This is a genomic window from Dietzia sp. NPDC055343 (genome assembly GCF_053645265.1).
In genome coordinates, this window is the sequence record NZ_JBSHMJ010000001.1 from 161968 (window position 1) to 218796 (window position 56829).

Here is a 56829-nt window from a genome sequence, read left to right on the forward strand (position 1 = left end):
GGTGTGTGGTCGACCTGCTCGATGCGGGGCGACTGCGCACCGCCGCGGTGTATCTGAAGGAAGGTGACTGACATTGCCCAGGGTCAGCCAGGACCACATCGACGCACGACGTCGCCAGATCCTGTCCGGGGCGCGCGGGTGCTTTGCGGAGTACGGGTTCGAGGGTGCCACCGTGCGCCGGCTGGAGGAGGCCACCGGGATGAGCCGGGGCGCGATCTTCCACCACTTCGACGACAAGGACGCGCTCTTCCTCGCGCTGGCGGACGACGACGCCGCGGCGATGGCCGCCACCGTCGCCGAGCAGGGGCTGGTCCAGGTGATGCGGGAGATCCTCACCGACCCGCTGGAGTTCTCCTGGCTGGGCACCCGGCTGGAGATCGCCCGGCGGATCCGCACCGACCCCGAGTTCCGCGAGCGCTGGACGGACCGTCAGGCGGAGGTCGATGCCGCGATCGTCGCCCGGCTCCGAGAGCAGAAGGCCTCGGGCCGTATGCGCACCGATATCCCCGCCGACGTGCTGCGGGTCTATCTCGACATCGTGTTGGACGGCCTCATCACCCACCTGGCCACCGGGCGCGGCACCGACCATGTGGCCGAGATGCTGGATCTGGTGGAGGCGTCGCTCCGTGTCACCCGCGACTGAGCGGTCGGCGTAGGTTGGGGTGCATGAGCACCACGGAGTCGCAGATCCCCACCATCCTCCTCGACGACGGGCGCGCGATCCCGCAGTTGGGGTTCGGCACGTTCCAGGTCCCGCCCGAGGACACGGAGAGGGTGGTGTCCCACGCGCTCGAGGCCGGGTACCGGCACCTCGACACCGCGCAGATGTACGGCAACGAGGAGGGAGTGGGGCGCGCTATCGCGGCCTCGGGGCTGGAGCGCGGGGATCTGTGGGTCACGACCAAGCTCAACAACCCGTTCCACGAGAGAAATGCCGCGCGCGGGGCCACCGAACGTTCTCTGGAGGCCCTCGGCGGTCGCATCGACCTGTACCTGGTGCACTGGCCGCTGGCCATGCACGGGGATGTCGCCCGGGTCTGGGAGGTCATGGAGGAGATCAGGGCCGACCTTCCCGTCGACTCGGTCGGTGTCTCCAACTTCACGGACGCGAACCTCGCAAGGCTGGCGGAGGCCGGCCTGAGTACGCCGGTCGTCGACCAGATCGAGTCCAACCCCTACTTCGTCAACGACGAGCTGCGGGAATCCTGCGCCGCCCGCGGGATCGCGGTGGAGGCCTGGAGCCCGCTGGCCCAGGGCACGGTGTTCGGTGATCCCCAGCTCGAGGCGCTGGCACGACAAGTCGGTCGCAGCGTCTCACAGGTGGTCCTGCGCTGGACCGTGCAGCGCGGTGACATCGTCTTTCCCAAGTCCTCTGATCCGGCACGGATGCGCGAGAACCTCGAGGTGTTCGATTTCGAGCTGACCGAGGAACAGATGGCCTCGATCTCGTCGTTGCACAACGGGTCCCGATCGGGCCCGGACCCGGACTCCTTCGACTGGCGCGGCTGAGCCCGGCGAGGGGTGACGAATCGCGCTCGCCGGGGCCGCGGAGCGGCCTAGAGTCATGCCATGCCCACCTCCGATGCGGGCGCGCCCGGCCACGCGCCGCCGGACCGCTCCACGACCGCGCCCGTGCTGGCCGCCTACGCGGCGGGCAGCCTGGGCACCGGGGCGTTCGGCACGCTGCCCGGGCTGGTGTTGGCGTACTACCTCACCGATTCGATCGGGGTCGCCGCGGCGCTGGCCTCGGTTCTGGTGCTGGTTCCCAAGCTGATCGACGTTCTGGCGTACCCGCTCATCGGCGCGCTCTCCGATCGGGCCTCGCACCGCACCGGTTTCCGCACGGGGCTGATGCTGTTCGGGGCACTGGCGCTACCGCTGCTGTTCATCGCCACGTTCTCGGCGCCGGCGGACTGGAGCACGGGTGCCGCCGGCCTGTGGGTGATGGGTTTCTTTCTCGCGGCATCGCTGGCGTACTCGTGCTTCCAGGTGCCGTATCTGGCGCTGCCGGCCGAACTGACCGACGACTCCGCCCGTCGCGTGACGCTGCTGGCCTGGCGTGTGGCCGTGCTGGCGGCGGCGATCCTCGTCTCCGGCGGAGGCGGCCCGGCACTGAGGGACGCCGCGGGTGGTGGCGCGCGCGGATATGTGGTGATGGCGATCGGTGTCGCCGCCCTGATGTTGCTCGGGATGCTGTGGTCCACGTTCGTCGCAGGTCGCCGCACGATCATGCGTGCCGACGCCCCCGCCCGGAATCTCGCCTTCGCCTATCGTGACGGGATCGACGCGCTGCGGGTGACCCGGCCGTTCCGACTGCTGGTCGCGGTGTTCTGCCTGCAGGCGGTGGCCACGGCGGTGATGCTCGCAGGTGGGCAGTACGTGGCCACGTATGTACTCGGAGACGAGTCCGCGCTGACGGGTCTGTTCCTGGCGCTGGTCGGTCCCGCGCTGGTGGTGATGCCCTTGTGGACCCGTCTGGCACACGCGCGGGGGAAGGTGCGGGCGCTCGCAGCGTCGACCGGACTGTTCACCGTGGCCGCGCTGTTGTTGATCCCCGCCGGGATCGCGCCCGGGGCGTGGGTGCACGTTCCGGTGGCGCTGGCGGGAGTCGCCTACGCGGGGATGCAGGCCCTACCGATGTCGATGCTGCCCGACGCGACCGACCTCGACCGTGCGTTGGGTGGTCGGCGACGAAGTGGCGCCATGAGCGGACTGTGGACCGCATCCGAGACCGGATCGATGGCACTGGGCCCGGTTCTCGTACTCGCATTGCTGGCAGTCGGTGGCTTCCGTTCCGGCGGGGTGGACGAACAGCCGGGGTCGGCGGTCTGGGCGATAGTGCTCGCCTTCTCGCTGGTTCCCGCGTTGCTGGCGGGTGCGAGCCTGCTGATGATCCGTGCGCTGGGTAACTCCTACCCCCGATGGACGGAGAGAGCATGAGTTCAGATTCCCTGACCACCCGGGTCATCGACCGCGGCGAACACGCGCTGGCGCGACTGGCGGCCTTTCGGGAGCAGGATCCACCGACCACCGGCGGGCGGGTTCTCTCCTACGTATACGACTCGGGTCTGCCGGAGTTGGACGACCTCGCGATCCGGGCCGCGCGCCTGGCTCACGGCGTGAACGGGCTGGACCCCACTGTCTTCGCATCGGTCGCGCACATCCACAAAGGGATCGTCGCGCGAATCCGAGAGCTTCTCAACGGCGATGACGGAGTCTTCGGCACGGTGACCTCGGGAGGGACCGAGAGTTGCCTCCTGGCGTGCCTCGCTGCCCGCGAGGTCATGGGCCGTGCCCCCGGGGACGGTGGGACGATCGTCGCGCCGGTGAGCGTGCATGCCGCATTCAGGAAGGCCGCGCACCTGCTGGGCCTGCGATTCAAAGGCGTCGAGGTGGACCCGCGCAGTGGCCGAGCCGCGGCAGCGAACCTCCTCGCGGCCGTCGACGAGGACACGGTGCTCGTCGTGTGCTCGGCTCCCGCCTATCCCAGCGGCGTGATCGATCCCGTCGCGGAGGTGGCGGCCGGACTCGAGGCAGCCCATGACGCCCGGATCGGTCTGCACGTGGACGCGTGCCTCGGCGGCCTGGTGCTCCCCCACTGGCCGGCCCCGCCTGGACGGACGGCGCCGGCGTGGGATCTACGTCTGAAGAGGGTCACCAGCATCTCTGCGGACCTGCACAAGTACGGGTTCGCACCCAAGGGAAGCTCGGTGCTGTTGTCCCGGGGAAGGGCACGGCACCGTGCCTCGTGGTTCGCCACCGTCGACTGGCCGGGGTACCCGGTCGTCAACCCCACCCTGGCCGGGTCCAAGCCTCTCGAACCCGCGGCGGCGGCGTGGGTCGTGATGGAGGCACTCGGCGAGGAGGGGCAGTGCGAACTGGTGGCGCGCACGGCCCGGGCCACCGATGAACTCCTGGAAGGGCTGGGCGCCATCGAGGGGCTGGCCATCCTGGATCGCGACCCCGGTCCGATCATCGCGGTCGCGATCGACGAATCGGTTCCCGACGATCGACGCGTTCATCCTCACCTGTGGGCGGACGCGTGCGGGCGTCTCGGCATAGCCGTGCAGGCGCAACCGGCGTTCCGTCAGGAGCGGGGCACGTTGCCGTCGTCGTCGCACCTGACCATCACCCCCGTGACCCACCGGATGGTCGAGGAGATCCTCCGGGTCGCGGTCGCGGCGGCGGACGACGTCCGCGGCCTGGCGGCCCCCACCCCACCGCCGGGGTTGGCCGGCGTCCTGGACGCCCTCGAATCCGGGGACCTCTCCTCGGCGGACGTGCTCGCACTGCCCGAGGACGACGTCCACGCGATGATCGTCGATGTTCTGACCGGTGACGACGATGACGAGGCCGGGATGGCGACACTGATCGCCGCGATCGAGCGCCTCCCTGACGAGGTCGGGTCGCGGCTCGTCCGCGCCTATCTCGCGGCTGTCACGGAGACGTGACAATGCGACCCGCGCATCGCGGAGGAGGGCTCGACGGCCGGTTCAGTGATGGCCGAACAAGGCGAGGGCGAGCAGGATCAGACCGACGATCACCATGATCACCACCGCGACGAGCCGCGAATCCCACGCCAGCATCCGGTCGTACGTCGCCGTGACCTTCCGCGTGGCGGCGGGGAAACGCGACCACACCCAGGCCAAGAGGACGAAAGGTGCGATCAGCGACATGAGGAAGACGGCGTAGACAAGGAGTCTGAGCACGGGATCGGAGCTGACGCTCTCGACTGCCCGCCCGACCAGATAGGCGATCGGCAGGGTGGTGAACCCCACCACAGACGAGGTGGCTCCGAGAACGAACAAGCTGGTGGCCTTGGAGTTCTTATGAGAATCGGGAGCCGGGTGGGGCGTCGGACCGGACGCTCCCGCGGCGCCGTCGCGAGCTGTCGGGGCAGAGGCAGGGGCGGGCGCCAGACGAGCCCATACGGCGATCGCACCCGCGGCAACCAGAACGATCACGCCGACGACCAGGTCGACCGCCCGATCCTCCACCACGTCGTCCGCACGATGCTGGACCCGCGAGACCAGGTTCGCGGGATTGAAACCGTGGACGACCAACACCAGAACCGTCGCCCCGGTCATCACCCCGGCAAGCAGCGCGGCGAGTCCGGACCGGACACCCCGGCCACGCGCCAGCGTGTCGGCGGTGGCCCCGTAGAGCACCGGATTCATACCCAGGGCGAGTCCCAGACCGACGAGCGTCGGTACAGCGGCGAACCAGGTCGTCACGTGCGTCATCTGCGCTCGCTCCCTTCAGGGGCGGTTGACACTCAAGGCGGAAGTGGACCCGCCGGTTCACAGTTAACCTAAGCGCATCAAACCCCACGTCGAGAGGTCGGCAATGCGCGTACTCGTCACCAGCTCCAGGAACACCTTCGCCCTGGACATCATCCGCAAGCTCGGAAGTCGTGGCCACACGGTCGTGGCCGCGGACACCTACGGCGGTGCGTCGGGCAGCCACTCGAAGTACCTCGCGGGTCATGCGGTGACGGCCTCTCCCCGATACGACACCGATCAGTTCATCGCGGATGTGAACAAGATCGTCGCGGAGTACGACATCGATCTGATCATCCCGACGTTCGAAGAGGCGTTCTACCTCGCCGCCCGGGCGGCGGACCTGCCCGAGAGCGTGACACTGTTCGCCGGGAAGTTCGCGAAGCTCGCACGACTGCACGACAAGGCCAGTTTCCAGCGACTGGTGGAGGAAGCGGGTGTGCCGATCCCCGAGACGATCGTAGCGACGGATCACGACTCGCTGACGGCCGCCATCGCCAAATATCCCCGCTACTTCGCCCGGGCGGCGTTCTCACGTGGCGGTGTCGCCCTCCTGACGAACACCGGGCCGCTGGCCGGGAAGATGACCGTGGAGGAGTGCCACCCGACCGAGGATCAGCCCTGGCTGGTCCAGCCGTTCGTGGACGGCCCGATGGTCTGCACCTACAGCACCGTCGTCAACGGCCGGGTGACCTCGCAGTGCACCTATCGGGCGCCGGAACAGTGGGCGCACAGTACCGGGATCGCGTTCCTGGCCGTGGACAGCACCGACACCCTCGATTACACGCAGCGCATCATCGACGCGCTCGATCCGACTTTCACGGGTCAGCTCTCGTTCGACTTCGTGGACAACGACGGTCAGCTCTACGCGATCGAATGCAACCCCCGTCCGACCAACGGCGTGATCCTCCTGGAAGCGGACCAGTTGGAGCAGACACTCACCGGAGAGAATGCGGAGACGTTCGTCGTCGAGCCCGGCGTGGAGCGCCAGATCAGCCTGGCAGTGCTCGCCGATGCGTTCGCCGAGCCGCTCAAGCACCTGCCGATCTCGCTACACGACCTGACCCACGTGAAGAACGTGGGCGCCGGGTGGCACGACTCCATCGCGATGATGTGGAGCCCCGCCACCCTCGTCCACGGCGCCAAGCTCAGTCGCGGCCAGCACGAGGCCGTGCTCGAGGCGTTGGGCGACGACATCGTGTGGAACGGTGAGCCGATCAGCGGGATGACCGACGAGGACGCGGCCCTGCTCGAGGACGTTCACGAACAGAGGGTCTGACGATCTCCTCGATTCCTGCCACGGTCATCCCCCACCGAGGATCGGTGCGGGGATGACCGTGCGGAGCGGCTTTCTGCGCGCGTTGACAGCGCGAACTACGGGCCTCGACCGGGTCAGACGCCCGGCGGACGAGAACGGCCCCGCCTTCGATCTGGCCTATGTCCGAGTCGGTCCGCGGAACGGAGCGCCCCCGCTGGTCGTGGTGCCCGGAGGGCCCGGGCTCGGATCGGTGGTGCCCTACCGGTCGTTCCGACGGCGGGCCGCGAGCCTCGGACATGACGTGATCATGATCGAGCACCGCGGTGTCGGACTGTCCCGGGTCGACCCCACCGGCCGGGACCTGCCGATGTCGGCGATGTGGATCCGGGCGGTCGTCGACGACATCGCCGCCGTCCTGGATCGCGAGTCGGTTGAGTCGGCGCTGCTGGTCGGGTCGTCCTACGGCAGCTACCTCGCGTCGAGCTTCGGTGCGCTGCACCCCGATCGTGTTGCCGGCATGGTGTTGGATTCGGCATTGCAGTCAGCGGCGGACATCGACGTCGAGCGGAGAGCGGTCAGATCGCTGTTCTGGGACGCCGACACCGACATCGCCGCGGACATCCGGCGGCTGCACGCCGACGGGGTGGGCGGGCGCGAGCTCCTCGACGTCTCCCGCGCCGCATACGAACTCGGCGGGCCGGACCTATTGGGCCCGCTGCTCCGTTCGCAGGTTCGTCGTCGCAGCGGTGTGGCGTGGCGGACTGTGGAAGCCTACGCCTCCCGGGGCGAGTCGATCGTCCACGTCCCCGGTGTCTACGAGTTCGACCTCGTCGGGGCGATCGGGTTCCGCGAACTGGGGTACGGGGCCGAGGCGGACGGACTGCCGCTGGATCCGGCGCTCACCTACGCGCTGCTCGCGCCAAGGTTCCCGACCTTCGAGGCGGAGCCTCTGAACCTGCAGTCCGCAGCCACCGGATTCACCTGGCCGATAGTGCTTCTCACCGGTGATCGGGACCTGCGCACTCCTCCCGCGATCGCCGAGCGGGTGGCGTCGGCAGCCCCGGACACGACGCTGGTTCACATCGAGAACGGCCACAGCGCGCTGGAGACCCACCCCGAGGCCTTGCTCGCGGTGGCCGGGTCGCTGGCCGCAGGGACACACACGCAGCTTGAGCAGCAGGCGCGGACTTTGAACCGGCTCCCTCGCCGGGGGCTCGCCGCACGATCTCCGGCGCTTCTCGCAGCAATGGTCCGGGCAGGCTTGTGAGACGGTGGCTTGATCACATCGCCGGCGGCCCGCGCCGAGCTGGCCAGCGCATACCCGCCGGCCGGATCGCGGTGACCGGGCTAGCTGTGATGTCCAGGGAGGTTGGTCAGTCGGGTGACCGGTGGCTGGCCTCCGAGGGCGGAGTGGGCTCGGTGGTGATTGTAGAAGTGCAGCCAGGACGGTAGTCGTGAGTTGCGGGCTTCGGTGGAGTCGTAGAAGCGGGCGTAGGCCCAGCCGTCGCCGAGGGTGCGGTGGAATCGCTCGATCTTGCCGTTGGTCTGGGGCCGGTAGGGCCGGGTGCGCTTGTGGGTGATTCCTAGGTTCGTGCAGGCCTTGCGCCAATCATGAGAAATGTAGGCCGAGCCGTTGTCGGAGAGCACCCGCTCTACGGTGACGCCTCGGTTGGCGAACCAGGCCACCGCGCGTTCAAGGACGCCGACGGCCGTGGCGCCTTTTTCGTCGGTGTGGATCTCGGCGTAGGCCACGCGGGAGTAGTCGTCGATGACGGTGTGCACGTATGCGGTCCCGATTTTGGGCCTGTATTGACGTCCTCGTTCGCCGGTGCGGTGGGCCGTGGCTCTGGCGTTCTTTCCGCCCTGTGGCCGGCCGACGAAGCGGTGGCCGCCACCGTCGGGAATGTTGGCGAACTTGGTGACATCGACATGGATCAGTGAGCCGGGCCGCTGGTGTTCGTAGCGGCGCAGGGGTTCACCGGTGACCCGGTCGATTCGCGAGAGTCGGTTGATCCGGCAGCGCACGAGTACCGCGTGCACGGTCGAGGCCGGGATGCCGAGCCGGCCGCCGATCTGGATCGGACCGAGTCGGTTTCGCCAGCGCAGTCGCACGATCTTGCGCACCAACTCAGGGCGGGTGCGGTTCGGACTCGTGCGGGGCTTGGAGCTGCGGTCGGCCATGCCAGCTGGGCCTTCGGACCGGTATCGGTCAGCCCATTTCTTAGCCGTGCGGGGCGCGACCATGAACATTTTTGCTGCCGCGGCGTAGGTCCATTTGTCGTCGACGATCAGCTTTGCCAACCGCAAACGGGTACGCGGGGTCAAGGTCGCGTTAGCGTGGGACACGAAGGCCTCCTGGTTTGTGAAGCGAAGAACTAGACAGCTCCACTTCACAACCGGAGGCCTTCACCTGTCAGCCGAACTCACCAACCCGAGTCGGGACAACCTCCCTGGACATCACAGCTAGAAGGCGTAACGCCCCCGGACGTGATGTCCGGGGGCGCGCGACGCTTGAGACGTTCGCGGTGTCAGACGAACACCGCGATGATCACGTTGAGGATGCCGAGAAGGCCCGCAGACATCGCCAGAGTGCCGGTGCTGCCCGGAGCCTTGGCCTCCTTCTTGGTGCCGACGATGGCGAGCACCAGGATGACGATCGCGATGACCAGCTTGATGCCGATCTTCATGTGATTGATGTCGGCATCGTTCATCTCGTTCAGGCCCACGAGGATGAGGCCGGTGACGACCTGAAGGATGGAGCCGTGGAGAATTGCCTTGTTGACCGCGGGCGCCTTCATCGTGGCCATCCAGCCACCGATGATGCCGGCGAGACCGACGAAGTGAAGGATGAGAACTATCTTGATGGCGATGTCCATATAGCGGATTGTCTCAGGCTAGGTCAGCATCTCCTCTGGTAAGGGTCACCTTACGGTGTGGTGTCCGTCGCGCGCGTCGCTGGGGAGTGCCGCCACCGGCCGGTGGGAGTCGCTCACGACGTGCTGGTTCACCGAGCCGAGGAGCAGCCCCTTAACGACGCCACCGCCGCAGCTGACCACCGATTAACGACTGACTCTGCGGTCGCCCGGATCCCCCGTCGTCACTTTCGTAGGCCGCCGCGGGCTCTCCCACTCGGGATCGAGGCCAGGACTGAGTACGGAGAGTCGACCCACTGGTTCGACTACAATTCGGCGCCCATTGATCACGCCAGTTCGACGATCTCCGTAAACTCCTGGGCTTCACACGTTCTCGATGCCGTGGGGCAGGGTGGTGACCCGTTCCGCTCGAGCGCCCCGGTAACGCTCGGGTCGAGGTCGCCGTCAGAACTGTCCGCCTTCGATCTCCTGCCGGCTGGGGGGATCATCCGAGTCCCAGATCTGAGAGTAGATTTCCGAAACCAGAGGCCAGAGCTCTCGGATGCCGGTTTCGAGTGAGTCGATGAGGTCAATCCCCGGGCCGAACGCAACTATCTCGTGAGGAATGATGCGCCCGGCGGCGTCACTTCGCTGGAGTGGATCGGGGAACCGTACGGCGATCGCATCTGTGGAGCGATGGAACGCCTTCGCTGAATCGGTGTCGCCATCGAACGCCCGCTCATACGCGGCCAGTGGGTCACCGAGGCCTGCACCAAGCAGAAAGCGGAAACCCCAGTTCACACCTCGGGTGGCCCAGATCAATCCCGGGGCGCCCTCCGAGTGAGTCGTCACTTGCGGAACAGCGCCACGTTGTCGGTGACGGACTGCTCCAAGTCGAGCTTGAACTGTGTGAGCATCGCGCGAAGATGGTCTTGCTTGGCTCGAGCCTCTGTGTTGACTTCCTTGAGTTTGGGCCCCGCGGCGGCTACGGCGGCGGCGAGGATCGGCGTCAAGTGGATGAAGACCCCGACAGCCTTGTTGGTCTTGGCAACGTTCTTGAACAGCTTCTCCACTGTCTTGAACTTCAAACCGAGGAGGGCGGCTGCGATCACGTCGGCGCCATCGGCCAGTTTGTCCACGACTTTAAGGGGGATGTCGAATTGCTGTTGCCACTGGACTCGGCGCTCCAACGGAAGAATCGATGCCAGCGGCAGGATCAAGTCCACGCCCACGCGCTGGGTCAGATCGATCTCGGACGGTTCAGACCCTCCCGGTTTCGTTTGGAATTTGGCAGACGAGAGGAGGAGGAAGTCCTCGCCGAGCGAGAGAGCCTCGGGCGTGTCGAGAAGGCCGGCGATCGTGTCGCGGAGGCTGTTGATCTCTCCCGCGGATTTCAGGATGAGGAGGTCTCGAAATTTCTCGACTGTCCAGTCGGGCAGGAGATCGGACTTGGACAATGCAAGGACCCATATCCGCGGGAACTCGACGAGTGGTCCGTCGGTAGCGAGCAGGTCGTCTTTGATTCGAAGGAGGTTCTGGCGGTAGTTGGCGAAGAGTGAGGTGAGGTAACGCTCTTCCTCGCCACGGTGATCGAGCAGCTTCTGCCCATCCACGAGGATTAGGGCCACGTCCGACTTGAGTAGGTTCTTCCATGTCTCGAGACGGCGCTGCTTCTCTTCCTCGCCGTCCGCGTCGCACTCGAACCATTCGCCTGGGTAGTCGTGCCACATGAGGCGCAATTCGTCGAACGGGCGCTTTGTGGACTCCTTCAGCCCGGTGGTCTTGAGCTTCACCGCGAATTGGTAGGTGGTGCCGCTGAATCGGTTTGTAATAGGCGTAGCTGCATTGTCTCGCAAGCCCAGATAAGTCTGGAGTAGACGGCCACCTTGACCGGCTTGGAGTGCCACAAGATCCCAGAGGTCGTTCTGGTACGCACTCTCCTGGGTGGGACCATAAAACGAGGACACCAACACCGTCTTGCCGGAGCCGGATTCTCCGAACACCGCGATGTTCTGCTCCTGGACCTTAGGGAAATTCGCCATGGCGGCAGCGTAGAGGACCCACCGCTCACCGCATCTGCAAAGGTGGGAATCGTCCCGCGACTAGGATCTGGCAAGTGGCCAGACCTTCCGCACACGCGGGAGACGCTAGTCATCTTCACCCGATCCGCGCCGAGGAGACCCGCTCACCGTGCTTCAGAACTCCCCCCGCTGGAAAGAGGTCTCCCGCTCGGCCTTCGAGCACGAGAAGCAGGGCCTGGCGTTGCTCGCCAACGCGGTGCCGGACTCGGAGCCGTACCGGGTGTGGGCCAACTTCGAGTTCCAGGACTCCCACGGCCAGTGGCACGAGGTTGACGCGCTGGTGGTGGGCCAGTCACGCATCCACCTGCTCGAGCTGAAGTCGTACCACGGGCGGATCGGCGGCGACGAGCACCGCTGGGTGACTGACCGCAATGGCCGCGTGGACACCATGCGCTCACCGATGGTGGCCACGCGTCGCAAGGCGCAGCGGTTCAAGTCGAAGCTCGAGCAGGAGATCAGCCGGATCGCGCGCGATCAGCAGGAGGACCCGCACATCCGACAGGTCGCCGCCGCGGTCGGTCGCCTGCCGTGGATCCAGGAGGCGGTGTTCCTTCACGATCCCGGGGTCGTCTCGCACTTGCCGGCGGACGGGGCACACAACATCTTCGGGGTGGACCCGGCGGACTTCCCCGGCCGGGAGGTCCGGACCAACCTGCAGCCGATCGCCGACCGGATCCAGGAGCCGGTGGGGCGCGAGCGCATTAGCGAAGCGATGAGCATGCTCATCGCCCTGGCAATGCGCAGAATCGCGGGTATCACCGTCCGCGACCACCTGGCGGGGTCGTACCTCCTGCACGACCGCATCGACTCCCCCGATCCGCGCTTCCACGAGTGGGAGGGTGAGCACCGCGAGACCCACGAGCCCATCCGGGCGCGCGTGCTCAACGTCGAGGCGGCCGCCACCGAGGGCGAGCGAATGCGCATGCGCCGGACGCTGCGCCGGGAGTACGAGTTGCTGTCCGGCCTGGGCAACGAGCACATCGTGGCCCCCCGCTCGATGGAGACGCTGCGCGGAACCTCGGACGAGGTGGTCATCTACCCAGCGCTGCCGGACCACCGCCCGCTGGACGTCGCGCTGCCGGGGGCCAAGCTCTCGGCGCGGGAGCGGGTGGAGATCGTCCGCCAGGTGGCGGACGCGCTGCTCTACGCCCACCGGCATCAGGTGGCGCACCGAGGGCTCGATCCCACCACGGTGCTGCTCAACACCGAGCTGCTCTCCACCCGGCCCGTGGACGGGTACGGACGCATCGAGGTGAAGGTCGACGGTTGGTCCGGGGCGGGCGCGGCCGAGGCCTCGGGAACTGTCCTGGGGGCCACAGGCTCGGCAACGTCGGTGCCGGGCGACGAGCTCGCGGGCCGCGTCTACCTCGCACCGGAGGCGGCGGGCGTCTACACGCCGGACCGAATGGCGGCCGATCTGTTCTCCCTCGGTGCGCTGGCCTACTACGTCCTCACCGGCGGCCAGGCCCCGGCCACGGACCGCTCCTCGCTGCTCGACCGGCTGGAGCGCGACCGCGGCCTGGACATGTCGGCGGTGACGAGCGAGTTCGATCAGGGCCTGCGCGCGCTCGTCATGGACGCCACTTCGGCGACGGTCGACACGCGCAACACCAAGTTCGGGGTCTCGGATTCCACACAGGGACTCTCCCCGGTGATCGGCTTCGAGCGGCGCCTGGCAGAGGCCGCACGACCGGCCACTCCGCAGCCCGCCGCCGAGCAGATGGACGCGCTGCGCCCGATGATCGACGGAGTGCTCGAGGGCCGGTTCGTCATCAAGAAGGTCCTGGGCTCGGGGTCCACGGCGGTGGGCCTGCAGGTGGAGGATCTGACCGACGATTCCGGTCCGCCCACCAAGGTCCTCAAGGTGGCGCGGGACGAGCGCGCCGCGGAGCGCTTGGCCGCGGAGTCGGAGGTCTTGCGCTCGCTCGGCCAGGGGCTGCCGGCCAAGTACTCCTCTCTGTTCGTAGCGCTGCTCGAGGGCCCGATGGTCGTCCATGACCGGCGCACGTGCCTGGTGCTCACGGACTGCGGGGAGGTCTCACTGGCTAGCATGCTGCAGCTCGGCCGGATCTCCCAGGACCGGTTCTGGAAGTTCGCCATCAACCTGGCGGACATGCTTGTCGCTCTGGAGGCGGCGGGGGTCGCGCACCGGGACATCAAACCCGCCAACCTCGGGATCGTGGGGCGCGGGCGCGGCCAGCACCTGGCCCTGTTCGACTTCTCCGCCTCCCGCGAGTCCCTGCAGCACACCCAGGTGGGTACGGGCGTGTACCGCGATCCGTTCCTGGGCCGGCGGTCGAGGCAGATCGCCGACTCCTCGGCCGAGCGTTATTCGGCCGGCGTGGTGTTGTTCGAGATGGCGACTGGTGAGACTCCGACGTATGGGGACGGGGTGAGCGAGCCCTCTCTTACCGACGGTCACGTGGTGATCCCGGCGGAGGTGATGCCGCCCGAGTGGAGCCAGGACGTGGTGGAGCAGATGACGGGGATCTTCACCCGTCTGCTCGATGGGGACAGCGGGGCGCGGTTCGGCTCGGCGCAGGAGTTCCGCGAGGCGCTCGCGGCCGTCGCGGCGTCGGTCAACGCGGGTGACGGGGGGACGACGACGAGGGAGCCGGTCACTCCCCGCGATACCCCCACTCCCGTGACAGCCGTCGCTCTCCCGACGTTGGCGGAGCTGGCGGAGGAACTCCTGCGAGCTGCGGGTGGTTCGCGCACCTCCGATTACCGGCTCGTGCGGACGATCCTCGGGCGGGGTGAGGGCGCGCCGGAGGATCCGTTCCAGGCCATGTCGCGGTATGCGGAGCCACTGCGGCTCAGTGCCGGCAGGATCCCGCAGCTCACCGGCAAGTTCCCGGCACTGTGGCAATCCTCCCCGGTGCTCACCGCGGCATTCGAGGAGATCCGGGCCGCCACCCGACGGGAGATCGTGCGCCGTGGCGGGGTGGCGAGTATCCGGCAGATCGCCGGGGCGATGGAGCAGAGTTTCCCCGTGGAGCGGGGGCACCGCGATTCCGAGCGCCTGCGCTTGGGCGTGCTGCGGATGTTTGACCTGGGCCTGCACCGCGCTGACGCCGCTGGCGGGTCCGAAGTGGAGCTGTTGCGCCGCGGTCGCTCCGCCCGGGTGATCGGGATGAGCGTGCACCCCGAGTGGGCGCGTCCCCTGGTGGCCGAACTTAACCGTGCGGCGCACGATCTGCTCGCCGAGCCGGGAGTGCGGCACGTTCCGGCGGACCTCGTTCACGCGGAGCTGAGTCAGGCGGCCCGGTCGGTGCTCTCGGACGCCGCCGACGCGGAGTCTCGAATCGATCCCCTCACGCTGGCGGAGCTGGCGGTGGCCGGCGACGACGAGTTGGCGCTTACCGCCACGGGCGACCTGTACTCCACCGCGATGGAGCTGCCCGAGCTGCTCGCGTTGACGCTGCCGCGGGCGGCCAGCCAGTTCGACCTGGGCCTGCTCAAGGACCTCATTCGCGCCCGCTTCCCGGAGCTTCGCACCCGGGAGCCGAGGCGTGAGGACGTGGAGGCGGTGCTGGCCGAGCACATGCCGGGGATGGGGTGGGACCCGCAGCACCGGGATTTCCGCTACCCGCAGCAGGCGACCGGCCTGAGCATGGTGCACACCCGGACTCCGTCCGCGTTGGTCACCGACCGCTCCGCGACCGAGGATCCTCTGATCGAGCAACTGGCGCGCGCGGCCTCGAGCCCGGGGTTCGTGTCCGTCTCGGTTCCCTACGGCCGTGGAGACGAGGTAGCGGGCAAGCTGGCCGAGCGACTGGGCGCCGAGGTGGTGGACCTATCCGCCGAGGTTCTCGCCAGCGTGGACTCTCTGCTCGAGACCAGCGGCCAGCTGGACAAGCGCGGGGATTTCCTGCGGTTGCCGCCCGAGCAGGTGCGCGGCGTCATGGAGGCCAACGTCACGACCGTCCTCGACAACGTCGATGCCACGGACGGCGCAGCGTTGGTCCTCACGGAAGCTTCGCTGCTCGCCGAGTACTCACAGCTATCCCAGCTCGGGCGGTGGACGGATCTCACCGCTCCCCCGTGCCGGCCGGTGGTGTTGGTGACGGGCCGCGCCAAGGACGCCCCGGGCCAGCCAGACCAGGTGGATGGACGCCCACTCCCGATCACCAGCGACTCGCAGCTGGTGAGCGTGTAAGCAAGGATCTATTTCCGCTTGCCCAGCGAAGGTGCTCCGCCGGACCGCACGTCGAGTACCCCCACTACGTTGTCCGGGCCACGCCTGATCTGGCGACGTCGCTCCAGGTACGCATCCAGTAGGAAGGCCAGCTCGAGCTCGGACGGCGCGGACTTCCGGCGACGCATCGCTATGGCGCCCTGAAGCTCCTTGAGGCCTTCTTTTCGGAGACGGGCCCTTTTTCTGGCGCGCGCGTCGTAGCGCACTCCCTGATTGATGAGGAAGTTGATGTCCGCGTCGCATTCGGCGATAGCGTTCCGGACGCCTTTCGCGGTCGGGTCGCTGCAATGCTTCAAGAGCTTCCGGACCCTGATCCTGGCGGCCTCGATGCGGCCGCGTTCTTTCGCGGGGAGCGACTGCAGACGTTTCGTATCGGCTGCGGAGTCGGGAACCACCGAGATGCGCCCGCCGGCCTTCGGAGAGCCCTTTCCCGTCCCGCCGGCCGCCGCGGCCTGGCGATCTCGGGCCTCACGGACCGACCTCTTGATTGCCTTCTTGCTCTTCTGAGCGACCGCGCATTTGGCCACGAGCGCTCGGATTCGCGAACTGTCTGCGGGGACGCCGTCCTCGATGAGAGTAGCGATCCGGGCATCGATCGCGGCGATGGCGCGTTGGCGCTCCTCGTCGGTGTTCATGTCGGAAACACTATCCGGGTCTCGCCGCTCTCACGTGCTTCGTAGGATAGTGTAGGGACTCGCAACGCGCGGGTCCGTGTGTGTGAAAGGCCAGGTGCCAGGTGGCGGGTAGGCGGCGGAAGTCGGCGGAGCAGCAGACGCTCACGGATGCGTTGCAGCCAATGGTCCGGGATCTCGTCGACGATATGCGTGCTCGACTCGCTGCCGATAAGGACAAGACGGCGGAGTGGAAGACCACCCACGCGGCGCTCAAGGAATCCCAGCGCACCGGTGCCACGTGGGCAGACTGGCAGGAAGATCAGCTGACCCAGGCGGCGGTCGGGTGGGTGCTCACGAGTGTCTTCGTGCGGTTCTGCGAGGATAACGACCTGCTGGGGGCGCACCAACGCTGGATCAGCGGTCCGGATGCGGACGGGCGTCGGCGGGCGGTGGATGAGCAGGACCGATTCTTCTCGGCGAACCTAGATCAGAGCTTCCGTGGCTATCTGCGTCATGCGTTCTCCCAACTCGAGCGCTCCCCTGCGGCGGCACCCTTGGTGGGCGAGCACGCCGGAATTCACATCGCCGAGCCGAGTGACGACGCTGCGCAGCGTCTGGTGGAGTTCTGGCGGCAGCCCGATGCCGAGAATGCGACTGTCTGGTCCCTGCGCGATCTGGCATTGGATACGCGTTTCCTGGGCGACATGTATCAGGACTTGTCGGAGTACGCCAAGAAGAAGTACGCGCTACTGCAGACACCGGAATTCGTCGAGGAGTTCATCCTCGATCGCACGCTGACCCCGGCGCTGAAGGAGCGCTCACCCAGGCTTCCGTCGGTCGATGCAGAGGGTCGGACGGGGCCCGTGGACTTCAAAATCATCGATCCCACTTGCGGATCGGGGCACTTCCTCCTCGGTGCATTCGGGCGGATGCTCGCTTACTGGAGGGCCGAGGCTCCCGGGATGGAGCAAACCGAACAAGTACGTCTGGCGCTGTCCTCCATTCATGGGGTGGACATCAACCCGTTCGCGGTGGCGATCGCCCAATTCCGGCTCATGGTGGCAGCACTCCGAGCGACCGGCGGGTCGAGTCTGCTCAATGTGCCCGAACTGCCGCTGCAGGTGTATGCGGGTGACTCGCTGTTGTGGAGCGAGGATTCGGCCGGGCAATCCGGATTCGACTACGGCGATCTCACCGTCGATCCGGACGCCCTCGCCAGCGGCACCCACTTGACCACCGAGGACGTGGCGGCGCTGCGGCGGACGCTGGCGCGGGATCAGTACGACGTAGTGGTGGGCAATCCGCCGTACATCACGGTGAAGGACAAGGTCCTCAATCAGCGGTATCGGGAGCTGTACGGATACTGCAAGGGCACGTACGCGCTAACGGTGCCGTTTATGGAGCAGTTCCACTCGTTGGCCAAATCGGGCACTCTCGATCCATCTCGGGCGGGGTGGATCGGGCAGATCACGTCGAACTCATTCATGGCGCGCGAGTTCGGTGTGCCGCTTATCGAAGAGTTCTTCCCGCGGGTTGATCTTCTCGAAGTGATTGATACCTCTGGCGCGTACATCCCTGGGCATGGCACCCCGACGGTGACGCTCGTGTCGCGGAATCGCCGGCCGAACGCGGCAACCGTCCGCGCTGTACTAGGTATTCAGGGAGAGCCTGGGGCTCCCGAAGATCCGGCACAGGGCCTGGTGTGGCGCAGCATCGTCGGACACGTTGATTCTCCGCACTTTGAAGACCAGTGGATTAGCGTGGACAACTTGCCGCGTGACACGCTCTCGTCGCATCCTTGGTCCCTAGCGGGAGGGTATGCCCCAACTGTTTCTCGAAAGCTACAGGCGAGTTCGAGGGCCCTCTCGGTAATTAGTGATCAGATTGGTTGCACGGCAATTCCTGGGGAGGAAGAGGCGTTTTCGGCGGACCTTTCCTATATGAAGCGGAATTCGATAAGCCATTATCGGCAAATGGTGGATGGCTTTGAGGTTAGGGACTTCATTGCCTCTCCTGCCAGATTTGCCGTCTTTCCATATGACGACAACTTTAGGCACCTCGAAGATCTCGCAATAAAGCAGATACTGTGGCCTTCAAGGAGAATTCTGCAACGACGAAAGAGATTCGGAACTCCAGTCGAAGAACTGACAAACATCTACTGGTGGGAATTTCGTGAATTGTATCCCGCAAAACTTCGCGGGGTCTACAGGATTTGTTTTTCAGAAATTGCTACACATAACCACTTCGTGTTGGATCGTGGTGGGGAGGTGTTCAAGCAGACCGCCCCGGTGATCAAGTTGCAGGAGGGGGCGAGCGAGGACGAGCATCTCGAGTTGTTGGGGGTGTTAAACTCGTCGACGGCCTGCTTCTGGCTCAAGCAGAACAGCCATGGAAAAGGCAATGGCGGAGTTAATGAGGGTTACCGGGGGGACTCCTGGGAGGAGTTCTACCAATTTACGAGCACGACGCTGAAAGACTTTCCGCTTCCCGCGGGTTCAACGCTGGAGCGTGCTCGGCGCATCGATCAGCTTGCGCAGGAGTTGGCGGCGGTCGAGCCCGCTGCGCTTCTCGAGGGGGCAGCACCGTCGGCTGAGCTGTTCGCCCGCGGCGAGGTGGAGTGGGAACGAATTCGTGGGCTGATGATCGCGGAGCAGGAGGAGCTCGACTGGCAGGTGTACCACCTGTATGGGTTCACCGACTCCGACCTGTCGCTGCCGTTGGGTGAAGTCCCAGAGTTGAAGCTGGGCGAGAGGGCCTTCGAGATCGCCCTAGCTCGCAGGGTGCAGGCCAGCGAGGCCGAGACGGCGTGGTTCGAGCGCCACCGCTCGACGCCGGTCATCGAGATCCCGGAGCACCTGCCGTCCGGGTATCGGGACGCGGTGCAGCGGCGCCTGGACCTGATCGCCGAGGATCGTTCGCTGGAACTGCTGGAGCGTCCCGAGTACAAGCGGCGCTGGTCTTCCGTGCCGTGGGCCGACCGGGTCCGATCGGCACTCGAGTCCTGGATCTTGGACAGGCTGGAGAACCCGGAGCTGTGGAAGGACCCCAACGGGTATCCGCAGCCTCAATCGGTGCGTCAGCTGGCCGCGAAGGTCGACACCGATCCGAGGCTGAGCGGTGTGGCCGAGGCGCTGGAGCTGTGGTCGGCCAAGAGGCAGGCCGGCGTGCTCACCAACCTGGTGGCGCTGTTGGCGGACGAGGCCGTGCCGTACCTGGCCACGCTCCGGCTCAAGGACTCGGGCTTGCGCAAGTTTGCCGAATGGCAGGTCACCTGGGACGCCCAGCGCGCCGAGGACCGCGGTGAGATCACGACCGCGCAGGTTCCGGTGCCACCCAAGTACACCTCCGCAGACTTTCGCAAAGCTTCCTACTGGCAGGCTCGCGGCAAGCTCGACGTGCCCAAGGAACGGTTCATCGCCTACCCCGGTGCCTCGGGTCCGAACGACCCCACCGCGATGCTGGGCTGGGCCGGCTGGGACCACGCCGAACAGGGCATCGCCCTGGTGTCGCTGTACGACGATCGCAAAGATGACACCGACCCCGCCCAGCTCATCCCGCTCGTCGCCGGGCTGGCCGAGCTTATGCCGTGGATCCGCCAGTGGCACTCGGGCATGGACGCCCACTCCGGAATCGACTGGGCCGACTATCTCGGCGGACAGCTCACATCGCTCGCAGAGCGCACCGGCGTCGCGATTGCCGACCTGCCCGACTGGCGCCCCGCACCCGCGACCCGCGGCCGCAGGCGCGTCGCAGCCGCAGCTACTACACCCGGTTTCGACAATTAGAAAGCGCAGTCACAGGAGGGGCGAGTCTGTGGTGGCAGGGTCGAGCCTTACGGGAACGGACCGTTCTCCTAATTGCTTTCACTTTGAGTGTCGATTGCGGCGACGGCGCGTTGGCGCTCCTCGTCGGTGTTCATGTCGGAAACACTATCCGGGTCTCGCCGCTCTCACGTGCTTCGTAGGATGGTGTAGGGACTCGCAACGCGCGGGTCCGTGTGTGTGAAAGGCCAGGTGCCAGGTGGCGGGTAAGCGGCGGAAGTCGGCGGAGCAGCAGACGCTCACGGACGCGTTGCAGCCGGTGGTGCGGGAGCTTGTCGACGACATGCGTATTCGCCTCGCGGCTGACCTGGACAAAATGGCGGAGTGGAAGACCACTCACGCGGCGCTCAAGGAATCCCAGCGCACGGGCGCCACGTGGGCCGATTGGCAGGAAGATCAGCTGACCCAGGCGGCGGTCGGGTGGGTGCTCACGAGTGTCTTCGTGCGGTTCTGCGAGGATAACGACCTGCTGGGGGCGCACCAACGCTGGATCAGCGGTCCGGATGCGGACGGGCGTCGGCGGGCGGTGGATGAGCAGGACCGATTCTTCTCGGCGAACCTAGATCAGAGCTTCCGTGGCTATCTGCGTCATGCGTTCTCCCAGCTGGAGCGCTCCCCTGCGGCGGCACCCTTGGTGGGCGAGCACGCCGGAATTCACATCGCCGAGCCGAGTGACGACGCTGCGCAGCGTCTGGTGGAGTTCTGGCGGCAGCCCGATGCCGAGAATGCGACTGTCTGGTCCCTGCGCGATCTGGCATTGGATACGCGTTTCCTGGGCGACATGTATCAGGACTTGTCGGAGTACGCCAAGAAGAAGTACGCGCTACTGCAGACACCGGAATTCGTCGAGGAGTTCATCCTCGATCGCACGCTGACCCCGGCGCTGAAGGAGCGCTCCCCTCGTCTTCCATCGGTCGATGCAGAGGGTCGGACGGGGCCCGTGGACTTCAAGATCATTGATCCCACCTGCGGTTCGGGTCACTTCCTTCTCGGAGCATTCGGGCGGATGCTCGATTACTGGAGGGCCAAGGCTCCCGGGATGGAGCCGACCGAGCAGGTCCGCTTGGCGTTGTCCTCCATTCATGGGGTGGACATCAACCCGTTCGCGGTGGCGATCGCCCAGTTCCGGCTCATGGTGGCAGCACTCCGAGCGACCGGCGGGTCGAGTCTGCTCAATGTGCCCGAGCTACCGCTGCAGGTGTACGCGGGTGACTCGCTGCTGTGGAGCGAGGACTCGGCCGGGCAGTCCGGGTTCGATTACGGCGATCTCACCGTCGATCCGGATGCGCTCGCCAGCGGATTCCACTTGTCCACGGAGGACGTCGCGGCGCTGCGCCGAACGTTAGCGCGAGACCAGTACGACGTGGTGGTGGGCAACCCGCCGTATATCCAGGCAAAAGACAGGACGCTTAACCAGCGCTACCGGGAGCTGTACGGCTACTGTAAGGGTAAGTACGCCCTGACGGTGCCGTTCATGGAGCAGTTCCATTCACTCGCCAAGTCCGGCACTGCTGACCCCTCTCGGGCTGGGTGGGTAGGGCAGATCACGTCGAACTCGTTCATGGCGCGCGAGTTCGGCGTTCCGCTCATCGAGGAGTTCTTCCCGCGAGTCGATCTGCTCGAAGTGATCGACACCTCCGGCGCATACATCCCGGGGCACGGCACGCCGACGGTGACGTTGGTGTCGCGGAGCCGGCGACCGCAGGCGAACACGGTGCGTACGGTCCTCGGCATTCAGGGCGAGCCAGGCGCACCTGAAGATCCCGCGAAGGGATTGGTGTGGCGCAGTATTGTTCGTTACATCGACGATCCTTGTCATGAAGATCCGTGGATTTCAGTCGTGGACACTCCGCGGATGTCGCTGGAAGGTCACCCGTGGTCCCTGCAAGGCGGAGCTGCACCAGCGGCATCAAGGCAGATTAGCGGGAACTCGATTCGGGATCTGGGGGAAGTCACTGAGTCGATCGGAATTCTTGCAGTAACAGGAGAAGACGACGCATTTACGCTGGGGGATGTGGCAGCTCTAAAGATCTCGCGAACCGATATATTCCGTGACTTCGCCACTGGTGATGTCGTCCGGGAATGGTCGGCTACGACGAGCTCTAAGGTGGTATTTCCATACCGCAATGATGACCTGCAAGCGCACCTAGCCCCAGAACTCGAATCGCACTATTGGATGCGACGTGCACATCTGAACTCGCGCATCTACTTCGGCCAAACTAATGTCGAGCGTGGACTGGAATGGTTCGAATACGCATTTCTTATGAAGCAGCGTTGCCGAGCGGCGAATCTCATTGCGTTTGCGTTTGTGGCGACGCATAACCATTTTGTGTTGGATCGCGGCGGAAAGGTGTTCAACCGTTCGGCGCCGGTGATCAAGTTGCAGGAGGGGGCGAGCGAGGACGAGCACCTCGAACTGTTGGGCGTGCTGAACTCGTCGACGGCGTGCTTCTGGCTCAAGCAGAACAGCCACAACAAAGGAAGCACGGTCGACAACAAAGGCGCCCGGACCACTCTGGTGCCGTGGGAAAACTTCTACGAGTTCACCGGGACGACGCTGAAGGACTTCCCGCTTCCGGCCGGCTCGGCGATGGAGCGTGCTCGGCGCATTGATCAGCTGGCCCAAGAGTTGGTGGCGGTAGAGCCTGCTGCGCTTCTCGAGGGGGCGGCTCCGTCGGCAGAGTTGTTCGCCCTCGGCGAGGCGGAATGGGACCGCATCCGGGGGCTAATGATCGGCGAGCAGGAGGAACTCGACTGGCAGGTGTACCACCTGTATGGGTTCACCGACTCCGACCTGTCGCTCCCGGTCGGTGAGGTGCCCGGGATAGCTCTGGGCGAGCGCGCGTTTGAGATCGCGTTGGCACGCCGGGTACAGGCAGGCGAGGCCGAGACGGCGTGGTTCGACCGTCACCGCTCGACCCCGGTCATCGAGATCCCGGAGCACCTTCCGAGCGAGTACCGCGACGCGGTACAGCGACGCCTGGACCTGATTAGCGAGGACCGTTCGTTGGAGCTGCTCGAGCGTCCCGAGTACAAGCGGCGCTGGGCCTCCGTGCCGTGGTCCGACCGGGTCCGGTCGGCACTCGAGTCGTGGATCTTGGACCGACTCGAGACCCCCGAGCTGTGGAAGGACCCCAACGGGTATCCGCAGCCGCAGTCGGTCCGTCAGCTGGCCGCAAAGGTAGAGACCGCTCCGCAGTTGGAAGGTGTGGCCGACGCCTTGGAGCTATGGTCGACCAAGCGGCAGGCAGGCGTCCTCACCAACCTCGTGGCGCTCTTGCAGGACGAGGCAGTGCCGTACCTGGCCGCGCTCCGGCTCAAAGACTCGGGCTTGCGTAAGTTCGCCGAATGGCAGGCCACCTGGGACGCCCAACGCGCCGAGGACCGCGGCGAGATCACGACCGCCCAAGTGCCTGTTCCGCCCAAGTACACCTCCGCGGACTTCCGCAAGACCTCGTACTGGCAGGCTCGCGGCAAACTCGACGTGCCCAAGGAACGGTTCATCGCCTACCCCGGCGCCTCCGGTCCGGACGATCCTACTGCGATGCTGGGCTGGGCCGGCTGGGACCACGCCGAGCAAGGCATCGCCCTGGTGTCGCTGTACGACGATCGCAAGGACGACACCGGCCCCGCTCAGCTCGTTCCGCTCGTCGCCGGGCTGGCCGAGCTCATGCCGTGGATCCGCCAGTGGCACTCCGGCATGGACGCACACTCCGGAATCGACTGGGCCGACTATCTCGGCGGACAGCTCACCTCGCTCGCCGAGCGTTCCGACGTCGCGATCGCCGACCTGTCCGCCTGGCGTCCCGCCCCAGCGACCCGCGGCCGCAAGCGCGTCGCAGCCGCAGCTACTACACCCGATAAGGAAAGCTAGAGGCCATGGCCTTCACCCCTCCCGGCGCGACGGCAGGGTCGGGCACCAGCCCCACCCTGCGTGACGTCTTCTCGATCCCCGAGCACTCGGGAACCTCGACGTTCGTCCTCCAACTCTCCGACGCCGTCACCAGGGACGAACTCGGCACCACCCTGGCCGAGTACGTGGTGACCCCGTCCATCGGCGACGCCTTCGACGAGGCGCTCGCCCTGGTCGACAGCGCCCTGGCCACCGGAGAGAACAAGGGGGCCTTCCTCAAGGGCTCCTTCGGCTCCGGCAAGTCGCACTTCATGGCGGTGCTGCTCGCCCTTCTCACCGGGGACCCTCGCGCCCGCGCCATTGCCGAACTCCAGCAGCACATCGCCGACCACCCGCGGGCCACGTCGAGCAAGATCCTCGCGCTGCCCTTCCACTTCCTGGGCTCGAACTCCATCGAGGACACCCTCTTCTCGGCCTATCTTGAGCACCTGAACCGGCTCCACCCGGGAGTCACCCCGCCGGTACTCCACATGGCCGACGGGTTGCTCGAGAACGCCGAACAGATGCGTGCCGAGGTCGGCGACGAGAGGTTCTTCGCCCGCCTGGCCACTGCCACCACCGGACCCGGGGGCGTCACGTCGTCGTCGTCATCCACCCCCGGCGGCCTCGACCTGGCCGCGCTCGGCGGCGCCACCGCCACCACCTGGGACCGCGACTCCTACGACCGCGCCCGACACCCCGCCGCGTCCCGCGCCGAGCGGGACGCGCTGGTCTCCGCGCTCGGCCAGACGTGGATCACCTCCGCCCACACCAACACCGACTGGCTGCACCTTCCCGAGGGGCTGTCCGCCATCGCCGCGCACGCCAAGACCCTCGGCTACGAGGCCGTGGTCCTGCTGCTCGACGAGCTAATCCTGTGGCTCACCTTCCACTTCTCCAACCGCGAGTTCTTCGGCCGCGAGATCCAGAAGCTCACCGGGTTCGTCGAATCCGATCAGGGGCGCATGGCCGTGCCGGTCGTCAGCTTCATCGCCCGCCAGCACGACCTCAAGGCGTGGAAGGACTCCTCGATCGAGGCCGGCGAGGCCACCAAGATCCGCGAGCAGGCCATCGCTCACCAGGAGGGTCGATTCTCCGGCATCGCGCTCGGCTCAGCCAACCTGCCGCAGATCGCCCACCGGCGGCTCCTCACCCCGAAGAACGCCGCGGCGGTTGAGGCGCTCGAGGCCTCGTTCCAGCGCCTGCACCTGTCCCCGGCCGTCAAGCCCGTCCTGCTGGACAAGGTCAACACCGACGACCAGCACCGCGGAGCCACCGAGGAACAGTTCCGGCTCACCTACCCCTTCAGTCCGGTCCTCATCGACACCCTCGTCCACCTGTCCACCGCCATGCAGCGCGACCGCACTGCGCTCAAGGTGATGGAATCGATGCTCGTCGACCTCGCCGACACCATGACCGTCGACCAGGTGATCCCCGTCGGCGAGGTGTTCGACTACATCATCGACGGGACGCAGAAGGGCGGTACCGACGAGGCGGTGGCTGCCCGATTCCGCACCGCGCGCTCGCTGTGGCAGGACAAGCTCCGTCCTGCCGTTCTGGCCCAGTTCCCCGACGCCGACCCGAGCGTGCGGGACCTGGACCAGCCCAAGGGCGTGCGGGCCCAGCTCCGGCTGGCCAAGACGCTGTTGCTCTCTGCTCTCGCGCCCGAGGTGCCCGGGCTCAAAGCACTCACCGCCAGCAGGTTGGCGCACCTCAACCACGGGGAGCTCGTCTCGATCGTCGCGTCGGACGCGCCCACGCGCGCGCTCGCCTCGGTCCGGGAGTGGAACACCTCGGTTCCCGAGATCACCGTGGGCACGGACAGCCACGATCCGCTGATCTCCATCACGCTCGAAGAATTGCCCTTCGACGAGATCCTTGAACGCGCCCGCGGCGAGGACACCTTCTCCAGGCGCCGCGAACGGCTGCGCTCGATGCTGCAGGAAGAGTTCGGGATCGCCGCCATCGATCCGCAGGCCGACGGTGCGCGCTCCACCCGGATCACCTGGCGTGGCACGAACCGGACCGTCGAGATCGTCTTTGGCAACGTCCGCGACTCCGGCTCCGTGCCGGACACGCTGCTGGCCCCTGTCGAACCCGGGGCCCTGCGGGTAATCGTGGACCTGCCGTTCGACGAGGAGGGTCACGGAGTCTCCGAGGACCACGCCCGCCTCGATCGCCTGCGCACCGACGGGCACGACTACTTCACGCTCGCCTGGCTGCCCGCGTTCCTGGACCGCAAGCAGATGGATGATCTGGGCAAGCTCGTCACCATGGACTGGGTCCTGCAGTCCGAGAAATGGCTCAGCTACACCAGCTACCTCGCCGACGGCGACCGCGAACGGGTTCGCCAGGTAATGATGACCCAGCGGAACCAGCTCGCCGGGCAGCTCGCCGCCATCCTGCGCAAGATGTACGGCATCGCCGAGGGAGCGGTGTTCCCCGATGGGCAGCCGCCCGTGCGCTCGCTGAGCTCGTCCGTGGTGGTGCAGCGGCCCGTCGGCGCCTCGCTGCGCGAGGCCGCGCGGAGGCTCTACGACCAGGCCTTCGACCAGCGTTATCCCGATCACCCGCGGTTCGACACCACCAGCGCGCTCACGCAGAAGGACTTCGCGGTCTCGCTCGACGTGCTGCGCCGGTCCGACGCCCGCGAGGACGGCCGCGCCGCGTTTGTGGCCGCCGAGCGCAAGTCCGTCCAGCTCGTACTGAGCGGTCTCCGGGTGGCTGACGTCCACGAGTCGCACCTCGTGTTCCCCAGCGCCACCTTTGCCAGTTTCGCTGGGCAGATCGACCGCGCGCTCGCCGAGGCGGAGAAATCCGGGCAGGCCGACAGCGTGCTCACGGTCGCTCAGGTCGTGGCCGCCGTCGAGAAGCTCATGCCGCAAGCCGGGCTCAACCGCGACTGCACGACGCTGCTCGCGGCGGCGTGGGCCGAGTCACGCGACCGCAGTTGGTTCACCTACGGAACCCCTGTCGCAGCTCCGGCCTTCAAGGACATCCAGCAGTCGCACCAGCTGCGCGAGCCCGTACTGCCCGAACAGGGCGAGTGGGATCGCGCCGTCCAGGCTGCCCAGCACCTCTTTGGCATTCCCGAGAGAGGTCACCTCTCCCCCACCAACCTCACCCACCTGGTGGGCGAGGTGGCGAGCAAGGCCGACGAGTTCAAGCGGTCCAGCGAGGATCTGGTCGAGCAGCTGTCGAAGCTCGAGCAGCGACTGGGCCGAAGCGCCGACGGGCGGCGACTCCAGCTCGCTCGCCGGCAGACCGAGTTGCTGCAGACGCTGGTGCGCAAGAGGCAGCACCACGGTGAGATCGTGGCCGCACTTGCCGGCGCCGGTGAGGGGACCGGAACCTACCTCGGTGCCACCACCAACGAGGCGAGCCTGTCCATCACGAGTGCCGAGGATGTGGCCGCCGTGGCGCGCAACCTCGGCCCGAACCTCGAGACGTTGATCGGTGGCCGTGCCAAGCAGGGCGCCCTCGGGGGTGAGGCCACGCAGATCGTGAAGGACCTGGACAACGGGGTCGACACCCACGAGTTCGTCCAGCATCTGGTCACGTCTGTTCAGAAGTTTGAGAAGCGCGCGCAGGACTGGATCAACAAGGCAATCGTCGGTCCGCCCCCGATCCCGACCCCGACCCCGCCGGTTTCGCCGCCCCCGCCCCCCACCACGCCGCCGTCTGGGGTGGTGATCACGGGGTCTGGTCCAAGCCGTACCGTCGAGGCGCACGGCAGCCAAGTTGAAGAGGCGATCCACACCGCCCTCGCTGATCTTGGGCGGAGCTACGGAACGGGCACCCGCTTCCGGATCGAGATCACCGCCGAGGAGCCCGAGACGTGACCCCGGCCAGCGCCGGGTTTGCGGGGAGCGTCACCTCGTCGTCGTCCCTCGGTACGGCGACCGCCGCCGACCTCATTCCACTCCTCCACGGCCTATACCGGGACAAGCAGCACAAGCGCGGTTTGCTGGTGATGCACGCCCGCCCCGAATGGGACGGCACCGAGCTGCGCGTCGATGACCTCACCGTGCCGGTCCACTGCTGCCGGACTGTGCTGGAGATCCGGGACGTGGTGCGGCACCGCAAGGATCCCGAGGTGCCGTGGCGCGTCGTGCTCACCGACCTCCCCGTGGAGCAGATTCCCCAGGGAGTTAAGGAGCATTTCCAACCGCTCGGGCGCATGCGGGAGCTCGACCCCGTGGGCACCCTGCTCGGGATGTTCTCCGCCGACCGGACCGACGGCCGCATCCCCCGAGGGCGGGACGACGTCCGGGGGCTCACGACCGCGCTGGCCGACCACCGCGACACCCTCGCCCCCACCCCGACTCCGGTCCTCACCGCCGACCACCTCTACGGGGCCATCAGCACGCTCGTGCTGGGGCTGGAACCGGATTACCGGCTCGCGGACCTCCTAGCCTGGAGCGCCACCCCCGACGCCCACGCCGCGTGGGACGAGCTGGCCTCGCGGCTCACGTCTAACGTTCGCGCGGGGCTCATCACGTGGCTGTGCCGCACGTTCACGCTGACGGGCCCCGGGATCCGCAGCCTGTGGGCCAAGAACGGGCCGCGGGCGCTCCTGCCCGCCGGCCTGGCAGCGGAGACCCTCCGCACGCCCGACTGGCAGGACACACCCACCGAACTCACCGGAGCGCGGGCCCTGTTCAGCCACCACATCGGCGCCACCCTCGGCGACCAGTCTCTGCGCGAATGGGGGTCCGCCGCTGCCAAGGCCGTCCGCATCTCACTCGATAACGGGCAGCCGCTCACCGCCGTACTCGGCGAGGCCCATCGGTTGATCAGCGGATTCGAGCAGAATGGCGGCGCCTCGCTCCTCGCCGGATCCACAGTCCTGCCCGGCGCCTTCCAACGACGCCTCGACGTGTACGCCCGCGGCCTGGCCACCGCCCTCGACGGAGGGAGCGAGACCGCGTTGCTGCGGGGGCTCGGGGCGCTGCGGGCGCACGTCGAAGCCGAGCGCTCCCGTCCCGACGACCTCGAGACCGCCGCCGCGCTGGTCCGGCTCCACCGGTGGAACCGGGCCGAGGCCGCCGCCGTGGCCGACCGGCTGCGTTCCGCCGGTCACGTCGAGGCGATGCGCGCGTACGTCGACGAACTGAGCTGGGTGGACAGGGCCGTCAACTCCGCCTGGCGCGGCTTCACCGCCGACCCCAAGCCCGCGATCGGGCAGTCTGCGGCGGACCCCGACGCGCTCGGTCGCCGCGTCCTCGACCGAACCCTCGCCGTACGACGCGACATCGACCGGACCTTCGCTGCGCTCGTCGGTGCGCGACTTGCCGACCGCTCCACCGCCGGCGACGCCCTGCTTATGGAGGACGTGCTGGACAGGGTCGTCGCGCCCCTGCGTAAGTCCGGGCCAGTCGAATCCGGTCAACGGAGTCAGCGGGCGCTGCTCGTGGTGGTGATCGATGGCCTTTCCGTGGCCGCCGCGCACGGGCTTCTCGAGGACGTGGCCGCACGTCACGCCACCGTCTGGCAGCGGCTCGACCTGGCCTCCCTCGGACTCGATGTGGCCGCCTCCGCCCTGCCGTCGGTGACCACCGCGTCCCGGACCTCGCTGCTCAGGGGAGAGCTGGCCCTCGGCGGGCAGCAGGAGGAGCGGACCGGGTTCGCCGCCCTGTTCCCCGCCCACCCCTCGGTCAGCGACGGGCCGCTGTTCCACAAGGCAGACCTCGACGCGAGCATCGGCGATACCGTCCGCAGCGCCATCTACGACACCAAGCACGTCCCCGTGGTGGGCGCGGTGCTCAACACCGTCGACGACGCCCTCGACCGGTCCGACCCCATCGCCACCACCTGGACCACCTCGCGCATCACCCACCTGGACAAGCTGCTCGACTACGCCCGCGCCGTCGGACGAGACGTGGTCCTGCTCTCCGACCACGGACACGTGGTCGAACGCAGTCGGATCGGCAAGGTCACCGCCGACGGCGCCGTGAGCGCCCGCTGGCGGCCCGCAACCGGGGCGCCCGCCCAGGACGGTGAGCGAGCCGTGTCCGGGAACCGGGTGCTCGCGCCCGGCGCCAGCGGCGCACCGCATCACGGCGCGGTCCTCGCCGTAGACGAGGACCTGCGCTACACCGGCAAGAAGGCCGGCTACCACGGCGGCGCCTCCCCCGCCGAGGTCTGCGCGCCCGTCGCCGCCCTGGTTCAGAGCCTCGACGGGCTCGGAGAGGACGCGCCGTTCCCCGCAGGTCCGCCAGTCCAGGACCCGTGGCCCGCGTGGTGGCCGATCGCGACGGCCTCGATGGGTCCTGAGGGTACGACGGCCGCGGGGCAAGCTGCTGCTGGACAAGCTGCAGCCGGACACAGCGGTCGAGGACCTGCGGCCAAGCCCGCCTCGCGGCGCAAGGCGCCGCAGAACGCCGACCAGGTCTCGCTGTTCGAGTCGCTCGACGCCGATGTGCAGCCCGTCTCCCTGACACCCGACCGGTCGAGGAAACCCGCCGATAAGTTTGCGGATCTGAGCCGTGCCCCGTACTTCAAGGAGAGGGTCAAGGCCCAGCAACTCAAGCCCACGCCCGTCGAGTTGGCAGACGTACTGCGCGCCATCGCTGCCAACAACGGCCGCCTGCCCATCGCCGTACTCGGGAACACGCTCAGGCTCAACCCGCTCCAGATCAGCGGCACCATCGCGAGGATCCAGAAGGTCGTCAACGTCGACGGCATGCCGGTCCTTGAGCGTGAGGACAACGATGTGGTGCTGGCGTCCCAGACCCTCTTTGAACAGTTCGGACTGTAGATGACCGTCTCCCCCGCCCGCCGTACCGCGATCATCGACGCCCTCCGCCGCGGTACCGTCCCCGCCGACGGGCTGGACCAGCTCGCCGTGGGCCTCGACCGGCTCGCGCCGGTCCTGGGAGAGGAGCTGGACAAGGTCGCCGGCGGTGCCGCCGTGTTCAAGGCAGTCCGGGGCGAGTACGGCTCCGGCAAGACCTTCTTCGCGCGCTGGCTCCAGCAGCAGGCCCTCGACCGCGGGTTCGCCGTGTCCGAGGTCCAGATCTCCGAACTCGAGACGCCCCTGCATCGGCTCGAGACCGTGTACCGGAGGGCCTGCGAAGAACTCCGCACCCCCGCTGTCTCTCGACAGGCCTTCCGGGCCGTCCTGGACGACTGGCTCCTCGGAGTGGAAGACGATGCGGCCTCTTCCGGAGCAGACGCCGCCGAGCTGTTGGAGGAGAGGCTGCGCTCCGTCGCCGATGCTGCGCCCGTGTTCCCGCTCGCTCTGCGCGGGTATCGGGACGCATTGCTCAACGGTGATATCGAGGTGGCCGACGGGCTTGCAGCCTGGCTCGGTGGACAACGCAACGTGGCGGCGTCGGCAAAGCGCGCCGCCGGGGTGAAGGGCGAGTTGGACCACTTCCTGGCGATGGGCTTCTTCCAGGGACTGCTCCAGGTGCTCGCCGGCTCCGGCCACCGCGGGCTCCTGCTGGTGCTGGATGAGGTCGAGACCCTCCAGCGCATGCGCGGCGACGTCCGAGAGAAGGCCCTCAACGCCCTGCGGCAGTGGATCGACGAACTCGACTCCGGCCGCTACCCCGGGATGTACCTGCTCATCACCGGAACCAGCGCCTTCTTCGAAGGACAACAGGGCATCAAGCGACTGCCTCCGCTCGACCAGCGTATCGGCGTGAAGTTTGACGCCGACCCCCGCTTCGACAACCCCCGGCAGCCACAAATCCGGCTTCAGGCCTTCGACTTTGACCGACTGGTGGAGGTGGGATCGCGCGTGCGAGACCTCTACGCCACGGGCCTCGACCCCGCGGCAGCCCAGCGGGTCACCACCCTCGTCGACGACGCGTACCTGCGCGTGCTCGCCGAGTCCGTGGCGGGAAAGCTCGGCGGCCAGGTAGGGATCGCACCCCGCCAGTACCTGCGGATGCTCGTCGACTGCCTGGATCGCGTCGAGATGTTCCCGGACTTCCTCCCGCGGCAGCACTTCACGCCCACGCTCGATGCGACCGACCTCAGCCAGAGCGAACGGTCCGCGGTGGCGGCCTCGGCGTCGTCAATCATCGACGACCCCGACGCCATCGAGCTCTAAATGGACCACCACGCCCCGCAGGGCTTCCCCGCGCTGCACCCGCTACTGCAGCACCACGTGGTCAACTCCCTCGGCTGGCCCGGCCTGCGGCCACTGCAGGAGGAGTCCGTCCGGCCGCTGATCGACGGCGAGGACGCCCTACTGCTCGCGCCGACCGCCGGCGGTAAGACCGAGGCCGCCGTCTTCCCCGTCCTCACCCGCATGGCCCACGAAGACTGGGCCGGGCTGACCGTGCTGTACGTCACCCCGCTCAAGGCGCTACTCAACAACCTCGCGGTGCGTCTGGTCGACTACACCGCGTGGATGGGTCGCCGCGTCGAGGTGTGGCACGGAGATGTCGGCGAGAGTGCCCGCAGAGCCATCCGCGCCGACCCGCCGGACATCCTGCTCACCACACCCGAATCCATCGAGGCGATGCTCGCCTCCACCAAGACCGACCACCGCATGTTGTTCGGGAACTTGCGGACCGTGGTGATTGACGAGGTGCATGCCTTTGCCGGCGACGACCGCGGCTGGCACCTGTCCGCCGTTCTCTCGCGCCTTGAGCACCTGGTCGGGCGGCCGCTGCAGCGGATCGGGATGAGCGCGACCGTCGGCAACCCCGAGGAGCTGCTGCAGTGGTTGCAGGGCGGTGTCGACGGGCGGGCCGGTCGGGTGATCGCGCCTGGCGTCGCCGTGGGTGAGGCGGTCCGGCCTGTTGCCGGTGACGCTGACATCGTCGTGGACGCCGTCGACACTCTCGACTCCGCCGCTGTGTTGCTGTCCAAGCTGTACCGGGGGCAGAAGCGGCTCGTCTTTGTGGACAGTCGGCGGCAGGCCGAGGAGCTCGCATCGATGCTCCGGGGCTTCGACGTGGACGTGTACCTCTCGCACTCGTCGCTCTCCGCCGAGGAACGGAGGCGGTCCGAGCTGGCCTTTGCCGAAGCGCGCGACTGCGTGATCGTGGCGACTTCAACCCTCGAGCTGGGCATCGACATCGGGGATCTGGACCGGATGATCCAGATCGGCGCACCGGGGTCCGTGTCGAGCTTCCTCCAGCGTCTCGGGCGCACTGGCCGGCGGGCCGATACCGTCCGGAACTGCCTGTTCATCGCCACGGAGCCGCGGCACCTGCTCCGGACGTTGGGGCTCCTGCACGCCTGGGGCACAGGATACGTCGAGCCCGTTGTGCCCCCTCCGGTACCTCTGCACCTGGTAGCGCAGCAGATCATGGCCGCGATGCTGCAGGAGGGCGCGCTGCCGCGGTACGGCTGGCAGGCCCGGTGGGCGGCCACCCCGCTCATGCATGTGGACACCCTGGAGCGTCCCGCCGAGCTGATCGTCGACTTCCTGGTGGAGCGGGGCTACCTCAACGTCGACGGCGGCGCCATGTTCCTCGGGCCCGGCGCCGAGAGATTATTCGGCCGCCGCCACTTCATGGACCTGCTCACTACCTTCGCAATGCCTCGGGAGTTCACCGTTCTGGCCGGCCGGCAGGAGGTTGGGACCGTGGAGTGGAGGGCTCTCACTGGCGGCGACGGGCCGATCCATCTGCTTCTTGCCGGGCGGTCCTGGAAGGTCACCGACATCAACTGGCCCAGGCACCGGGTGCAGGTGGAGCCCGCCGCGGGCGGGGGCAGAGCTCGGTACGGATTCGGTGGCGCCGACATCGGTCGGCAGGTCGCGCAGGGCATGCGCGCTGTGTTGCTGGGAGAGCTCCCCGAGCAGATTCGGCTCACCGCCCGCGCCCGCGCCGTACTCGCCGACGACGAGGACCGGTTGCGTCACACGGTGAGCCCACACGGACCTGTGTGGACCACCACGGACAACGTCCGGAAGTGGTGGACCTACGAGGGCAGTGCTGCGAACCGCCGGTACCAGGCGGCGCTCGGGCCGGCATTGGGCGAAGAGCTGGCTCCGCAGGGCGGGATGGTCCAGCCCGACGCGATTACCCTGCACGAGGGCATGCCCACCGGGCCTGCAGCGAAGCGGCTCGAGTTCTGGGCGTCCCTACCGGAGAGTGAGCGGCCGCTTCCTGCGGTTCCTCCGACCCTGATCGACAAGCTCAAGTTCTCCGAGGCGCTTCCGGTCGAGTGGGCCGTCGAGGTGATCGCGCGGCGGATGACTGGTGCGTAGAACGCCTTTTGGGTATTGGCGATGCCAGCCCTGAGACACAGCTAGTCTTGGGGAATGGCGGAGTTCTGGGGAATCCACAACGACCAAACCACAATCGATCCTGTTTCCGACGGCGCGGTGCGAATTGGCTGGGACGAGGTTGGTGACCTCCGTAAAATTCAGCCGACAAGGGCGCGTTCAAAGAAGCCCTTAGCGCGGCCAACTCTGACTCAAGTTCCTCGATTGCAGCGTGGGCGGGAACGCTCTTTCGATTTATTCACGTGCTCAAGGTGGGTGACGTCATCGTGTGCCCAGACCGCTCCACGCGTGCCCTAAACATCGGAAGAGTGTCAGGGGACTACGAATTCCGAGCAGATAGCCAGATGTATTCTCACTGGCGCCCGGTGGAGTGGCTTGTCACAGGTGTGTCGCGGGATGAGTTGTCACTTCCTGCTCAAAATGAAATGAGCGCTGCTACTACGCTTTTCACTCTCGTGACGGGAAGAGAGGAGATCGAGCAGCTGCTGAGCGATCCTCCCCCTGCGGAATCACGAGCGACGTTCGAGTGGGGGCCCTTCTACGAAGAGCTCGCTAACGCGGTGTTGAGCTACCGCAGCGATCGAGAGGACCTTCTGGACAAGCTTTGGAAGGTCGCGCGCAACTCCGGTCTGGAGCACCTGTTCAAGTATCTCCGCACCGCGACACACGATCAGACGGAACACGTGGCGCCCTGCGCGATATAGATCCGTTTACGGTGTTCAGCCCGTTCAACAGGGGGATCAAGGAATCGGCTCGAGCTCAGATCGCTCAAGCATTCAAGGACGAGTTCGGTATTTCTGCAAAGGCTCCGGCCGAGTTTTCCGGCATCCCGATCGTGAACAACCTGAACTCCTGGTTCATCAGGTGGGAGAACGAGCGCGACCCAGACCAGGTCGATTTCCTGTGGGATTTGGCGGAATCGGCGGTTGGCTACGCGTCGGCTTCGACCGAGGAGTCTCGCGAATCCCTAGTGGCGGCCTTCGATGCAGCGGCGCAAGGCAACACGCGCCAATTATCGATGGGGCTGTATTGGATTCGCCCTAACGTGTTTACCGCTTTCGACCAGGTGAACGCTAGCTTCCTGGCGGACCAGTTTCCCGATCTTGCCCAGCGGCTCGACCTGCGCGCGAAAATCGACGGTGAGGCGTTTCTCGCTAACACTGAAGAGATCCAAGCGTGGTTCGAAGACGCGACTTCGCCGTTTAGCTCAATCCCGGAACTGTCGTTTGCAGCGTGGCAGTATGTGAACACCGCATCGCCAAGCGCGGCCGATGAAGGAGCGATTGACGAGACGCCTAGTACTTCTCCGGATACCGGTGGACTCCTCGGGGACATATTCACGGTCGACTCCATTATCGAGGACGCCAGCTTTGTACCTCGGCATGAGCTCGAGGCGATGCGTGAACGACTACTGGTGAAGAAGAACCTTATTCTTCAAGGACCCCCCGGAACGGGAAAGACTTGGCTCGCCAGACGGTTGGCGTGGACGTTGTGTAATGAACGCGGCAGCTCTCGGACCACAGTCCTTCAATTCCATCCGTCCATGTCCTATGAAGACTTTGTGCGCGGATATCGCCCCACCGTCAAGGGCGGGCTCGAGCTGGCAGACGGGCCGTTCTTGGAAATGTGCACTACTGCACAGGACAACCCTGACCACAAGTACGTAATGGTGATCGAGGAGATTAACCGGGGTAACCCTGCGCAGATCTTCGGGGAATTGCTCACGCTACTCGAAACGGACAAGCGGACCTCTGAGTACGCTATGCGGCTTTCCTACCCTCGTGCCGAGGGCGAGCGGTTTTTTGTTCCGCCGAATGTGTTTGTCATCGGTACGATGAATGTGGCGGATCGATCATTGGCGCTAGTAGATATGGCATTACGTCGGAGATTCGCTTTTGTCGAGCTGAGTCCGCAGTTTGGTAATGACTGGGCGCAGCACGTCAGTGGTCTTGGATACGACCTTGGCACTCTTGAGCGATTCGGCGCCCGGATGGAAGAACTGAATAGTCACATCGCGGCGGACCGGTCGTTGGGGCGGCAGTTCTGCATCGGACACAGTTTTGTGACCCCCTCTGTAGACATTAGGCGCGGAGGGCTTGACACGCGTCAGTGGATTGAGCGGGTTGTGGATACGGAAATCGGCCCTCTACTGGAGGAATACTGGTTTGACCGTCCGGAAGAAGTGTCCAAGCACACCGCCGCGCTACTCGACCCGTAGTGATATGAAGATCCCCGTCCGGAATCTTTGGTTGCTGCAACTGTTTGCGTCACACCTTTATCGCCACGCGGGAGATGAGTTCGCTGGTGCAGAGAGGCTTCCTGAAGACATCCCTGAACTCGTTGCAGGGATGCTCGCGGAGGAAGTGATGACGCGGTTGCATTCGGGTCTATCGGTGGGATTCGTCCGAACCAGCGAAGATGTCCGTAGGGTCCGGGGGCGCATCGATCTATTAGGAACTACTCGCCACCGGCTGCTTGAGCGAGGAAAGGTTCGCTGTCGATTTGATGACATCGTCACCGACACTCCGGGGAACAGGCTGGTCCGAGAAGGGCTCCAGCGTGCCGACGCTCTCCTGCCCGACAACCCGCTGTTTCGGTCGTTGGTCCTGCAATTACAGGCGGCTGGCGTAACCGGCCCACCGCCCAATCCCAATGTCGCCAGATCTTTGCGGCGCCAACGACTGTTGGCTCAGGATCACCGAATGTTGACCTTGGCGGAGTTGCTTCTCTCGCTCTCGATCCCAGATCAGAGCGACGATGAGTTTGCCATGGTAAGCCCAGACGACTCCGACGGCTATCTGCGGAAACTGTTTGAACACGCCGCGCATGGTTTCTACGAGCATTCTTTAGGTAGACGAGGATGGCAGGTTGATCATGGTAAACGCCTGAACTGGGATGCCCAGAACGGTACGGAACGGATACATGAGATTTTTCCCGGTATGCAGACGGACGTCATTTTGCGAGCGCCTTCACCAGGCGCAACTGGCGTTAGACGCAAGATAGTAATCGACACTAAGTTCAACCGGGTCGTCGTGGCCGGATTTCATCGGGAGGAGACTTTGAGAAGCGGCTACGTCTTTCAGATCTATGCGTACCTCATGTCCCAGCACGGAAAGGACGAAGAGCATCGTCGCGCTGAAGGACTTCTACTTCACCCCGTCGTAGACGGACACGTTGACGAGGAGATCACGATCCAAGGTCACCGGATCAGGTTTGCCACGGTGGACCTACGAGAATCTGCCATGACCATAGCAAAGCAATTGTCCGACGCCGTGTCGGAACGCAATTCGAGTGAAACTTAGACCGCAGCACGGTTACGCGAGTTCGACGATCTCCATGTACTCCTGGCTCCACAAGTCCTCCGTGCCGTCCGGCAGGATGATCACCCGCTCGGGCTCCAGCGCCTCCACCGCACCCGGGTCGTGTGTCACCAGAACCACGGCGCCCTCGTAGGTCCGCAGCGCATCGAGGACCTGCTCACGCGAGATCGGGTCGAGGTTGTTCGTCGGCTCATCGAGCAGCAGCACATTCGCGGCGGACGAGACCAGCCCGGCGAGCGCGAGGCGGGTCCGCTCACCGCCCGACAGCGTGCCGGCCGGCTGATCGAGTTGCGGACCGGAGAACATGAACGCGCCGAGCAGCCCCCGCAGGTCCTGCTCCCCCGCGTCCGGGGCGGCGTGACGGATGTTCTCCCACACGCTCGTGGACATGTCGAGGGTGTCGTGCTCCTGCGCGAAGTAGCCGACCTTCAGACCATGGCCGGACACCACGCCGCCCTCGCCGTCGGTGCGCTCCACCCCGGCAAGCAGCTTGAGAAGGGTCGTCTTGCCGGCGCCGTTGTATCCCAGCACCACAACGCGGCTACCGCGGTCGATGGCCAGGTCCACGCCGGCGAACACCTCGAGCGAGCCGTACATCTTGGTCAGGCCCTTGGCGAACATCGGCGTCTTGCCACACGCGGCGGGCGTGGGGAACTTGATCCGAGCGGCCTTGTCGGCCACCCGGACCTCGTCGAGATCGTCGATCATCGCGTCGGCGCGACGGATCATCTGCTTGGCGGCCGCGGCCTTGGTGGCCTTCGCCCCGAGCTTGGCGGCCTGCATCTTGAGCTGCGACGCCTTCTTCTCCGCATTCGCCTTCTCGCGCCTGCGCCGAGCCTCATCGGTGGCACGGGCGTCGAGGTACTTCTTCCACCCCATGTTGTAGGCGTCGATCTCGCCGCGGACGGCGTCGAGGAACCACACCTTGTTCACGACGGCCTCGAGGAGTTCGACGTCGTGGGAGATGATGATCAATCCGCCCTCGTGCTTCTCCAGGAACTGGCGCAGCCAGGTGATGGAGTCGGCGTCGAGGTGGTTGGTCGGCTCGTCGAGGAGCAGCATCGTCCGCGACTTGCCGGCGCCGTCGGACGCGGCGAACAGGATCCGTGCCAACTCCACGCGTCGACGCTGTCCGCCGGACAGCGTTCCCAGGTTCTGGGTGAGGATCCGGTCCTCGAGCCCCAGGCTGCTGCAGATGCGGGCGGCCTCGCTCTCGGCCTCGTATCCGCCGCGCGCGGAGAACTCGTCCTCGAGCCGACCGTATCGACGGACGGCCTTGTCCATCGCCGCATCGTCCGGGGCGTCGACCATCTGCGCCTGCGCCGTGGCCATATCCGCCATGAGCACATCGAGTCCGCGGGCGGAGAGCACGCGGGACCGGGCCAGCTGGTCCATGTTGCCCTCGCGGGGATCCTGCGGGAGGTAACCCACCTCGCCGGAGCTCGTGACGGACCCCGCGTAGGGTTCACCCTCACCGGCGAGGATCCTCATCGTCGTCGTCTTCCCCGCGCCGTTACGTCCCACCAGGCCGATCCGGTCGCCGGGCTGGACCCGCAACGAGGACCCGTCCATGTGGAGCAGGGTGCGTACGCCGGCGCGCACCTCCAGGTCGTCGATGGTGATCACGTGCGCGGGTACCTCATTTGTTCTCGGGGGGTTTTCGGGCCGACTCGCAACTCTACCGGCGCTCCGAGCGCGGCGACGAGTCCGGTGACCTGGGTCTCCGCGCCGACGTCACGGGCCGTCGGCAGAGGGTCACCCCGAGCGTCGCCCGTACAGGTTCTGCACGCACCGCCCGAGGCTGCCGTGGTCGTCGGAGATCCTGGTGTCGGTGAGGACGCCCTGCTCCGGTGAGCCGATCGTCTCGGTGTCGAGGTGGACCCACCCGGGGCGGGGATCGCGGTGCAGCGACACGACCAGGTCGCAGTTGATCGCCGGGTGGGTCAGCGGATTACTGCCCATCGACACGCCGCTCGAGGAGTCCGCCACCACGACGGTGTGCTGCCAGCCGGTCATGGCCTCCCCCTCGATCAGGTCCGCGCGGGAGCGGCCCCAGGCCCGGGCGGGGCCGAGCTCGTCACCGCTGCCGGAGATGAACGCGAAATCCACCACCGACAAATACCCGTCCTGATAGGCGTAACTCATCATCGCCCCACGCTCCAGGACATCGGGAGCCGGCGGTCCCGCATGTGTGCCGACGGTCGGAAAATCCGCGGGCGTGCGGCGCATCCGCCATCCCCGGGCGACGAGCGCGGGCCGGCCGTTGACAGACGCAGTGGCCTCGAGCAGCTCCACGCTGCGCCCGGGCCGGATCCGGTGCACCTCGATGTCCAGTGGTGCGATCGGCACGGGCCCGAGTACGTCGACCGACAGCCGCGCCAGCCGCACCTCGGGCTCGGCCTCGAACTGCTCCAGTGCCCGTACCAGCAGCGCACTCGGGGGTCCCGCGTGCTGCGATTCGGCCGACCAGGGGCCGGCGGTCAACGGCGTCGACTCGAATCGCCCCCGGTCAACCTGCTGGTAGAACGAACCGGACATGGGACTCCCTTCGGGCGACGGCGGTAGGGTCGATCCCCATGGATGCTACGGGTGGCGGGCTGTTCGACGTCGCGATCGTCGGCCTGGGTCCGGCCGGTCGCGCGCTGGCCTCCCGGTGCGCGGGCGCCGGACTCACGGTATTGGCGGTGGACCCGGCGCCGGATGCGGTGTGGCGTCAGACCCTGTCGCTGTGGGCCGATCAGGTTCCCCCGTGGCTACACGCGGACGCCTGTGGCACCGACGTTCTCGCTAACCGGGTGTACGGCCCCGCGATGTACGCGCCCGAGCGAGCGGTCCTCGAGCGGGAGTACGCGGTACTCGACACCGAGGAGTTGCACGCCGCCCTGCCGCTCGGCCCCGGGGTCACCGTCGAGTGTGACACCCTTGACGACTCCGGGGTGCTCGCCCTCACCGAGCGGGCGCATCGTGTCGTGGACTGTCGCGGCGCCGGTGGCCAGCGCAACCGTGGCCCACTACAGACCGCCTACGGGATCGTCGTGGAGGCCGACGCCGCGGCGCCCGCCCTCGGCGGTGAGTCCGCGCTGTTCATGGATTGGCGCTCCGATCACGACGACGACGAGGCCGGCCCCGGATTCCTGTACGCGATACCCGTGGGCCCGGACCGTGTCCTCCTCGAGGAGACGTGCCTCGCCGGGTGGCCGGCCCCGAGACCGGCCGTCCTCGAGACCCGCCTGCGCTCGCGGCTGCGGCGTCGGGGCGTGGACCGGGCCGCGCTCGACGAGCCGCTCGCGGTGGAGCGTGTACGCATCCCGCTCACGCCCCGCCCCCGCTACGCCGCGAACCCGCGGGTTGAGGCCTTCGGCACCGCCGGTGGGTACGGTCACGCTGCGACCGGCTACTCGGTCGCGGCCGCGCTCGGGGCGGTCCCGGGGGCGGTCGTGGCATTGGGTACCGGCCGGCCGATTCCTGAGCCCCGCTCCCCCCTGACCACCGCTCTGCACTCCCTGGGACTGCGGGCACTGTTGCGCGCGGATCACGAAACGGCACGGGAACTGTTCTCCGCCTTCGGCAGGCTGGAGTCCCGTAAGCAGCGGTGGTTCCTCGACGCGGCCAGCCCGTCGTATCAGGTGGGCTCGGCGATGTGGGGCATGTGGGCCGACATGCCGGTACAGCAGAAAGCCGGCATGATCGCCGCGGTCCTGAAGAAGGATCCGCGCGACCATGCCGGCTCGTCGGGTTCTGACTAGACGGTGAACCCGATGGCGCGGAGCTGCTCGCGGCCGTCGTCGGTGATCATCTGGGGGCCCCACGGCGGCATCCAGACCCAGTTGAGCTCGAGCTCGTTGACGAGGTCCGAACCGACGGTGGCGCTGCGCGCCTGGTCCTCGATCACGTCGGTGAGCGGACACGCGGCGGACGTGAGTGTCATGTCCACGCGTGCGATGGTCGACCCCTCGGTCTCGCCCGGTCGGACCCAGATGTCATAGACCAGGCCCAGGTCGACGACGTTGATGCCGAGTTCGGGGTCGACCACGTCACGCATGGCCTCCTCGAGATCGGCCACCAACGCGAGGTCGTCCTCGGACTGCTCCGGCCGGTTGGGGTCGGGCCGGAACTCGCCGTTGTAGGCAGTGCCCGGGTCCGTGTCGTTCTCCGCTCCCGACATCGGATCGTCGACGGACGGGTCGTTGGCAGGTGTCATCTGCTCGGTCATGTCACATCACTCCTGGTGTTCGGTCTGTTGTGCGAGGGCGTCCTTGAACGCCATCCAGCCCAGTAGGGCGCACTTGACGCGCGCCGGGTAGCGGGACACTCCGGCCAGTGCCACGGCATCGTCCAAAAGTTCTTCGTCGCCCTCGTCCTGGCCGCGCGACGAGATCATGGCGTGGAACGCCTCGAAGATCTCGAGGGACTCCGAGACCGGCCTGCCGACCAGCAGTTCGGCCATCATCGACGTGGAGGCCTGGCTGATCGAACAGCCCTGGGCGTCGTAGGAGACGTCGGCGACCGTGGACTGGTCGTCCGAGAGTTGCAGGCGCAGCGTCAACTCGTCACCACAGGTCGGATTGACGTGATGCACCTCGCACCCGAAGGGCTCCCGCAACCCGCTGTGTTGCGGGCGGCGGTAGTGGTCGAGGATCACTTCCTGGTACATCTGCTCGAGCTTCACAGACCCTGACCTCCAACGCCGAAGAACTCCTGCGCCCTGCGCAGCGACCGCGCCAGCACCTCGACCTCGTCGAGCGTGTTGTACAGCGCGAACGAGGCGCGGACCGTGGACTGTACCCCGAGTCGCCGATGGAGCGGCCACGCGCAGTGGTGCCCGACCCGCACGGCCACGCCGTCGTCGTCGAGGACCTGGCTCACGTCGTGGGCGTGGATCCCGTCGACGACGAAGGAGACGGCGCCGCCGCGCGACACCATGTCAGTCGGCCCGACGATCCGGATACCCGGGATCGAGGCGAGCGCGTCGAGCGCGGCCACGGTCAGCGCCTCTTCGTGGCGGGCGATCGTCTCCATGCCCACCCCCTCGAGGTAGCGCACGGCGGCGGCCAGGCCCACGGCCTGCGACACCATCGGCACGCCGGCCTCGAAGCGCTGCGGGGGATCCGCGTACGTGGACTCCTCCATCGTCACCGCGGCGATCATCGATCCCCCGGTGAGCACCGGAGGCATCGCCTGCAGGAGCTCTCGACGCCCGTAAAGGACGCCGATCCCGGTGGGGCCGAGCATCTTGTGGCCCGAGAACGCCGCGAAGTCCACACCCAGAGCGTGGAAGTCGACGGCCATGTGCGGCACCGATTGGCACGCATCCAGGACGACGAGCGCGCCCACCGCCCGTGCCGACTCGACGACGCGTGCGACGTCGGTGACCGCACCGGTCACGTTGGACTGGTGGGTCACGGCCACGACCTTGACCGCATCGGTCAGCCGGACCGAGTCGAGGTCGATGCGTCCGTCATCGGTGACGCCGTACCAGCGCAGGGTGGCGCCGGTGCGCCGGCACAGCTCCTGCCACGGAACGAGGTTCGCGTGGTGCTCGAGTTCAGAGATCACCACCTCGTCCCCCGGCCCGAGCGTGTACTCGCCGAAGCGGGGGTCCCCCAGGGCGAACGCGACGAGGTTCAGGGCCTCGGTGGCGTTCTTGGTGAAGACCAACTCGTCGACGTCAGCGCCGACGAACCGACCGATATCGGCGCGGGCGCCCTCATAGGCGTCCGTCGCCTCCTCAGCCAGCTGGTGGGCGCCACGGTGCACGGCCGCGTTGGAGTGCAGGAGGAAGTCCCGCTCCGCGTCGAGCACCTGGACGGGGCGCTGCGAGGTGGCCCCGGAGTCCAGGTACACCAGGGGCTTTCCGTCACGGACGGTCCGGTGCAGGATCGGGAAGTCCGCGCGGACCGCGGTGAGATCGAGAGTCGTGGTCATGGTCTCCCAGCTGTCTGATCAGGCGTTCGCGGGCGTCAGGTACTTCTCGTAACCGTTCGCCTCGAGCTCGTCGGCCAACTCGGCGCCACCGGAGGCGGCGACGCGGCCGTCGACGAACACGTGAACCGTGTCGGGCTTGATGTACTGCAGGATCCGCGTGTAGTGGGTGATGAGCAGGATCCCGCCGTTCTCCTCCGCCTTGTAGCGGTTGACGCCCTCGGAGACGACGCGCAGGGCGTCGACGTCCAGGCCGGAGTCGGTCTCGTCGAGAACGGCGATCTTCGGCTTGAGGAGGTCGAGCTGAAGGATCTCGTGGCGCTTCTTCTCGCCGCCGGAGAAGCCCTCGTTCACGCTGCGCTCGGAGAACGCCGGGTCGAAGTCCAGGTCGGACATGGCTTCCTTGACCTCCTTGACCCAGTGGCGCAGCTTCGGGGCCTCGCCACGCACGGCGGTAGCCGCGGTGCGCAGGAAGTTGGCGGTGGAGACTCCGGGGATCTCGGTCGGGTACTGCATGGCCAGGAACAGGCCGGCGCGCGCCCGCTCGTCGACCTCCATCTCCAGGACGTTCTCGCCGTCCAGGGTGACGGTTCCGCCGGTGACCTCGTACTTGGGGTGGCCGGCGATGACGTATGCCAGGGTCGATTTGCCGGAGCCGTTGGGGCCCATGATGGCGTGGGTCTGGCCGGACTCGATGGTCAGGTTGACGCCCTTGAGGATCTCGACGGTCTCCGGGGCGTCCTCGGTGGCGGCGACGCGGGCCGTCAGGTCCTTGATCTCGAGAATGGTCATTTCAGTGCTCGCAATCTGTGTGAAAGGTCTTGGGGAATTACTCGGGGCCGGACGTCAGATACCGGAGGACTGCAGCTCCAGCTCGACGGCCTCGGTGATCCGGTCGCGAACCTCGGGCACACCGATTCGGTTGATCACCTCGCCGAAGAAGCCGCGGACGACGAGGCGTCGTGCGACGTCCTCGGCGATACCGCGCGACATGAGGTAGAAGAGGTGCTCCTCGTCGAACCGGCCGACGGCGCTGGCGTGGCCCGCGCCGGCGATCTCACCGGTCTCGATCTCGAGGTTGGGCACCGAGTCCGCACGCGCCCCGTCGGTCAGGACGAGGTTGCGGTTCATCTCGTAGGTGTCGGTGCCGAGCGCCTGCGACCGGATGAGCACGTCACCGATCCAGACGGTGTGCGCATCCGGCAGGTTCGACTTCGCGTCGCCCTGGAGGGCGCCCTTGTAGAGGATCCGCGAGGTGCAGTTCGGGACCTCGTGGTCGACGAGGAGACGGTGCTCGATGTGCTGCCCGTCATCCGCGTAGTACAGACCATTGAGGTGGGCCGTGCCGCCGGGTGCGGTGTACCGGACGGACGGGGCGATTCGTACGACCTCGCCACCGAAGGTGACGGCGGTGTACGTCACGGTGGCGTCGCGGCCGACCTGCAGGTGATGGCCGGCCAGGTGCACCACGTCGTCATCCCAGTCCTGGATGAGCACGACCTCGAGGTGGGCGGAATCGCCGACGATGAACTCGGCGTTCTCGGCGACGGTGCCGCCGCCGCGCTGATCGACCACGAATGTGGCGTTGGCGAACGGCTCCAGACGGACCTGCGTGTGGCCGAACGCCACGTTGCCCTCGCCCGGGCCGTCGACGGTGACGTAGACGGGCTCGTCGATCACCTTGTTCTTCGCCACGGTGATGATGGTGGCCTCGTCCGCGGCGGTGAAGGCCTGGGCCGCGACCCGATCGCGGGGCGCACCGGCCTCGCCGACGCGCTTGTCACCGGTGGTGACGGTCTCGACGGTCAGTCCGTCCTGCTCGGCGAGGGACACGAGGATCCGGCCGGTGGCCTCGACGTTCGAGCCGTCGTGGATGCCACGCAGGCGCCGCAGCGGGGTGAACCGCCAGATCTCGTCCTTGTGGCTCGGGACCTCGAAGGCGCCTACGTCGAAGGAGGAGAACTGGTCGCCCTTCGTCGCGCCGACGGGGATCCCGTAGCGGTCGGTCACCGGGGCCGGCGCGGAGGCCGGGGTGGGGGTGGTGGTGTCGGTCATGGTGGTCAGCCCACCGATCCTTCCATCTGCAGTTCGATCAGGCGGTTGAGCTCGAGGGCGTACTCCATCGGCAGCTCCTTGGCGATGGGCTCCACGAATCCGCGGACGATCATCGCCATGGCCTCTTCCTCGGCCAGGCCGCGGCTCATGAGGTAGAACAGCTGGTCCTGGCTCACCTTGGAGACCGTGGCCTCATGCCCCAGCGTCACGTCATCCTCGCGGATGTCGATGTACGGATAGGTGTCCGAGCGGCTGATGTTGTCCACCAGCAGCGCGTCGCACTCGACGTTGGACTTGGAGCCCTTGGCGCCGGGGTTGATCTGGATCAGCCCGCGGTAGGCGGAGCGCCCGCCGCCGCGCGCCACCGACTTGGAGACGATGTTCGACGACGTGTTGGGCGCCAGGTGCAGCATCTTCGAGCCGGTGTCCTGGTGCTGGCCCTCGCCGGCGAACGCCACGGAGAGGACCTCTCCCTTGGCGTGCTCACCGGTCAGCCACACGGCGGGGTACTTCATGGTGACCTTGGAACCGATGTTGCCGTCGATCCACTCCATGGTGGCGCCCTCTTCGGCACGGGCACGCTTGGTCACCAGGTTATAGACGTTGTTCGACCAGTTCTGGATGGTCGTGTAGCGGCAGCGACCGCCCTTCTTGACGACGATCTCCACCACGGCCGAGTGCAGCGAGTCCGACTTGTAGATCGGCGCGGTGCAGCCCTCGACGTAGTGCACGTAGGCGTCCTCGTCCACGATGATCAGCGTCCGCTCGAACTGGCCCATGTTCTCGGTGTTGATGCGGAAGTAGGCCTGCAGCGGGATGTCGACGTGCACGCCCTTGGGGACGTAGATGAACGAGCCGCCCGACCACACCGCGGTGTTGAGCGCGGAGAACTTGTTGTCGCCCGACGGGATCACCGAGCCGAAGTACTCCTCGAAGTACTCCGGGTGCTCCTTGAGGGCGGTGTCGGTGTCCATGAAGATGACGCCCTGGCTCTCCAGGTCCTCACGGATCTGGTGGTAGACCACCTCGGACTCGTACTGCGCCGCGACACCGGCCACCAGACGCTGCTTCTCGGCCTCGGGGATGCCGAGCTTGTCGTAGGTGTTCTTGATGTCCTCGGGCAGGTCCTCCCAGCTGGTGGCCTGCTTCTCGGTCGAACGGACGAAGTACTTGATGTTGTCGAAGTCGATCCCCGAGAGGTCGGAACCCCAGGCCGGCATCGGCTTCTTGTCGAAGATGCTCAGCGCCTTGAGTCGCTTCTCGAGCATCCAGTCGGACTCGTTCTTCTTGGCGGAGATGTCACGCACGACCGCCTCGGAGAGTCCACGCTGCGCGGTGGCACCGGCGTCGTCCGAATCGTGCCAGCCATAGTTGTACTGACCGATGGAGGCGATCCGCTCCTCGTCGGTGGTCGGCTCGGTGACGTCGGCCGTCACCTGGTCTGGGGTGATGGTCATCGCACTGTCCTTTCGGCGGTCGAAGCCGGCGCGGGTGCGCCGGCCGGTGCGGGGATCGTGGCTGCGAGGAACTCCGCGGACACGGTCCCTGTCGGGATGTTCGTGGTGCAGGCGCAGTTGCCGCCCGCAATGGTGGCGAGGCGCTGGACGTGGGTGCCCACTATCTCGGACACCACCTCCTGCTCGGCCTCGCACAGTTCCGGGAAACGAGAGGCGACGTTCCAGACCGGGCAGTGGTGCTGACAGACCTGCAGGCCGGTCCCCACCTCCTCGACGGACGAGGCGTATCCGGCCTCGGACAGCGCGGACGCGATGTCGGACGCGGCGCGTTCGACATCGTGCGGCCCCTCAGCTGGTCGGACGTGTCCGATCACCGAACGGACTCGCTCTCGGGCGAAGTCGATAACCGCCTCGGAGCCGCCGATCCGGCGCAGCGCCGTGAGTGCCTCGACGGCCAGGTGATCGTACCCGTGCTTGGCCGTGCTGCGTCCGGAGGCCGTGACCTGGAAGGCCTTCGCCGGTCGGCCGCGGGTTCCGGCCGGACGCGTGTGCGCGGGCTCCACCTCGCCGACCTCGACGAGGTTGTCGAGGTGTCGTCGGACGCCTGCGGCGGTGAGGCCGAGTTCGCGTCCGATCTCCGTCGCGGTGAGCGCTCCTCGGGCGAGGAGGAGTTCACGGATCGCCGAGCGCGTGTCCGGGCGTGCGCTGGTGGCGTATGCGTGCTGCACGCTCATGCGTCACTCCCTTCCGGTTATGCTCGTTGCGCCCCGAGTGGGACGCACCACCTGATATTACGCAACAAACTTGTGTCGGAAATATTCCCCCACCCCCGGGCGCGTCCGACAGGGGTGGTCGAGGGTGGTCCGACGGCGCCTGCGGTGGAGGAAGGTCGGGACAGTGGCACGCGAATTCCCCCTGCGCGGCGCGGGTGCGGTGACCGCCCGGTTGCACACCGCGGAGTTGCCCACCGGCTCGCCGATGTCCGCCGAGATGGCGCGGCTCCGGCGCATCCGGTTGACCGGGACCACCGCTGCGGTCGCGATGGCGGTCGGTGCGCTGGGCGCCGGCGCGTTGCCCGTGCTTCAGAACCCCGCTGCGGGGGAGCGGCTGTTCGGTCTGTGGCTCCGGCTGCAGCAGTCGTCGATGACCGTCGTCATGGCGGGAATGGTCGTGGTGGTCATCTGCTGGCTGCTGCTCGCCCCGTACGTCCTGGGCCGGGACAGGCGCGGGCGACTCAGCGGGCGGATCGACCGGGCGACCCTGGACCGCATCATCGCGTCGTGGGCGCTGCCTCTGGCGGTGGCCCCACCGATGTTCAGCAAGGACGTCTACAGCTATCTCGCACAGGGGGCGATCGGGAACTCGCAGGACGACCCCTACGCGCTCGGCCCCGTGTCCGCGCTGGGCACCTCGCACGCCCTGGCCATCAACGTGCCGGACATCTGGCGTGACACCCCGAACCAGTACGGGCCGCTGTTCCTGGGCGTCCAGAAACTCATCCACGCCATCACCGGCGAGGAGGTCGTGCCCGCCATCATCCTGCACCGCGTGGTGGCCGTGATCGGCATCCTCATGCTCGGCTGGGCCGTCCCCCGCCTCGCCGAGTACTGCGGGGTCTCGGACGTGGCCGCGTTGTGGTTGGCCGTGGCCAACCCGCTCGTCCTGTTCCACCTGGTCTCGGGCATCCACTCGGAAGCGCTCATGATGGGGCTGCTGGCGATCGGGCTCGTGCTGGCACTGCGGGCCGTCGAGGCCCCACCGGGTCGACGCACCACCGCCATGTTCGTCCTCGGCACGGTCCTGGTTACCGGGTCGGCGTTGGTGAAACTGCCGACCGTGGTCGCGCTCGGGTTCGTCGGGATGGCGCTCGCGCGACGGTGGGGTGCGGGGTGGCGCGCCACCGTCAGGGCGGCTCTCGCGATGCTCGCGGTGAGCGGGGTGACCACCGGCGTCGCCATGCTCGTGACCTCCTCGGGGCTGGGATGGATCACCAAGCTCGGGGCGGCCACCTCGCTGCGGAGCTGGCTCTCGCCCCCCACCGCTCTCGGCGTGATCGCCGGAGGAACAGGCCAGTACCTGGGGTTGGGCGATCACACCGAGCAGATCCTCGTCATGGTGCAGACCGCGGCCCTCATCGCTGCCGCGGCGTTCACGGTGCGCATGCTGTTCGCGGTCCAGGCCGGCCGGATGAACCCGGTGGGCGGACTGGGCGTGTCCATGGCCGCGATCGTCCTGTGTTTCCCCGTCGTCCACCCCTGGTACGTACTGTGGGCCCTCGTGCCCCTGGCCGCATGGGCATCGCGTGTGGAATTCCGCATCCCGGTGGTGGCCGTCAGTGCGGTGCTCGCCTGCTTCACACTCCCGCCCGGTGCCGGTCTGCCCCCTTTCGTGACAGTCCAGGCCTGGGCTGCGACGGTGGTGACCGTTCTGATCGTGCTCGTCGCCCTCTTCCGGTGGCCCGGGCTGTTGCGCTACCGCTAGGCGCGTCGGCCTACAATCGGCAGCCGTGACCCCATCGACCCACTCCCCCGCGCTACAGGTCGAAGGACTTGTCAAGACGTTCGGCGCCACCACTGCCGTCGCCGGTCTGGATCTGACCCTGGAGCGCGGTCAGGTCATGGCCCTGCTCGGGCCCAACGGCGCGGGCAAGACCACCACGGTCGAGATCTGCGAGGGCTTCCTCCGCCCGGATGCCGGGACCGTACGGGTACTGGGGATGGACCCCGTCACAGATCGTCAGGGTGTCCGAAACCGGATCGGCATGATGCTGCAGGGCGGAGGGGCGTATCCCGGAGTCCGCGCCGGCGAGATGCTCCGACTGGTGGCCGCGTACTACTCCGACCCCCTGGACCCGGACTGGCTACTGGACGAGCTCGGACTGAGCGATCACGTCAACACGCCGTACCGACGGCTGTCGGGCGGCCAACAGCAGCGGCTCTCCCTCGCGATCGCCGTCATGGGCCGGCCCGAGCTGGTGTTCCTGGACGAGCCGACCGCCGGGCTCGACGCCCAGGCGCGACTCGCGGTCTGGGACCTGGTCCGGGCGCTCCGCGCTGACGGGGTGGCGGTCCTGCTCACCACCCATCTCATGGACGAGGCCGCGGCGCTCGCCGACGAGGTGGTGATCGTCGACCGCGGGCGGCAGGTCGCCTCCGGCAGCCCCGCCGAACTAGAACGGGACGGTACGACCGAGGGCGTGACCCTCGTCGTCGACACCGACGTGGTCCCGTCCCTCCTCGACGGCGTGCTCGGGCCGGACCACACCGTCACGGCCGGCAGCGCCGCCGGCGTGCTCGAGGTCCACGGCCCTGTCTCCCCGGAACTGATGACCGCGCTGTGCACCGCACTGGAGCGGGCCGGCGTCCAACTCACCTCCCTGGCCACACGGACCAGGAGTCTCGAGGAGGTCTTCCTCGACCTGACCGGACGGGATCTGCGATGAGCCACCCCCAGACCGCGCACAACCGGTTCGCCCCCGGTACCTTCGCCCGGCCCTCGGCCCCGGCACCGGTCCGGCGCATGGCCGCCGCCCAGACCCGTATGGAACTGACCCTGTTCCTGCGCAACGGAGAGCAGCTGCTGGTAGCTCTCATCATTCCGCTCGCCGCGCTGATCGCCCTCGTCGCGATCGACTTCGGGGCCGTTCCGGAACCTCGCGTCGACCACGCGATCACCGCGGTTCTGACGATGTCGGTGATGGGGACCTCGTTCACCGGGCAGGCGATCGCCGTGGCCTTCGACCGCAGGTACGACGCGCTCAAGCGGCTCGGGGGCACGCCTCTCCCGCCGGCCGTCATCATCGCGGGGAAGATCCTGGCCACGCTCATCCTGGTGGCCGGGCAGACGGTCATCCTCGGCGCGATCGCCATCGCGATGGGGTGGCGGCCCTCCCTCGCCGGTGCCCTGGTGGGCGCGGTGATGATCGCGCTCGGATCCGCCGCCTTCTCGTCGATGGGCCTCCTCCTCGGCGGCACGATGCGTGCCGAGATCGTCCTCGGACTGGCCAACCTCATCTGGTTCGTGCTCATCGGAGCCGCGGGACTCGCTATCGGGGTGGTCGACCTCCCCGCCCGGGTGGCCGACCTCCTCGTCGTCGTCCCCTCCTACGCACTGACCGACGCGCTCCTCACCGCCGACAGCGGCGGCCTCCCCGCGCTCGCCGCGGCGGTCCTGCTCGGTTGGACCGCCGTGTGCGGCTGGTTTGCCGTACGTCACTTCTCTTTCACCTGATAGCAGACCCCGACAGCTCGCGGCCTAGAATCGGGAACGTGACCTCGACATCGCGCGCCCCGTCCTCCGGAACCCCGGCCGAGACCACACCGGCGAAGCCCGGAGGGCTGCTGTCCAGGCTGCCGATGCCGTCGCTGCGGGTCCAGAAGGGCATCGCCCTGGCGAACGTCTTCGCCCAGATCGGCATCATGACGACCGGCGTCACCGTCCGCGTCACCGCGTCCGGGCTCGGCTGTGAGACCTGGCCCCGTTGCAATCAGGACAGCTTCGTCCCCGTCGCCGGCGCGGCTCCCGCGCTCCACCAGGCCGTCGAGTTCGGTAACCGCCTGCTGACGTTCGTGCTGGTGGCCGTCGCCGTCGCGCTGATCCTGGCCCTCCACCGCGCAGGGCGGCGCCAGGACCTTCTCCTGCTCGCCTGGCTGATGCCGTTCGGCATCGTGGCCCAGGCCGTGATCGGCGGGATCACCGTGCTCGCCGGGCTGGCCTGGTGGACGGTCGCGCTACATCTGCTGCCGTCGATGTTCCTGGCGTGGTTCGCCGGGATAGTCTTCGTCCGGATCGGCGAGGACGACTCCGCGCCCGCCCGACGCGTCATCCCCAGGCCGCTGACCTGGCTGACGGGGCTGTCCGTGGTGCTGCTCGCCGGCGTACTCGTCTCGGGCACGATGGTCACCGGCGCCGGGCCACACGCCGGCGACGCCCGTATCGGCGCTGCCGACCGACTGCAGCTGCCCATCCAGTGGTTGGTGCATTTCCACGCGGAGCTGATGATCGGATACGTCTGCCTGCTCATCGGGCTGCTCGCGGGCCTCATCGCACTGCGTACCCCGGGCCCCGCCGTCCGGCGTGCTGCGATCCTCATCGGGCTGATCGCCGCTCAGGCGGTCATCGGTATCACCCAGTACCAGCTCGGTGTGCCCGAACTGCTGGTGATCGTCCACGTCACGCTCGCGGGCGCCATCACCGCGGTCACCGGGGCGCTGTGGGCCGCCGGGACCATTCGGGAACGCATCACCGCCTGATCTTCCGCCCCATCGCATCCGGCCGGCCCCGGCCACCGGCCGGATGCGCTGCCGGGTGGCGTCGGACGGTACGACGACGGCGACCCCGCCTGGTGGCGGGGCCGCCGTCGATTCGTACCCCTCTAGAGAAGTGACCCGGAGCCGGCCATACGCTTCCAGTGGCCGGCCGGCACATCAGCCCGGGAGATGAGCTCGCGGGTCCAGTCCGAGCCGGTCAGGCCCTGGATGCCGTCGCGCACCGCCTCGGCCTGGGACAGCGTGTCGACCATGACATCGCCCATGACACCGTCGGCGCCGACGAGGGTCACGCGGACACCCCGACGGCCGGTCGGCTGCAGGACGACGTCCGCGGTGCCGCCGTGGCGGGACAGGAACCTGCTCACGAGCTTGGCGGCCCTGGCGGGAGGAGCCGGAGTGGCGGGAGTCGGCGTCGCCTCGATCTTCTCCGAGGCGGCCTTCTCGGCCGATGCGGCGGACGTGGAGTCCTCGGCGGCGGCCTCCTTCTCCGGCTCCCGGGCGGGCGCCGGGGTGGCGGACTTCGCCGCCGCCTCGTCCGCCTGCGTCTCCTTCGCGGCGGCGTGAGCCTTGTCATCCTCGGTCGACGATGCTGCGGCAGCGCCCGCCGCCGCGGCGCCGCTCGCTGCGGCACCGCCGCCCAGGGTCAGCCCGCCGCTCTTCCCGCCGCCGGGGGCCTTGGCGCCGGAGCCGCCACCGAGGGTCAGCCCGCCGGACTTGCCCCCGCCGGGGGCCTTGGCGCCGGAGCCGCCACCGAGGGTCAGCCCGCCGGACTTCCCGCCACCCGGGGCCTTCGCGGCAGTGGCCCCGGCGGTCGTCTCCGACGACTGCTTGGCTGCCGGCGCCGTCTCGGCGGACTCGGCGGCCGGCGCGTCGGTGGGCGCTCCTGCATCAGCGGGTGCGCCGGTCTCGGCCTCGGCGTCACCGACGGTGTCGGCCGTGTCCGCACCTGCAGCCGCGGCGGCGGCGCCACCGCCGAGAACGAGCTTGCCCGCAGATCCGCCGCCGGGTGCCTTGGCTTTAGAACCGCCGCCCAGCTGGAGCCCCCCGCCCGTGGCGGTGGCAGGCTTCGGTGGGCCGGCGTCAGCAGGCGTCTCGACTGCCGGTGCCTCGGTGGTGGGCTCGGCGGCATCGCCTGCTGCCGATGTGGGCTTCGCCTCGGCTGCCGAACCGGCCTTCGCCTCGGTCGCAGGCTCCGCCTCGGCCGCCGACGCGGGTTTCGGAGCGGGCGCCGCGCCCTCGGACTCCGTGATACGAGACCCGTGGAGCGTCGACGCCCCACCACCGGGCGCCTTCGGGGCGCGCCGCCCGAGCGTGATCGCGCCGCCAGCAGCCGCCGCTGCAGCAACAGGAGCAGTTGCTGCGGCCGCTGTCTCAACGGTAGCGGTCTCAGAAGTCGTGGACTCCGGCGCCGCAGCATCAGCCGCCTCAGCCGACGCCGCGGTCCCCGCGGTCTGCTCGGCGGGAGCCGCCGGCGCCGCAGCCGCGGGTGCCGCAGCCGCGGGTGCCGCAGCCGCGGGTGTCCCGCCGGAGCCGCTGATGACGATGGCGGGCCAGCCGGTCGCCCTGACGTGCGGTCCCCCGGCGTACTGGGAAAGGATCTGCAGGCTCATACGGTGTACCTTATCGCCTCGGCTCTCCCCCGCAGTCCGCCACTCCCGTCCCCCGACCGGAGAGGTGACGATCCTTCTCCTGCGAGATCTTCCGTGGTTCCGGATACTGGGCGACATGCGAGCCATTCAGATCGCCCAGCACGGCGGCCCCGAGGTCCTCACCCCCGTCGAGATCGATGTGCCGGTGCCCGGGCCGGGTGAGGTTCTGGTGCGGACGACGTCGGTGGGTGTGAACTACATCGATACTTACCTCCGCGAGGGCATCTACCCGCGGGACCTGCCGTTCATCCCCGGAAGCGAGGGCGCGGGGGTGATCGAGGCGGTCGGCCCGGACGCGACGGATCTGGTCGTGGGCGACCGCGTGGCCTGGTGTCAGGTCCCGGGCTCCTATGCGCAGTACGTCGTGGCACCGACCGACTCGCTCGTGGCGGTGCCCGAGGGAATCGACGACGACGTCGCCGCCTCGATGCTCCTTCAGGGCCTGACAGCCCACTACCTCATCTCCGACACGCATCGGGCGACGGAGGGTGACACCGTCCTCATCACCGCGGGCGCCGGCGGGGTCGGGCAGTTGCTCATCCAACTCGCCGTGAGTCGCGGCTTCCGCGTCGTCACCACCACCTCGACCGCGGAGAAGGCCGAGCTGTGTCGCGCACTCGGTGCGGATCACGTTCTGCTGTACCCGGATGCGACGCCGGAACATGTGCGTGAACTCTCGGAGGGCGGTGTGGCAACCGTGTTCGACGGGGTCGGAAAGGACACCTTCGATGACAGTCTCGCGTCGCTGGCCCGCCGGGGGTCGATGGTTCTCTTCGGTGCTGCGAGTGGTCCCGTGCCGCCGGTTGATCCCCAGCGGCTCAATGAGGCCGGATCGGTGTTCCTGACCAGGCCGACGCTGGCCGACTACATCGCGTCCACGGAGGACTACCGCGAGCGGGCCTCCGAGGTCCTCGAGGGGATAGTCGACGGCTCGTTGCGCCTGACCGTAGGCGCGCGGTTCGGTCTGTCCGAGGCTGCTGAGGCACACCGGGCCCTGCAGTCTCGGAGCACGACGGGCTCACTGGTTCTCGATCCGACCCGGTGAAAAGGCCCGGCGGAGACCCTGTCGGGTCTCCGGCCGGTACGCGGAGTGGGACCCCGGGCGCCGCCCCGGTCGGGATCCCTGTGGCCGATCAGAGGATCGGCAGCATCTCCGAGATGGTCTGCAGTCCCAGGACGGCGTCGATGGACAGTGCGACGAACACCCCCGCGAGGTAGTTGTTCGACAGGATGAACAGCTTCAGCGGCTTGACCTCGATGCCACGGCGGACGCCTGCCTCCAAGCGGTGCGCCATCACGATGAACCAGACACCGAAACCGACGGCGCCGAGTGCGTACACCCACCCCGCCGCGGGGACGAGAGCAAACGTGCACAGGACCGTGACCCAGGTGTAGATCGTGATTCGCCTGGTGACTCCCTCTTCGGACATGACAACCGGCAGCATCGGGACGCCGGCCGCCTTGTAGTCCTCCTTGTAGCGCATCGCGAGCGCCCACGTGTGGGGCGGAGTCCAGAAGAAGATGACCAGGAACAGCACGACCGCCTGCCACCAGTTGTGCGGCTGGCCCTCGGGCAGGTGGTCCGTGATGACCGCCCACGACACGAACACCGGCATGCATCCGGCGGCTCCGCCCCAGACGACGTTCTGCGCGGTGCGGCGCTTGAGGATCATCGAGTAGACGATCACGTAGAAGAGGATCGTGATGAGGATGAAGAAGGCCGCGAGCCAGCTCTTCGCCAGTAGCCCCAGCCAGAGCATGCTGGCCATACCGAGCACCAGGCCGAAGACCAACGCGGCGCGGCGCGTGATCGCGTGGCGGGCCAACGGGCGGCGCTCGGTGCGCTTCATCACCTGGTCGATGTCGTAGTCGACGACCATGTTGAGCGAGTTCGCACTCGCCGCCCCGAGCCAGCCACCGACGAGGGTCAACAGCACCAGTGAGAGGTGGATGTGGCCGCGATCGGCCTGCAGGAGCGCGGGGATCGCCGCGACCAGGAGGAGCTCGATGACCCGCGGCTTGGTGAGGGCGATGTATGCCATCACCACGTCGAGGACGCGGGAAGGCCCGCCGGACCGAGCCGGTCGCCCCGAAAGCGCGGGAGGAGAGACGGACGGCCCCCCACTCCGGGTCGGGGTGGAATCGTGCACCGTAACTCCTTGCCGCAGACGTGAACGCACTACTCGGCCGATACTACGTGCCGCCCTCGGCGTCCGCGAAAGAGCGGGGGCGGGGACCGGGCGACCCCGGCCGCTGCCGACCACTAAGGTGGTGGACGACATACGCGCGGATCCGCGCCGCCCCCTCGACCCGGGAGAACCACAAGTGACCAGCGCGTCGGAGATCACCGAGCTCACCACCGCCCGCCACCCGTCCGATTGGACTGAACTGGACACCCGAGCCGTGGACACCGCGCGTGTCCTCGCCGCAGAAGCAGTGCAGAACTGCGGCAGTGGCCATCCGGGCACCGCGATGAGCCTGGCTCCCCTGGCTTACACGCTCTACCAGCGTGTGATGCGGCACGACCCGGCCGATCCGAAGTGGATCGGCCGTGACCGTTTCGTCCTGTCCTGCGGGCATTCCTCGCTCACCCAGTACGTGCAGCTGTACCTCGCGGGATTCGGGCTGGAGCTCGACGATCTGAAGGCGCTGCGTACGTGGCGCTCCCGCACCCCCGGGCACCCGGAGTGGAACCACACCGACGGTGTGGAGATCACGACCGGCCCGCTCGGCCAGGGGCTCGCCTCGGCCGTGGGCATGGCCATGGCGGCCCGGTATGAGCGTGGCCTCCTGGACCCGGACACCCCGGCAGGCAAGAGCCCGTTCGACCACTTCATCTACGTGGTCGCCTCCGACGGTGATCTCCAGGAGGGCGTCACCGCGGAGGCGTCGTCGCTGGCGGGGACCCAGAAGCTGGGCAATCTCATCGCGGTGTACGACGACAACGAGATCTCGATCGAGGACGA

Annotated in this window: 39 protein-coding genes and 1 pseudogene; 23 read left to right on the plus strand and 17 right to left on the minus strand. The window is 67.4% G+C overall.

Annotation, left to right across the window (positions count from 1 at the left end):
* Nucleotides 1–73 precede the first annotated feature (73 nt).
* Genes ACWIE7_RS00785 through ACWIE7_RS00800 form a run of 4 tightly spaced genes read left to right on the plus strand, consistent with a single transcriptional unit; the run spans nt 74 to nt 4451 of the window.
* Nucleotides 74–643, plus strand: a complete 570-nt coding sequence (locus tag ACWIE7_RS00785; RefSeq protein ID WP_452098872.1) for a TetR/AcrR family transcriptional regulator — start codon at nt 74–76, stop codon at nt 641–643.
* A 23-nt stretch (nt 644–666) separates the two neighbouring features.
* Nucleotides 667–1509 carry an aldo/keto reductase gene (locus tag ACWIE7_RS00790; protein ID WP_454058412.1) on the plus strand — a complete coding sequence of 281 codons (843 nt, stop codon included), beginning with the start codon at nt 667–669 and terminating at the stop codon, nt 1507–1509.
* A gap of 60 nt (nt 1510–1569) precedes the next feature.
* On the plus strand, nt 1570–2940 hold the full coding sequence (locus tag ACWIE7_RS00795) for an MFS transporter (protein WP_452098875.1): 1371 nt from the start codon (nt 1570–1572) through the stop codon (nt 2938–2940).
* Nucleotides 2937–4451 carry a pyridoxal phosphate-dependent decarboxylase family protein gene (locus tag ACWIE7_RS00800; protein ID WP_454068352.1) on the plus strand — a complete coding sequence of 505 codons (1515 nt, stop codon included), beginning with the start codon at nt 2937–2939 and terminating at the stop codon, nt 4449–4451. The genes ACWIE7_RS00795 and ACWIE7_RS00800 overlap by 4 nt, the downstream gene beginning before the upstream one ends.
* 42 nt (nt 4452–4493) lie before the next feature.
* On the opposite strand, the gene ACWIE7_RS00805 is transcribed toward ACWIE7_RS00800, so the two are convergent.
* Entirely contained in the window at nt 4494–5243 is a 750-nt protein-coding gene (locus tag ACWIE7_RS00805; RefSeq protein ID WP_454068353.1) for a GAP family protein, read from the minus strand.
* 103 nt (nt 5244–5346) lie between these two features.
* Between ACWIE7_RS00805 and ACWIE7_RS00810 the strand changes: the two genes are divergently transcribed.
* On the plus strand, nt 5347–6558 hold the full coding sequence (locus ACWIE7_RS00810) for a carbamoyl-phosphate synthase large subunit (protein ID WP_454068354.1): 1212 nt from the start codon (nt 5347–5349) through the stop codon (nt 6556–6558).
* Between the two features lie 52 nt (nt 6559–6610).
* Complete coding sequence (locus ACWIE7_RS00815) at nt 6611–7804, plus strand: alpha/beta fold hydrolase (protein WP_454068355.1); 1194 nt, start codon at nt 6611–6613, stop codon at nt 7802–7804.
* Between the two features lie 80 nt (nt 7805–7884).
* On the opposite strand, the gene ACWIE7_RS00820 is transcribed toward ACWIE7_RS00815, so the two are convergent.
* The 4 genes from ACWIE7_RS00820 to ACWIE7_RS00835 form a co-directional block, all read right to left on the minus strand.
* Nucleotides 7885–8883 carry an IS481 family transposase gene (locus ACWIE7_RS00820; RefSeq protein ID WP_454068356.1) on the minus strand — a complete coding sequence of 333 codons (999 nt, stop codon included), beginning with the start codon at nt 8881–8883 and terminating at the stop codon, nt 7885–7887.
* Between the two features lie 182 nt (nt 8884–9065).
* The gene (locus tag ACWIE7_RS00825) at nt 9066–9413 is read right to left on the minus strand and encodes a hypothetical protein (protein ID WP_454068357.1); all 348 of its coding nucleotides are present in this window, start codon (nt 9411–9413) and stop codon (nt 9066–9068) included.
* Nucleotides 9414–9854: 441 nt separating this feature from the next.
* Nucleotides 9855–10241 (minus strand): hypothetical protein, encoded by a 387-nt coding sequence (locus ACWIE7_RS00830; RefSeq protein ID WP_454068358.1) that lies wholly within the window; start codon nt 10239–10241, stop codon nt 9855–9857.
* Nucleotides 10238–11431, minus strand: a complete 1194-nt coding sequence (locus ACWIE7_RS00835) for a TRAFAC clade GTPase domain-containing protein (protein WP_454068359.1) — start codon at nt 11429–11431, stop codon at nt 10238–10240. The genes ACWIE7_RS00830 and ACWIE7_RS00835 overlap by 4 nt, the downstream gene beginning before the upstream one ends.
* A gap of 148 nt (nt 11432–11579) precedes the next feature.
* Between ACWIE7_RS00835 and ACWIE7_RS00840 the strand changes: the two genes are divergently transcribed.
* Nucleotides 11580–15629, plus strand: coding sequence for a protein kinase domain-containing protein (locus ACWIE7_RS00840; RefSeq protein WP_454068360.1), 4050 nt, complete (start codon nt 11580–11582; stop codon nt 15627–15629).
* A gap of 8 nt (nt 15630–15637) precedes the next feature.
* Here ACWIE7_RS00840 and ACWIE7_RS00845 read toward each other — a convergent pair whose 3' ends face one another.
* Nucleotides 15638–16303, minus strand: coding sequence for a hypothetical protein (locus ACWIE7_RS00845; RefSeq protein ID WP_454068361.1), 666 nt, complete (start codon nt 16301–16303; stop codon nt 15638–15640).
* 101 nt (nt 16304–16404) lie between these two features.
* On the opposite strand from ACWIE7_RS00845, the gene pglX (ACWIE7_RS00850) reads away from it, so the two are divergent.
* The 9 genes from pglX (ACWIE7_RS00850) (at nt 16405) to ACWIE7_RS00890 (ending at nt 37492) form a co-directional block, all read left to right on the plus strand.
* On the plus strand, nt 16405–20067 hold the full coding sequence (gene pglX, locus ACWIE7_RS00850; protein WP_454068362.1) for a BREX-2 system adenine-specific DNA-methyltransferase PglX: 3663 nt from the start codon (nt 16405–16407) through the stop codon (nt 20065–20067).
* A 235-nt stretch (nt 20068–20302) separates the two neighbouring features.
* Nucleotides 20303–23977: a BREX-2 system adenine-specific DNA-methyltransferase PglX gene (pglX, locus tag ACWIE7_RS00855; protein WP_454068363.1), complete on the plus strand. Its 3675-nt coding sequence runs from the start codon at nt 20303–20305 to the stop codon at nt 23975–23977.
* Between the two features lie 5 nt (nt 23978–23982).
* A complete protein-coding gene (locus tag ACWIE7_RS00860) occupies nt 23983–27837 on the plus strand; it encodes a DUF6079 family protein (RefSeq protein WP_454068364.1) in 3855 nt (1284 codons plus the stop codon).
* A complete protein-coding gene (gene pglZ, locus ACWIE7_RS00865) occupies nt 27834–30755 on the plus strand; it encodes a BREX-2 system phosphatase PglZ (protein WP_454068365.1) in 2922 nt (973 codons plus the stop codon). Before ACWIE7_RS00860 ends, pglZ begins: the two co-directional genes overlap by 4 nt.
* Nucleotides 30756–32057, plus strand: coding sequence for a BREX system ATP-binding protein BrxD (gene brxD / locus ACWIE7_RS00870; protein WP_454068366.1), 1302 nt, complete (start codon nt 30756–30758; stop codon nt 32055–32057). It begins immediately after the preceding gene.
* A complete protein-coding gene (locus ACWIE7_RS00875) occupies nt 32058–34172 on the plus strand; it encodes a DEAD/DEAH box helicase (protein ID WP_454068367.1) in 2115 nt (704 codons plus the stop codon).
* 473 nt (nt 34173–34645) lie between these two features.
* The gene (locus ACWIE7_RS00880; protein WP_454068368.1) at nt 34646–34894 is read left to right on the plus strand and encodes a hypothetical protein; all 249 of its coding nucleotides are present in this window, start codon (nt 34646–34648) and stop codon (nt 34892–34894) included.
* A gap of 11 nt (nt 34895–34905) precedes the next feature.
* A complete protein-coding gene (locus ACWIE7_RS00885) occupies nt 34906–36408 on the plus strand; it encodes an McrB family protein (protein WP_454068369.1) in 1503 nt (500 codons plus the stop codon).
* A 4-nt stretch (nt 36409–36412) separates the two neighbouring features.
* Complete coding sequence (locus tag ACWIE7_RS00890) at nt 36413–37492, plus strand: 5-methylcytosine restriction system specificity protein McrC (protein WP_454068370.1); 1080 nt, start codon at nt 36413–36415, stop codon at nt 37490–37492.
* A 12-nt stretch (nt 37493–37504) separates the two neighbouring features.
* Here ACWIE7_RS00890 and ACWIE7_RS00895 read toward each other — a convergent pair whose 3' ends face one another.
* The gene (locus tag ACWIE7_RS00895; RefSeq protein ID WP_230928920.1) at nt 37505–39136 is read right to left on the minus strand and encodes an ABC-F family ATP-binding cassette domain-containing protein; all 1632 of its coding nucleotides are present in this window, start codon (nt 39134–39136) and stop codon (nt 37505–37507) included.
* 129 nt (nt 39137–39265) lie between these two features.
* Nucleotides 39266–40048, minus strand: a complete 783-nt coding sequence (locus tag ACWIE7_RS00900) for a thioesterase family protein (protein ID WP_454058417.1) — start codon at nt 40046–40048, stop codon at nt 39266–39268.
* 38 nt (nt 40049–40086) lie between these two features.
* Here ACWIE7_RS00900 and ACWIE7_RS00905 point away from each other — a divergent pair, with 38 nt between their 5' ends.
* The gene (locus ACWIE7_RS00905; RefSeq protein ID WP_454068371.1) at nt 40087–41256 is read left to right on the plus strand and encodes a lycopene cyclase family protein; all 1170 of its coding nucleotides are present in this window, start codon (nt 40087–40089) and stop codon (nt 41254–41256) included.
* On the opposite strand, the gene ACWIE7_RS00910 is transcribed toward ACWIE7_RS00905, so the two are convergent.
* From ACWIE7_RS00910 to ACWIE7_RS00940, 7 genes are read right to left on the minus strand one after another with little or no spacing between them, the layout of a single operon-like run.
* The gene (locus ACWIE7_RS00910; RefSeq protein WP_230928917.1) at nt 41253–41723 is read right to left on the minus strand and encodes a metal-sulfur cluster assembly factor; all 471 of its coding nucleotides are present in this window, start codon (nt 41721–41723) and stop codon (nt 41253–41255) included. The genes ACWIE7_RS00905 and ACWIE7_RS00910 overlap by 4 nt on opposite strands.
* A 6-nt stretch (nt 41724–41729) precedes the next feature.
* Nucleotides 41730–42179, minus strand: a complete 450-nt coding sequence (gene sufU / locus ACWIE7_RS00915; protein ID WP_230928916.1) for a Fe-S cluster assembly sulfur transfer protein SufU — start codon at nt 42177–42179, stop codon at nt 41730–41732.
* The gene (locus ACWIE7_RS00920; RefSeq protein WP_454068372.1) at nt 42176–43435 is read right to left on the minus strand and encodes a cysteine desulfurase; all 1260 of its coding nucleotides are present in this window, start codon (nt 43433–43435) and stop codon (nt 42176–42178) included. The genes sufU and ACWIE7_RS00920 overlap by 4 nt, the downstream gene beginning before the upstream one ends.
* Nucleotides 43436–43453: 18 nt before the next feature.
* Nucleotides 43454–44224 (minus strand): Fe-S cluster assembly ATPase SufC, encoded by a 771-nt coding sequence (sufC, locus tag ACWIE7_RS00925; RefSeq protein WP_230928914.1) that lies wholly within the window; start codon nt 44222–44224, stop codon nt 43454–43456.
* 54 nt (nt 44225–44278) lie between these two features.
* Nucleotides 44279–45487 carry a Fe-S cluster assembly protein SufD gene (sufD, locus tag ACWIE7_RS00930; protein WP_454068373.1) on the minus strand — a complete coding sequence of 403 codons (1209 nt, stop codon included), beginning with the start codon at nt 45485–45487 and terminating at the stop codon, nt 44279–44281.
* 5 nt (nt 45488–45492) lie between these two features.
* The gene (sufB, locus tag ACWIE7_RS00935) at nt 45493–46944 is read right to left on the minus strand and encodes a Fe-S cluster assembly protein SufB (RefSeq protein WP_230928912.1); all 1452 of its coding nucleotides are present in this window, start codon (nt 46942–46944) and stop codon (nt 45493–45495) included.
* A complete protein-coding gene (locus tag ACWIE7_RS00940; RefSeq protein ID WP_452098887.1) occupies nt 46941–47678 on the minus strand; it encodes a helix-turn-helix transcriptional regulator in 738 nt (245 codons plus the stop codon). Before ACWIE7_RS00940 ends, sufB begins: the two co-directional genes overlap by 4 nt.
* Before the next feature lie 163 nt (nt 47679–47841).
* Here ACWIE7_RS00940 and mptB point away from each other — a divergent pair, with 163 nt between their 5' ends.
* The 4 genes from mptB to ACWIE7_RS00960 all read left to right on the plus strand — a co-directional run bounded on the left by mptB (nt 47842) and on the right by ACWIE7_RS00960 (nt 52196).
* Nucleotides 47842–49425 carry a polyprenol phosphomannose-dependent alpha 1,6 mannosyltransferase MptB gene (gene mptB, locus ACWIE7_RS00945; RefSeq protein WP_452098888.1) on the plus strand — a complete coding sequence of 528 codons (1584 nt, stop codon included), beginning with the start codon at nt 47842–47844 and terminating at the stop codon, nt 49423–49425.
* Nucleotides 49426–49450: 25 nt separating this feature from the next.
* Complete coding sequence (locus ACWIE7_RS00950) at nt 49451–50386, plus strand: ABC transporter ATP-binding protein (protein WP_452098889.1); 936 nt, start codon at nt 49451–49453, stop codon at nt 50384–50386.
* Nucleotides 50383–51174, plus strand: coding sequence for an ABC transporter permease (locus ACWIE7_RS00955; RefSeq protein ID WP_454058420.1), 792 nt, complete (start codon nt 50383–50385; stop codon nt 51172–51174). The genes ACWIE7_RS00950 and ACWIE7_RS00955 overlap by 4 nt, the downstream gene beginning before the upstream one ends.
* A gap of 125 nt (nt 51175–51299) precedes the next feature.
* The gene (locus ACWIE7_RS00960) at nt 51300–52196 is read left to right on the plus strand and encodes a COX15/CtaA family protein (protein ID WP_452099060.1); all 897 of its coding nucleotides are present in this window, start codon (nt 51300–51302) and stop codon (nt 52194–52196) included.
* A gap of 122 nt (nt 52197–52318) precedes the next feature.
* On the opposite strand, the gene ACWIE7_RS00965 is transcribed toward ACWIE7_RS00960, so the two are convergent.
* Complete coding sequence (locus ACWIE7_RS00965) at nt 52319–53824, minus strand: hypothetical protein (protein WP_454068374.1); 1506 nt, start codon at nt 53822–53824, stop codon at nt 52319–52321.
* 115 nt (nt 53825–53939) lie between these two features.
* Here ACWIE7_RS00965 and ACWIE7_RS00970 point away from each other — a divergent pair, with 115 nt between their 5' ends.
* The gene (locus ACWIE7_RS00970; protein ID WP_454068375.1) at nt 53940–54908 is read left to right on the plus strand and encodes a quinone oxidoreductase family protein; all 969 of its coding nucleotides are present in this window, start codon (nt 53940–53942) and stop codon (nt 54906–54908) included.
* An 88-nt stretch (nt 54909–54996) separates the two neighbouring features.
* On the opposite strand, the gene ACWIE7_RS00975 is transcribed toward ACWIE7_RS00970, so the two are convergent.
* Entirely contained in the window at nt 54997–55905 is a 909-nt protein-coding gene (locus ACWIE7_RS00975; RefSeq protein WP_454068376.1) for a heme o synthase, read from the minus strand.
* A gap of 283 nt (nt 55906–56188) precedes the next feature.
* On the opposite strand from ACWIE7_RS00975, the pseudogene ACWIE7_RS00980 reads away from it, so the two are divergent.
* Nucleotides 56189–56829: pseudogene (locus ACWIE7_RS00980) on the plus strand (transketolase); the annotation flags it as partial.

What these genes read in the sequence shown, in the direction of transcription:
- ACWIE7_RS00790 (WP_454058412.1), top strand. Translation starts at nt 667, where the DNA reads ATGAGCACCACGGAGTCGCAGATCCCCACCATCCTCCTCGACGACGGG.
- ACWIE7_RS00795 (WP_452098875.1), top strand. Translation starts at nt 1,570, where the DNA reads ATGCCCACCTCCGATGCGGGCGCGCCCGGCCACGCGCCGCCGGACCGC.
- ACWIE7_RS00800 (WP_454068352.1), top strand. Translation starts at nt 2,937, where the DNA reads ATGAGTTCAGATTCCCTGACCACCCGGGTCATCGACCGCGGCGAACAC.
- ACWIE7_RS00805 (WP_454068353.1), bottom strand. Translation starts at nt 5,243, where the DNA reads ATGACGCACGTGACGACCTGGTTCGCCGCTGTACCGACGCTCGTCGGT.
- ACWIE7_RS00810 (WP_454068354.1), top strand. Translation starts at nt 5,347, where the DNA reads ATGCGCGTACTCGTCACCAGCTCCAGGAACACCTTCGCCCTGGACATC.
- ACWIE7_RS00815 (WP_454068355.1), top strand. Translation starts at nt 6,611, where the DNA reads ATGACCGTGCGGAGCGGCTTTCTGCGCGCGTTGACAGCGCGAACTACG.
- ACWIE7_RS00825 (WP_454068357.1), bottom strand. Translation starts at nt 9,413, where the DNA reads ATGGACATCGCCATCAAGATAGTTCTCATCCTTCACTTCGTCGGTCTC.
- ACWIE7_RS00835 (WP_454068359.1), bottom strand. Translation starts at nt 11,431, where the DNA reads ATGGCGAATTTCCCTAAGGTCCAGGAGCAGAACATCGCGGTGTTCGGA.
- ACWIE7_RS00845 (WP_454068361.1), bottom strand. Translation starts at nt 16,303, where the DNA reads ATGAACACCGACGAGGAGCGCCAACGCGCCATCGCCGCGATCGATGCC.
- ACWIE7_RS00860 (WP_454068364.1), top strand. Translation starts at nt 23,983, where the DNA reads ATGGCCTTCACCCCTCCCGGCGCGACGGCAGGGTCGGGCACCAGCCCC.
- brxD (WP_454068366.1), top strand. Translation starts at nt 30,756, where the DNA reads ATGACCGTCTCCCCCGCCCGCCGTACCGCGATCATCGACGCCCTCCGC.
- ACWIE7_RS00875 (WP_454068367.1), top strand. Translation starts at nt 32,058, where the DNA reads ATGGACCACCACGCCCCGCAGGGCTTCCCCGCGCTGCACCCGCTACTG.
- ACWIE7_RS00890 (WP_454068370.1), top strand. Translation starts at nt 36,413, where the DNA reads ATGAAGATCCCCGTCCGGAATCTTTGGTTGCTGCAACTGTTTGCGTCA.
- ACWIE7_RS00900 (WP_454058417.1), bottom strand. Translation starts at nt 40,048, where the DNA reads ATGTCCGGTTCGTTCTACCAGCAGGTTGACCGGGGGCGATTCGAGTCG.
- ACWIE7_RS00905 (WP_454068371.1), top strand. Translation starts at nt 40,087, where the DNA reads ATGGATGCTACGGGTGGCGGGCTGTTCGACGTCGCGATCGTCGGCCTG.
- ACWIE7_RS00910 (WP_230928917.1), bottom strand. Translation starts at nt 41,723, where the DNA reads ATGACCGAGCAGATGACACCTGCCAACGACCCGTCCGTCGACGATCCG.
- ACWIE7_RS00920 (WP_454068372.1), bottom strand. Translation starts at nt 43,435, where the DNA reads ATGACCACGACTCTCGATCTCACCGCGGTCCGCGCGGACTTCCCGATC.
- sufC (WP_230928914.1), bottom strand. Translation starts at nt 44,224, where the DNA reads ATGACCATTCTCGAGATCAAGGACCTGACGGCCCGCGTCGCCGCCACC.
- sufD (WP_454068373.1), bottom strand. Translation starts at nt 45,487, where the DNA reads ATGACCGACACCACCACCCCCACCCCGGCCTCCGCGCCGGCCCCGGTG.
- sufB (WP_230928912.1), bottom strand. Translation starts at nt 46,944, where the DNA reads ATGACCATCACCCCAGACCAGGTGACGGCCGACGTCACCGAGCCGACC.
- ACWIE7_RS00940 (WP_452098887.1), bottom strand. Translation starts at nt 47,678, where the DNA reads ATGAGCGTGCAGCACGCATACGCCACCAGCGCACGCCCGGACACGCGC.
- ACWIE7_RS00955 (WP_454058420.1), top strand. Translation starts at nt 50,383, where the DNA reads ATGAGCCACCCCCAGACCGCGCACAACCGGTTCGCCCCCGGTACCTTC.
- ACWIE7_RS00960 (WP_452099060.1), top strand. Translation starts at nt 51,300, where the DNA reads ATGCCGTCGCTGCGGGTCCAGAAGGGCATCGCCCTGGCGAACGTCTTC.
- ACWIE7_RS00965 (WP_454068374.1), bottom strand. Translation starts at nt 53,824, where the DNA reads ATGAGCCTGCAGATCCTTTCCCAGTACGCCGGGGGACCGCACGTCAGG.
- ACWIE7_RS00970 (WP_454068375.1), top strand. Translation starts at nt 53,940, where the DNA reads ATGCGAGCCATTCAGATCGCCCAGCACGGCGGCCCCGAGGTCCTCACC.
- ACWIE7_RS00975 (WP_454068376.1), bottom strand. Translation starts at nt 55,905, where the DNA reads ATGGCATACATCGCCCTCACCAAGCCGCGGGTCATCGAGCTCCTCCTG.